43 protein-coding genes, 1 tRNA gene and 1 riboswitch are annotated in these 45,280 nt (G+C 70.0%); of the genes, 8 read left to right on the top strand and 36 right to left on the bottom strand.

What is annotated here, in order from left to right; all coding sequences use genetic code 11:
• The first annotated feature begins 154 nt into the window (after nucleotides 1-154).
• Nucleotides 155-598 (top strand): hotdog fold thioesterase, encoded by a 444-nt coding sequence (locus tag VIM19_02390; protein ID HEY5183760.1) that lies wholly within the window; start codon nucleotides 155-157, stop codon nucleotides 596-598.
• 6 nt (nucleotides 599-604) lie between these two features.
• Here VIM19_02390 and VIM19_02385 read toward each other — a convergent pair whose 3' ends face one another.
• Nucleotides 605-1,177, bottom strand: coding sequence for a GNAT family N-acetyltransferase (locus VIM19_02385; protein ID HEY5183759.1), 573 nt, complete (start codon nucleotides 1,175-1,177; stop codon nucleotides 605-607).
• Between the two features lie 166 nt (nucleotides 1,178-1,343).
• Between VIM19_02385 and VIM19_02380 the strand changes: the two genes are divergently transcribed.
• The 5 genes from VIM19_02380 (at nucleotide 1,344) to VIM19_02360 (ending at nucleotide 6,304) form a co-directional block, all read left to right on the top strand.
• A complete protein-coding gene (locus tag VIM19_02380; GenBank protein HEY5183758.1) occupies nucleotides 1,344-2,111 on the top strand; it encodes a DUF554 domain-containing protein in 768 nt (255 codons plus the stop codon).
• 134 nt (nucleotides 2,112-2,245) lie between these two features.
• A complete protein-coding gene (locus VIM19_02375) occupies nucleotides 2,246-3,508 on the top strand; it encodes a branched-chain amino acid ABC transporter permease (GenBank protein ID HEY5183757.1) in 1,263 nt (420 codons plus the stop codon).
• Between the two features lie 18 nt (nucleotides 3,509-3,526).
• Nucleotides 3,527-4,519 (top strand): branched-chain amino acid ABC transporter permease, encoded by a 993-nt coding sequence (locus tag VIM19_02370; protein HEY5183756.1) that lies wholly within the window; start codon nucleotides 3,527-3,529, stop codon nucleotides 4,517-4,519.
• Entirely contained in the window at nucleotides 4,509-5,480 is a 972-nt protein-coding gene (locus tag VIM19_02365) for an ABC transporter ATP-binding protein (protein ID HEY5183755.1), read from the top strand. The genes VIM19_02370 and VIM19_02365 overlap by 11 nt, the downstream gene beginning before the upstream one ends.
• Nucleotides 5,477-6,304 carry an ABC transporter ATP-binding protein gene (locus VIM19_02360; GenBank protein HEY5183754.1) on the top strand — a complete coding sequence of 276 codons (828 nt, stop codon included), beginning with the start codon at nucleotides 5,477-5,479 and terminating at the stop codon, nucleotides 6,302-6,304. The genes VIM19_02365 and VIM19_02360 overlap by 4 nt, the downstream gene beginning before the upstream one ends.
• Nucleotides 6,305-6,382: 78 nt before the next feature.
• Here VIM19_02360 and VIM19_02355 read toward each other — a convergent pair whose 3' ends face one another.
• Both VIM19_02355 and VIM19_02350 read right to left on the bottom strand, forming a co-directional pair.
• The gene (locus VIM19_02355; GenBank protein ID HEY5183753.1) at nucleotides 6,383-7,675 is read right to left on the bottom strand and encodes an ABC transporter substrate-binding protein; all 1,293 of its coding nucleotides are present in this window, start codon (nucleotides 7,673-7,675) and stop codon (nucleotides 6,383-6,385) included.
• A 157-nt stretch (nucleotides 7,676-7,832) separates the two neighbouring features.
• Nucleotides 7,833-8,432 (bottom strand): response regulator, encoded by a 600-nt coding sequence (locus VIM19_02350; GenBank protein ID HEY5183752.1) that lies wholly within the window; start codon nucleotides 8,430-8,432, stop codon nucleotides 7,833-7,835.
• Between the two features lie 39 nt (nucleotides 8,433-8,471).
• Between VIM19_02350 and VIM19_02345 the strand changes: the two genes are divergently transcribed.
• Nucleotides 8,472-8,544 (top strand) — tRNA-Leu (locus VIM19_02345).
• Here the strand turns inward: VIM19_02345 and VIM19_02340 are convergent.
• From VIM19_02340 to VIM19_02185, 32 genes are all read right to left on the bottom strand, one after another.
• Complete coding sequence (locus VIM19_02340) at nucleotides 8,504-9,988, bottom strand: aspartate aminotransferase family protein (protein ID HEY5183751.1); 1,485 nt, start codon at nucleotides 9,986-9,988, stop codon at nucleotides 8,504-8,506. The two genes, VIM19_02345 and VIM19_02340, sit on opposite strands and share 41 nt — an antisense overlap.
• Nucleotides 9,985-11,337 carry an MFS transporter gene (locus VIM19_02335; GenBank protein ID HEY5183750.1) on the bottom strand — a complete coding sequence of 451 codons (1,353 nt, stop codon included), beginning with the start codon at nucleotides 11,335-11,337 and terminating at the stop codon, nucleotides 9,985-9,987. The genes VIM19_02340 and VIM19_02335 overlap by 4 nt, the downstream gene beginning before the upstream one ends.
• Nucleotides 11,338-11,347: 10 nt before the next feature.
• Nucleotides 11,348-11,767, bottom strand: a complete 420-nt coding sequence (gene nusB / locus VIM19_02330; GenBank protein ID HEY5183749.1) for a transcription antitermination factor NusB — start codon at nucleotides 11,765-11,767, stop codon at nucleotides 11,348-11,350.
• Between the two features lie 4 nt (nucleotides 11,768-11,771).
• Nucleotides 11,772-12,335, bottom strand: coding sequence for an elongation factor P (gene efp, locus VIM19_02325; protein HEY5183748.1), 564 nt, complete (start codon nucleotides 12,333-12,335; stop codon nucleotides 11,772-11,774).
• Nucleotides 12,336-12,378: 43 nt separating this feature from the next.
• Entirely contained in the window at nucleotides 12,379-13,461 is a 1,083-nt protein-coding gene (locus VIM19_02320) for an aminopeptidase P family protein (protein HEY5183747.1), read from the bottom strand.
• Nucleotides 13,454-13,885: a type II 3-dehydroquinate dehydratase gene (gene aroQ / locus VIM19_02315; GenBank protein HEY5183746.1), complete on the bottom strand. Its 432-nt coding sequence runs from the start codon at nucleotides 13,883-13,885 to the stop codon at nucleotides 13,454-13,456. The genes VIM19_02320 and aroQ overlap by 8 nt, the downstream gene beginning before the upstream one ends.
• A complete protein-coding gene (gene aroB, locus VIM19_02310; GenBank protein ID HEY5183745.1) occupies nucleotides 13,882-14,976 on the bottom strand; it encodes a 3-dehydroquinate synthase in 1,095 nt (364 codons plus the stop codon). The genes aroQ and aroB overlap by 4 nt, the downstream gene beginning before the upstream one ends.
• Nucleotides 14,973-15,488, bottom strand: coding sequence for a shikimate kinase (locus VIM19_02305; GenBank protein ID HEY5183744.1), 516 nt, complete (start codon nucleotides 15,486-15,488; stop codon nucleotides 14,973-14,975). The genes aroB and VIM19_02305 overlap by 4 nt, the downstream gene beginning before the upstream one ends.
• Complete coding sequence (gene aroC, locus VIM19_02300; GenBank protein HEY5183743.1) at nucleotides 15,485-16,663, bottom strand: chorismate synthase; 1,179 nt, start codon at nucleotides 16,661-16,663, stop codon at nucleotides 15,485-15,487. Before aroC ends, VIM19_02305 begins: the two co-directional genes overlap by 4 nt.
• Before the next feature lie 81 nt (nucleotides 16,664-16,744).
• Nucleotides 16,745-17,392, bottom strand: a complete 648-nt coding sequence (locus VIM19_02295; GenBank protein ID HEY5183742.1) for a hypothetical protein — start codon at nucleotides 17,390-17,392, stop codon at nucleotides 16,745-16,747.
• An 11-nt stretch (nucleotides 17,393-17,403) separates the two neighbouring features.
• Nucleotides 17,404-18,084, bottom strand: a complete 681-nt coding sequence (gene pilO / locus VIM19_02290; protein ID HEY5183741.1) for a type 4a pilus biogenesis protein PilO — start codon at nucleotides 18,082-18,084, stop codon at nucleotides 17,404-17,406.
• A 1-nt stretch (nucleotide 18,085) separates the two neighbouring features.
• On the bottom strand, nucleotides 18,086-18,748 hold the full coding sequence (locus VIM19_02285; GenBank protein HEY5183740.1) for a PilN domain-containing protein: 663 nt from the start codon (nucleotides 18,746-18,748) through the stop codon (nucleotides 18,086-18,088).
• A complete protein-coding gene (gene pilM / locus VIM19_02280) occupies nucleotides 18,745-19,809 on the bottom strand; it encodes a type IV pilus assembly protein PilM (GenBank protein ID HEY5183739.1) in 1,065 nt (354 codons plus the stop codon). The genes VIM19_02285 and pilM overlap by 4 nt, the downstream gene beginning before the upstream one ends.
• Before the next feature lie 141 nt (nucleotides 19,810-19,950).
• Nucleotides 19,951-20,721 (bottom strand): prepilin peptidase, encoded by a 771-nt coding sequence (locus VIM19_02275; GenBank protein ID HEY5183738.1) that lies wholly within the window; start codon nucleotides 20,719-20,721, stop codon nucleotides 19,951-19,953.
• A 33-nt stretch (nucleotides 20,722-20,754) separates the two neighbouring features.
• Complete coding sequence (locus VIM19_02270) at nucleotides 20,755-22,338, bottom strand: hypothetical protein (protein HEY5183737.1); 1,584 nt, start codon at nucleotides 22,336-22,338, stop codon at nucleotides 20,755-20,757.
• A gap of 62 nt (nucleotides 22,339-22,400) precedes the next feature.
• Complete coding sequence (locus VIM19_02265) at nucleotides 22,401-23,105, bottom strand: type II secretion system protein (GenBank protein ID HEY5183736.1); 705 nt, start codon at nucleotides 23,103-23,105, stop codon at nucleotides 22,401-22,403.
• On the bottom strand, nucleotides 23,102-24,445 hold the full coding sequence (locus tag VIM19_02260; GenBank protein ID HEY5183735.1) for a prepilin-type N-terminal cleavage/methylation domain-containing protein: 1,344 nt from the start codon (nucleotides 24,443-24,445) through the stop codon (nucleotides 23,102-23,104). The genes VIM19_02265 and VIM19_02260 overlap by 4 nt, the downstream gene beginning before the upstream one ends.
• A 109-nt stretch (nucleotides 24,446-24,554) precedes the next feature.
• A complete protein-coding gene (locus VIM19_02255; protein ID HEY5183734.1) occupies nucleotides 24,555-25,055 on the bottom strand; it encodes a prepilin-type N-terminal cleavage/methylation domain-containing protein in 501 nt (166 codons plus the stop codon).
• Nucleotides 25,056-25,173: 118 nt separating this feature from the next.
• Nucleotides 25,174-25,599, bottom strand: coding sequence for a prepilin-type N-terminal cleavage/methylation domain-containing protein (locus VIM19_02250; GenBank protein HEY5183733.1), 426 nt, complete (start codon nucleotides 25,597-25,599; stop codon nucleotides 25,174-25,176).
• A 74-nt stretch (nucleotides 25,600-25,673) separates the two neighbouring features.
• A riboswitch (cyclic di-GMP riboswitch) is annotated at nucleotides 25,674-25,755 on the bottom strand.
• A gap of 204 nt (nucleotides 25,756-25,959) precedes the next feature.
• Nucleotides 25,960-26,394, bottom strand: coding sequence for a prepilin-type N-terminal cleavage/methylation domain-containing protein (locus VIM19_02245; protein ID HEY5183732.1), 435 nt, complete (start codon nucleotides 26,392-26,394; stop codon nucleotides 25,960-25,962).
• 280 nt (nucleotides 26,395-26,674) lie between these two features.
• Nucleotides 26,675-27,901 (bottom strand): type II secretion system F family protein, encoded by a 1,227-nt coding sequence (locus tag VIM19_02240; protein ID HEY5183731.1) that lies wholly within the window; start codon nucleotides 27,899-27,901, stop codon nucleotides 26,675-26,677.
• Between the two features lie 11 nt (nucleotides 27,902-27,912).
• A complete protein-coding gene (locus VIM19_02235; protein ID HEY5183730.1) occupies nucleotides 27,913-29,502 on the bottom strand; it encodes a PilT/PilU family type 4a pilus ATPase in 1,590 nt (529 codons plus the stop codon).
• A gap of 113 nt (nucleotides 29,503-29,615) precedes the next feature.
• Nucleotides 29,616-31,280, bottom strand: a complete 1,665-nt coding sequence (locus VIM19_02230; protein HEY5183729.1) for an ATPase, T2SS/T4P/T4SS family — start codon at nucleotides 31,278-31,280, stop codon at nucleotides 29,616-29,618.
• Entirely contained in the window at nucleotides 31,277-32,695 is a 1,419-nt protein-coding gene (locus tag VIM19_02225) for an O-antigen ligase family protein (protein HEY5183728.1), read from the bottom strand. Before VIM19_02225 ends, VIM19_02230 begins: the two co-directional genes overlap by 4 nt.
• A 53-nt stretch (nucleotides 32,696-32,748) precedes the next feature.
• Nucleotides 32,749-33,324, bottom strand: a complete 576-nt coding sequence (locus VIM19_02220; GenBank protein HEY5183727.1) for an ATP/GTP-binding protein — start codon at nucleotides 33,322-33,324, stop codon at nucleotides 32,749-32,751.
• A gap of 1 nt (nucleotide 33,325) precedes the next feature.
• Nucleotides 33,326-34,528, bottom strand: a complete 1,203-nt coding sequence (locus VIM19_02215) for a DUF4388 domain-containing protein (GenBank protein ID HEY5183726.1) — start codon at nucleotides 34,526-34,528, stop codon at nucleotides 33,326-33,328.
• A gap of 38 nt (nucleotides 34,529-34,566) precedes the next feature.
• Nucleotides 34,567-35,427: a roadblock/LC7 domain-containing protein gene (locus VIM19_02210; GenBank protein HEY5183725.1), complete on the bottom strand. Its 861-nt coding sequence runs from the start codon at nucleotides 35,425-35,427 to the stop codon at nucleotides 34,567-34,569.
• 99 nt (nucleotides 35,428-35,526) lie between these two features.
• Complete coding sequence (locus VIM19_02205; GenBank protein ID HEY5183724.1) at nucleotides 35,527-36,351, bottom strand: shikimate dehydrogenase; 825 nt, start codon at nucleotides 36,349-36,351, stop codon at nucleotides 35,527-35,529.
• The gene (mltG, locus tag VIM19_02200) at nucleotides 36,348-37,421 is read right to left on the bottom strand and encodes an endolytic transglycosylase MltG (protein ID HEY5183723.1); all 1,074 of its coding nucleotides are present in this window, start codon (nucleotides 37,419-37,421) and stop codon (nucleotides 36,348-36,350) included. Before mltG ends, VIM19_02205 begins: the two co-directional genes overlap by 4 nt.
• Complete coding sequence (gene ruvX, locus VIM19_02195) at nucleotides 37,418-37,894, bottom strand: Holliday junction resolvase RuvX (protein HEY5183722.1); 477 nt, start codon at nucleotides 37,892-37,894, stop codon at nucleotides 37,418-37,420. The genes mltG and ruvX overlap by 4 nt, the downstream gene beginning before the upstream one ends.
• Nucleotides 37,891-40,545 carry an alanine--tRNA ligase gene (gene alaS, locus VIM19_02190; protein ID HEY5183721.1) on the bottom strand — a complete coding sequence of 885 codons (2,655 nt, stop codon included), beginning with the start codon at nucleotides 40,543-40,545 and terminating at the stop codon, nucleotides 37,891-37,893. Before alaS ends, ruvX begins: the two co-directional genes overlap by 4 nt.
• A 58-nt stretch (nucleotides 40,546-40,603) precedes the next feature.
• A complete protein-coding gene (locus VIM19_02185; protein HEY5183720.1) occupies nucleotides 40,604-41,953 on the bottom strand; it encodes a replication-associated recombination protein A in 1,350 nt (449 codons plus the stop codon).
• A 58-nt stretch (nucleotides 41,954-42,011) separates the two neighbouring features.
• On the opposite strand from VIM19_02185, the gene VIM19_02180 reads away from it, so the two are divergent.
• Nucleotides 42,012-44,138, top strand: a complete 2,127-nt coding sequence (locus VIM19_02180) for an MMPL family transporter (GenBank protein HEY5183719.1) — start codon at nucleotides 42,012-42,014, stop codon at nucleotides 44,136-44,138.
• Between the two features lie 58 nt (nucleotides 44,139-44,196).
• Here the strand turns inward: VIM19_02180 and VIM19_02175 are convergent.
• On the bottom strand, nucleotides 44,197-45,280 hold a 1,084-nt coding region (locus VIM19_02175; protein ID HEY5183718.1), incomplete at its 5' end, for an amino acid--tRNA ligase-related protein.

Here is a 45,280-nt window from a genome sequence, read left to right as displayed (position 1 = left end):
AAGAGGCTCTCGACACCCCGCTCAGCCCGCCAGATCTCTCCAACGAACCGGGGTCTGCTACTGGGCGCTCCGGTACCTACCCAGGCGGGACTCACACCCGCAGGCCTGATCCAACTTTCAGGACGCACCACGGGCCCGATCCTAGGCTGCTGGCATGACAACTTCCGACGACGAATTCCTCCGCTTCGTGACCGAGCAGCCCGCGGCACTCCACCAGCGCATGGGCATCGAGATCACCGAGGCGACGCTGGAGCGGGTCGCGGGCACCATGGCCGTCGAGGGGAACACCCAGCCCTACGGGCTCCTGCACGGCGGGGCGTCGGTCGTGCTTGCGGAGAGCCTCGGCTCGATCGGGTCGGCGCTGCACGCGGGCCCCGGCCGGATCGCCGTGGGCATCGAAATCAACGCCAGCCACCACCGGTCGGTCACCTCGGGCACCGTCACCGGCGTGGCCACGCCCGTCTCGGTCGGTCGCACCCTGGCCACCTGGCAGGTGGAGATCACGGACGAGGCGGGACGGCGGCTGTGCACCGCGCGGATCACCTGCCTGCTGCGGGACGCACCGGGGTCCGCAGCGAACGCCCGACCGGAGTCCTGACGCCACTCAACCGGAGGCGGGGCCGCGCAGCACCGACCGACGGCGGGCCAGCACCCTGGCCAGCTGCCGGGAGACGACCGGCTCCGGCTCCAGCTTGCGCCGCAGACCAGCCGTCGACGCGACCCGCCGCATCACCAGCGGGCTGAACCCGAGCCGCGCGTAGAAGCGCTGCGCCTCGCGAAGCTGCGGCAGCACGCCCACACCCACGTGCTCGGCCCCGCTCTCCTCGGCGAAGGCCACGGCGGCGCTCATCAGGGCATGCCCGACGCCTCGGTTGTTCCGGCCGGGGCGCACGTGCAGGTAGTCGATCTGCACCATGGGGTCGTCGTGGAAGGGGCCCATCGGGCGCGCCTGGAACACCGCGGCGCCGACGACCTCGCCGTCCAGCTCGGCGATCAGCAGGCGGCAGCCCGCCATCCCCCGGATGGCCGCCAACCGGTCGACCAGCCGCTTCTCCGTCGACGCTGGCGCGAGTGACCCGTTACGACCGCTCGCCTGCCGCAGCTCCTCCCACATGTCGAGGAGCGCGGGAACGTCGGAATCTCGGGGAGCACGGACCACCACGTGGGCGCGCGACATTATTCCTCCCTGTCAAGTACTCACCCGCACGATGCCAGAACCAGCCGGTCCCCCGGAACTCTCACCGACCCAGTAGCCTCCCTGATCGGCGACCGCAGCCGCGAGCCTACGACCAGGCGTGCCGGCCGCGCACTCAGACGGTCGAATTCGATCATAAGGAGCCAGCGTGTTCCCCGGGGCCGGCACCGTGCTCAACGTGGCGACCATCCTGGTCGGGTCGGCGATCGGCGTGGCGCTCGGCCATCGCCTGCCGCAACGGGCCCGGGATGTCGTCACGGACGGGCTCGGGCTGGTGACGCTGATGATCGCGGTCCTCAACGCGGCCTCGGTCCTCGACCCCACGTTCCGAGCGGCCGTGGGCAGCGGCGGGCCAGTCCTCGTGGTGCTCGGCTCGATCCTGATCGGCGGCCTGGTGGGATCGCTGCTCCGCTTGGAGAGCCGGCTCGAAGGGCTGGGCGGCCGGCTGCAGCAGCGCCTCGGGGCGCGCTCGGGCAGCGAGACCGACCCCGGCGGCAGCGACACCCGCCGCCGGTTCGTCGAGGGCTTCGTCACCGCGTCCCTGGTCTACGTCATCGGCCCCCTGGCGATCCTGGGCTCGCTGTCCGACGGGCTGGGACGCGGCATCGACCAGCTGGCCCTCAAGGCCACCCTGGACGGGTTCGCCTCGATCGCCTTCGCGGCCAGCCTGGGCTGGGGGGTGGCGGCGGCAGCGCTGTCCGTGGCCGTCGTCCAGGGGGGGTTCACGCTCGTGGCGGTGCTCGCCGGCGGCCTCCTGCCCGACTCCGGGATCGCCGCGCTGACCGCCACCGGCGGGCTGCTGCTCGTCGGAGTCGCTCTGCGGCTGCTGCGGATCCGGCCGCTGCCGGTGGGCGACCTGCTCCCCGCGCTGGTCGTGGCACCTCTGCTCACGGCGCTGGTCGCTGCAGTCCGGTAACACCTGGCCAACCTGGTATCGGATTGCGTGATCTCAGGGCGCGATTGGGTCTAGGGTTTCGCAGACCCGTAGGGGGCAGTCGCCGAGCGCCTGGTCGGAGCTGTCGCGACCCCCACGAGCGACAGGAGCACTGCGTGCCCAGACGTGCCGCGGCCTTCCTCGCCGCGCTGATCGGCGCAGCAGCGATTCTGCTCGGCGGACCACTGGCGGCCGCCCACGCGGCGGGTGAGTCGATCGGCGGCCGGGTCATCGACGCGGACAAGAAGCCGGTCCAGGGGGCCGAGATCGCCATCAAGGGCGAGGGCTTCTCGAAGACGGTCACCACGGACGCCAAGGGGAGCTTCAACCTGCCGGTCCCCGGTGCTGGCAACTACACGGTCAAAGTCACCGGCGGCCTGCCGAGCGGTCAGCACCCCGACCGGACCGACCTCGTCGTCAACGTGCCCGCCGGCCAGACCAGTTTCGTCATCATTCCGCTCACCAAGGGCCCCGGAACGGGAGTCACTACCGCGTCGAAGTGGAGCCAAGCACCCCAGCTGGTCTGGGAAGGCATCGTGCTGGGCCTGATCATCGCCCTCGCGGCGGTGGGCCTCTCCCTGATCTATGGGACGACCGGCCTGACCAACTTCGCCCACGGTGAGCTGGTCACTCTTGGTGGCCTGGTCACCTATTTCCTCAACGTCCTGCTGAACATCCCGTTCATCCTCGCCGGGGCGCTGGGCGTGCTGATCTGTGGCGTCTTGGGCGGCGTGCAGGACGCCCTGTTCTGGCGCCGGCTGCGCAAGCGCGGCACTGGACTCATCGCCATGCTGGTCATCTCGATCGGCTTGTCCATCTTCCTGCGGTACTTCTACCTCTACTTGTTCGGAGGGGCGAACCGCCCCTACGCGCAGTACCAGGGCCAAGCCGGCATCGACGTCGGACCGATCGCGATCACCCCGCGGGCCCTGGTCAGCAGCATCGTGGCGATCATCGTGATCGTGCTCACTGGGCTGTGGCTGCTGCGTACCCGCATCGGCAAGGCCACCCGGGCCGTGTCGGACAACCCGGCGCTCGCGGCAGCGTCCGGGATCGACGTCGAGCGGGTGATCAACGTGGTCTGGATCCTCGGGGGCGGGCTGGCCGCGCTGTCCGGCGTGATCCTGGGGCTGACCCAGCAGGTGAGCTTCCAGATGGGCTTCCAGATCCTGCTGCTCGTCTTCGCCGGGGTCACGCTGGGTGGACTCGGGACGGCCTTCGGAGCGCTCGTCGGCTCTCTGATCGTCGGCCTGCTCATCCAGGTCTCGACGCTCTTCGTGCCCCCCGAGCTGAAGAACCTGGGCGCGCTGGCGATCCTGATCATCATTCTCCTCGTCCGGCCCCAGGGCATCCTGGGCCGCCGCGAGCGAGTCGGCTGACGGCGGAGAGGGGCCGACATGGACTGGGGCAACATCCTCAGCAACTCGCTGATCGCCGCCGTGGGCGTCCAGGCCGTCATCTACGCGCTGGCGGCCATCGGGCTCAACGTGCACTTCGGCTACACCGGGCTGCTCAACTTCGGGCAGGCCGGGTTCCTCGCTGTGGCCGCGTACGGCCTCGCCGCCTCGGTGGCCACCTGGGGGCTGCCGCTGTGGGTCGGGGTGGTGGTGGGCCTCATCGGCGCCGTCATCCTCGCGCTGCTGCTCGGTGCTCCGACGCTGCGGCTGCGAGCCGACTACCTCGCCATCGTGACCATCGCGGCGGCCGAGATCCTGCGGCTGATCGCCCGGTCGGTCACCTTCCGCAAGTGGCTCGGCGGATCCGACGGCCTCAACCGCTTCGCTGACGACTTCTTCAAGCTGAACCCCTACAGCCAGCCCGAGTACACCTTCGGGCCACTCACGTTTAGCCAGAACGACATGTGGACGATCACCGTCGGCTGGACGCTGGTGGCCCTGACCTCGCTCGTCGTGTGGACCCTCATGCGCAGCCCGTGGGGCCGGGTGCTCAAGGCGATTCGCGAGGACGAGGACGCGGTGCGCAGCCTCGGCAAGAACGTCTACGGCTACAAGATGCAGAGCCTGATCCTCGGTGGCGTGCTCGGCTCATTCGGCGGCTTCATCTTCGCCGTCGGCAACCAGTCCGTGCAGGCGGACAACTACGGCACCGAGCTGACGTTTTTCGCCTACGCGGTGCTCATCCTCGGTGGCGCGGCCCGGATCCTCGGCCCGATCGTCGGCTCGATCATCTTCTGGGCCGCGCTGGCCTTCACCGACAACTTCCTCACCCAGGCGGTTGCCGCTGGCGTCATCCCGACCTGGATCATGGACACCCAGCAGGTCGGCGCCGTCCGGTTCATGCTGGTCGGGCTGGGGCTCATGCTCCTCATGATCTTCAGACCGCAAGGGATCTTCGGCGACAAGAGGGAGATCGCACTCGATGCCCGCTGACGCACCCGCCACCACCCGGCGCGACCAGGCGGTCGCCGCCCTGGCCGACGTACCGCGGGTCCCCGGCGCCCCGAAACCGGACCCGATCCTGGTGGCAGACGGGATCACCCGGACCTTCGGCGGCCTCACCGCCGTCGACGTCGACCACGTCGAGATCCAGCGCGGCGCCATCACTGCCCTGATCGGGCCCAACGGCGCCGGCAAGACCACCTTCTTCAACCTGCTGACCGGGTTCGACCAGCCCGACCAGGGCAAATGGTCGTTTAACGGCAGGCCACTGGCCGGTGTGCCGCCGCACAAGGTGGCCCGGATGGGCATGGTGCGCACCTTCCAGCTCACCAAGGCGCTGTCCAGGCTCACCGTGCTGGAGAACATGCGGCTGGGCGCCACCGACCAGAAGGGCGAGCGGTTCCTCACCGCGCTGCTGCCGATGCTCTGGCGTGCTCAGGAGCAGAAGGTCACCGAGCGGGCCCAGGACCTGCTGACCCGCTTCAAGCTGCACGAGAAGAGCGAGGACTTCGCCGGCAGCCTCTCGGGCGGCCAGCGCAAGCTGCTCGAGATGGCGCGGGCGCTCATGGTCGAGCCCGAGATTGTGATGCTGGACGAGCCGATGGCCGGCGTTAACCCGGCGCTGACCCAGTCCCTGCTCGGCCATGTCAAACAGCTGCGCGAGGACGGCATGACGGTGCTGTTCGTCGAGCACGACATGGACATGGTGCGCGACATCAGCGACTGGGTCGTCGTCATGGCCGAGGGCCGCGTCATCGCGGAGGGTCCCCCTGACTCGATCATGGCGGACCAGTCCGTGGTCGACGCCTACCTCGGGTCGCATCACGACGCCCCCTTGACCATCGAGGACGAGCAGCGGCAGCTGGCCGAGGACGAGGATCAGCTGCGGCACGGTGACGCCGGGTACACCGGCCCGCCGAGCGAACAGCCGGACGAAGGACACCCGACATGACCATGGACCCGCACGAGCGCGAACGTGAGCTCGACCTTGACGCAGCGGCGCGCACCGGCGCCCGGGTGATCAGCGACCGTAGCGAGCACTCGGCCGAGGCTGCGGGCGCCCTGGTGGTCGCTGACGAGCTGGTGGCCGGCTACCTGCCGGGCGTCACCATCCTGAACAGCTGCGACTTCTACGCCAAGCGAGGCGAGCTGGTCGGCATCATCGGCCCGAACGGGGCCGGCAAGTCGACTCTGCTCAAGGCCCTCTTCGGACTGGTCAAGGTCACCACCGGGACCGTGACACTGGCCGGTGAGGACATCACCGGGCTGAAGGCGAACAAGCTGGTCCACAAGGGCATCGGGTTCGTCCCCCAGACCAACAACGTGTTCCCGAGTCTCACCATCGAGGAGAACCTGCAGATGGGCTTGTACCAGGCCCCCAAGCGGTTCGCCGAGCGATTCGAGTTCGTCGCCGGCCTCTTCCCCGCCCTCGCGGACCGGCGCAAACAGCGCGCCGGATCCCTGTCCGGTGGGGAGCGGCAGATGGTGGCGATGAGCCGGGCGCTGATGATGGAGCCTTCGGTGCTGCTGCTGGACGAGCCGTCGGCGGGGCTCTCGCCCGTCATGCAGGACGAGGTCTTCATCCGCACCAAGCAGATCAACCGGACCGGAGTCACGGTGATCATGGTGGAGCAGAACGCCCGGCGCTGCCTGCAGATCTGCGACCGGGGCTACGTCCTGGACCAGGGCCGCAACGCCTACACCGGCACCGGCTCCGAGCTCGCCAACGACCCCAAGGTCATCGAGCTGTACCTGGGCACCCTGGCGAAGGCCTGACAGGGGGCTCGACCACTCCAGGCGTACAACAGCGGGGCCCGGCCATCGGCCGGGCCCCGCTGTTTGTCCCCCAGAAGATCAGCCAGTGGCCGCGGGAACGTCGCCGGTCACGTACTGGATGGCGATCGGCGCGTACTTGTTGTCCTTGCCGAACTGGTAGATGCCCATGGTCGCCTTCGACGGGTCACCGTTGTCGTAGAAGTCCACCGGACCGCTGACGCCGTCGTAGTTGATGTCCTTGCCCGCGTTGAGAAGGGCAAGGCAGTCCTTGTACGTGGTGCACTGGACGCCGCCCTTGGACACGTCCACCATCTTGGTCGCGATCGCCCGGCCGTCGACGTTCTTCGCAGCGTCCGCAGCGAGCGCGGCCAGGATCACCGCGTCGTACGACTCAGCCGAGTAGGAGAAGTCGGTCAGCTTCGGGTCAACCGCGAGCAGCTGCTGGCGGAAGGCATCGGGCGCCTGCGCACCGGGCGTGGTGCCCTTGACGCCGTTCATGATGCCGGCCGGCAGACCGGTAGCGAGAGTGTTGGACAGGTTGCCGTCGACCAGGTACAGCTTCTTCTTGTCCGGACCGATGCCCTGCTTGATGAGCTCCTGCAGGATCTTCTTGGACTCGTCGAAGCCGATCAGGACGACGGCGTCCGGGTTCGTCGCCTTGATCTGGGAGACCTCGGCCGAGAAGTCGGGCGCCTTGGGGTCGTAGATGACCTGCTTGGTCACCGTGCCACCCGAGGAGGTGAACTTCTCCGAGAAGGTCTTCGCCAGTCCCTCACCGTAGGCGTCCTGCAGGGCCAGCACACCCGCCGTGGCGTTGCCGTCCTTGGCCACCAGGTTGCCGAGCACGGCTCCCTGGAAGGTGTCCGGCGGTGCAGTACGCCAGTACAGGCCGTGATCGGGGTAGGTGGACAGCTTGATCGACGTGTTCGCCGGCGAGATCTCAAGCACGCCCGCGCTCGTGATCTTGTCGATGATCGTCAGAGTCACCGACGACGAAGCCGCGCCGATGATCACGTCAGCCTTCTGCGACAGCAGCCGGTCGACGGTCTGCGACGCGATGTTGGTCGAGGTGTCACCCGAGTCGCCAGGGATGTTGGTGACCGGCTGGCCGAGCACCCCGCCAGCGGCGTTGATGTCCTTGATGGCCAGTGCGACGCCAGCGAACTCGGGGGGGCCAAGGAAGGCCAGCGAACCGGTCTGCGGCAGCACGCTGCCGATGACCAGCGGACCCTTGTTGACGGGGATGGTGCTGCTCGCCGACGCCGAGGCGCTGGTGCCGGCACCGCCGGAGCTGCTGCCGCCACACGCGGCAAGCGCGAGACTCGCCGCGCCGAGCACGGCGGCCGACCGCCACACGGTGGATCGATTCATTCAGAATCTCCTTCAAAGGGACGCGTCAGGCGGACCCTGGGACCAGGTGGGCCCGCTGTAGGGGTCCGAACCTAGACCACAAGGGGCCGCAAAGAGCCCGTAGCGACCCAGGAGTGAGCACGATGTTGTGGCTTTGTGACCTACCAGGGGGTAGCGGTCACGCAGAGTCAGGGTCGCCGGTGCCCCCGGCGAGCAACGCCTCGGCCACCGCTCGCATGCTCAGACGCCGGTCCATGGACGCCTTCTGGATCCAACGAAACGCCTGCGCCTCGGTCATGCCGTGCTCGGTCTGCAGGACCGACTTGGCCCGGTCCACCAGCGTGCGGGTCTCCAGCCGATCGGTCAGGTCGGCCACCTCGTCCTCGAGGGCGACCCGCTCGGCGTACCGCACGACGGCCATCTCGATGGCCGGGACCAGGTCGCTGGCCTGGAACGGCTTCACCACGTAGGCCATCGCGCCGGCGTCCCGGGCCCGCTCCACCAGGTCACGCTGGGAGAACGCGGTAAGCACGAGCACCGCGGCCAGCCGGGCCTCGGTGATCCGCTCGGCCGCTGAGATACCGTCGAGGACCGGCATCTTCACGTCCAGCACGACTAGGTCGGGCCGCAGCTCCTCGGCCAGCCGCACCGCGGTCTCGCCGTCCCCCGCCTCGCCGACCACCGCGTAGCCGGCCTCCTGGAGCAGCTCCTTGAGGTCCATCCGGATGAGTGCTTCGTCCTCGGCGATGACGACGCGGCGCGGCGCGGGGTCGATCATGTCGGAACAGCCTAGTCGCGTCGATATCCTGGACCGCACGCCCTCGTATCCCAATGGCAGAGGAAGCGGTCTCAAACACCGTCCAGTGTGGGTTCGAATCCCACCGAGGGCACCGCGGTGAACACCCGCCCGATGACCTCCTGCAGCAGCCGCTCCTGCAGGGCCGAGGGCAGCGCCTCGAGCAGAGCCAGCACCGGAGCCATCCGGGTGGGCAGCGCGGACCCTCCGGCGAACCCGGCCGCCTGCAGCACGGCGTCCATCTGCTCGGGCCCGAGGGTGTCCGGGTCGAGCGAGCCGGCCAGCACGGCGAGCTCCGGGTCGACGGCGGCCGGCGGCAGGTCACGTGCCGCGGCGACCGAGGCGGCCAGGTCACGCAGCAGCGGCTCGACCCGGCCCAACGAGGCCGCCGTCACGGTGAGGTGGATGTTGCGCGGCATGTCCTTGAAGGCCAGCTGCGGCTGCACGTACCAGCCCCGCTCCCGCATCTCGTCGGCGACCACCAGGACGTCGACGTCGGCGTCCCCCACCACCGAGACCAGCGACGAGTCCGGTGGCACCAGCACCCGCAACCCCTCGATCGAGTCCACCCCGGACGCGATCTGCTCGGTGGCCGTGCGGGTACGACGGGCGAGCTCGAGGTAGCCCTGCTCACCGACCGAGTGCAGCACGGCCCACGCAGCCGCCAGCGGTCCGGCCGACTTGGTCGACTGGAGCGTGGAGTTCACCACCGGGTAGCCCGGCCACCCGGCGAACGCGTAGTAGGAGTGTCGGCGCAGCTGGGCGTCCTGGAACAGCAGGACCGAGGTGCCCTTGGTCGCGTAGGCGTACTTGTGCAGGTCGACCGACAAGGACGTGACCCCGGGGACGTCGATCCCGACGGGCGGCAGCGGGACACCCAGCCGGCGCAGGTAGGGCAGCAGCATCCCGCCGATGCACGCGTCGACGTGGCACAGCACCCCGTGCCGCGCGGCGAGCGCCGCCACCTCGCCCACCGGGTCGATGACGCCGTGGGCGTAGGACGGCGCGCTGACCACGACCATGGCTGTGTGCGCATCGATCGCTGCCGCGACGTCGTCCGGCCGGACCCGGAAGGTCGCCGGGTCCACCGCCACGGTGACGACGTCGACGCCGAGCAGGTAGGCGCCCTTGTGGAACGCCGGGTGGGCCGTCTCCGGCAGCACCACCGCGGGGCGGCCGCCGTCCGGGTGGGCGGACAGCCAGTGCTCGCGGGCGGTCTTGACCGAGAGGATGCAGGACTCGGTGCCCCCACTGGTCACGGTGCCAGCGGTGCCCGCGGACCCGCCCAGCAGCCCGGCGACCATCCCGACCACCGAGTTCTCCAGCGTGGCGATGCTGGGAAACACCGTGGGGTCGAGCCCGTTGGCGGACTGGAACAGCCGGTGCGCCCGGGCCGCCAGCTCGTCCAGGCCGTCCAGGCCCGAGTCGTAGACGTAGGCGTAGGTCTTGCCACCATGGGTCGGCACGTCGTCAGCGCGCATCACGTCGAGCCGGGCCAGGATCTCGTCGGCCGTCAGGCCCTGTTCCGGAAGGTTCATACCCTCTCCCCCTCGTCCTCGGCACGATCGGTCGGCTCGACGGCTTCCAGCTCGTAGCGGCGCAGGAACGGCAGGCTGAGCAGGAGCAGCACGGCCGGCACCACGCTGAACGACAGCAGCACACCCGTGACGGCGGACGACGGCTGCGCGACCGTCTTGTCCCCCGTGGTGGAGACGAAGCCGGTCACCGCGAGGACGCCCAGCACCAGCGCCGGGCCAAGGGCGAACCCGGTGGTCTCCCCCGCCGTCCACAATCCGGTGAAGATGCCGGCCCGGCGCTTTCCCGACACGGCCGTATCGGCCGCCACGGTGTCCGGGAGCATCGCCAACGGGAACATCTGCATGCCGGCGTAGCCGACGCCGCACAGGGCCACGACCAGGTAGACCACGCCGTCGGGGAAGGAGCGGGAGAAGGCGAGCAGCACCGTCCCGGCGAGGAACGCCAGCGACGCGGCCAGGAACCCGGCTCGCTTCCCCATCCGGTGACCGACGGCCGCCCACAGCGGCATCACCAGCACGGCGGGCCCGACCAGGCACACGAACAGCACCGTGATGAGCGACTCCTTGCCCAGGACGTACGTGGCGTAGTACTGCGCGCCCGCGAGCATGGCACCGGTCGCCAGCGCCTGCAGAAAGAACGCCGACAGCAGGAACACGAACGGTCGGTTCTGCCGGGCCACCAACAGCTGGACCCGCAGCGACGGCTCGGCCTCGGCTCGGTGCAGGATCCGGGTGCGGCGCAGCCCCCACCAGCAGCCGAGCATCCCGAGGCCGATCAGCGCACCGACCACGATGCCCATGACGAGGTATCCCCCGGCGCCCCCGCCCATGGCGTCCTTCAGCGCTGGTGCTCCGGCGCCGAACAGCAGGATCCCGCCGCCGAGGAAGGCCACCCGCCAGGACATGACGGTGGTGCGCTCCTCCGGGTCGTCGGTGATCTCTGCCGGCATGGCGATATAGGGCACCTGGAACACCGCGAAGGCGCTGGCCGCGAGCAGGAAGAACACGAACACCCACAGCGCCCCCACGACCGACCCGGCGGACGGCGGGGCGGCGAACATGAGCGCGAACAGCACCGGCAGCGTGGCGCCTCCGAGCAGCAGGAACGGACGACGGCTGCCCCTCCGCCCGACCGACCGGTCGGACAGGTTGCCCACCACCGGCAGGAACCCGACATCCCAGATCTTGGGAAGCACCACCACGAACGCAGCCGCACCAGCGGCCACCCCGAGGATGTTGGTCAGGTAGTAGGCGAGCAGCAGGCCCGGGACCGTGGAGAAGCCCGCGGTGCCTACCGAGCCGAGTGCGTAGGACAGGTAGTTGCCCCTGCTCAGCTGGGTCCCGCGCACCTAACGCAGGCTAGTCGGCTGACGGGCCCGCCACGCTCTTCATTGCCAAGATCCGGGCGAGCAGCCCGTTGATGAACGCCGGCGACTCGTCGGTCGACAGCTGCTTGGCCAGCTCGACCGCCTCGTCGATGACGACGCTGTCCGGGACGTCGTCCTCGTACATGAGCTCGTAGATCGCCAGCCGCAAGATCGCCCGGTCGACGGCGGGCATCCGGTCCAGCTCCCAGCCCTGCGCGTAGGTCCGCACCAGGTCGTCGATGCGGTCGCGGTGCTGGGCGACACCCTCCACGAGGGTGACCGCGTACTCACCGATCGGGGGGTCGGCGCGGTGCAGGCGGTCGGCCAGGACCGTGAGGGTGGCGACGCCCCGCAGGTCGGACTCGAACAGCACGTCGAGGGCCCGCTTGCGGGCCTTGCTGCGGGCGGTCACCAGGTCAGCCGGTGACCCGGCCGAGGTACGAGCCGTCGCGGGTGTCGACCTTGACCTTCTCGCCGGTCGTGATGAACAGCGGGACGGCGATCTCGTAGCCGGTCTCGACGGTGGCCGGCTTGGTGCCGCCGGTGGACCGGTCGCCCTGCAGGCCCGGCTCGGTGTAGGTGATGGTCAGCTCGACCGACGCGGGGAGCTCGACGTACAGCGGCGCGCCCTCGTGCACCGCGACGATCGCCTCCTGGTTCTCCAGCAGGAAGTGCGCGACGTCCCCGACGGTCGCGGCCGGGACCGGGAGCTGCTCGTAGGTTTGGGTGTCCATGAAGACGAAGTCGGTGCCCTCCTTGTAGAGGTACTGCATCGTCCGCTTGTCCACGCTCGCCGTCTCGACCTTGACGCCGGCGTTGAAGGTCCGGTCCACCACCTTGCCGGAGAGCACGTTCTTCAGCTTGGTGCGCACGAATGCACCGCCCTTGCCGGGCTTGACGTGCTGGAACTCGACGACGGTCCACAGCTGTCCGTCGATGTTGAGGACCAGGCCGTTCTTCAGGTCGTTCGTGGTCGCCACTGCGGTGTCTCCTGCATACGTCGGCCGCGCGCCGCGGGCTCGGTCAGCCGACGGCGAGCAGCTCCTTGGTGGTGGTGGTGAGCAGCTCCGGCGTGTCGTCCCTCACGACGAGGGTGTCCTCGATGCGGACCCCACCCCGCCCGGTCAGGTACACCCCAGGCTCGACAGTGACCGGCATGCCAGCGCCAAGGGTACCCGGCAGCGAGGCGCCGATCATCGGCGCCTCGTGGATCTCCAGGCCGACCCCATGGCCCAGCCCGTGCGAGAACGCCTCCCCGAACCCGGCGGCCTCGATCACCGATCGGGCGGCCCGGTCCACATCAGCCAGCCAGACGCCGGGGGCGAGCGCCTGCCGGCCGGCCCGCTGGGCGGCCCGGACCAGCACGTAGAGGTCCTCCTGCCAGGGCTCGACGTGCTTGCCGACGACGATCGTCCGGGTCATGTCCGCGTGGTACCCGCCGTACTGGGCGCCGAAGTCGAGCTTGAGGAACTCGCCGGCCTGCACCGGACGGGTCGTGGGCTGGTGGTGCGGCACGGCGCTGTTCGGCCCGCCGGCCACGATGGTCTCGAAGGACAGCCCGTGGGAGCCGTGGTCGAGCATGAGGTTCTCCAGCCGCCGGGCGATCTCCCGCTCGCTCTGGCCCGGGTGCAGGGTGGGCAGGAGGTCGGCGAGGGCGCGGTCACCGATCGCGCAGGCTTCGCGGAGCAGCGCGATCTCGCCGTCGTCCTTGACCTGCCGCAGCGTCTCGACGGCGTGGCCGAGCGGGGTCAGCCGGGCCGGTCCGGCGGCCCGCTCCAGGTCGGCGAACCGCTCGACGCTGACGTCGTGGGCTTCGAAGCCGATGGCTCGTGCTCCTCCGGCTGCCGCGCGCTCGAGCAGCACTTCGGCGCAGCGGCGGTCGATGACCCGCTCGAGGTCGGGGACCTCACGTGCGGACTGCTCGGTGTAGCGGCCGTCGGTGGCCAGCACGGCGCTGTCATGGGTGACCAGCAGCGCGGCGTTGCTGCCGGTGAAACCGGTGAGGTACCGGACGTTCACCAGCCGGGTGATCAGCGCCGCCTCGACGTCCAGGTCGGCCAGCGCGCCGCGCAGTCGCTCCCGGCGCTCCTGGTGATCCTCAGGCATGGGCCGCGACCACCTGCAGGGCCAGGTCGTAGGAACGGACGCCGAACCCGGCAATGGTCCCGGTGGCCACACCGGCCACCACGGAGGTGTGCCGGAACGCCTCACGGGTCGCCGGGTTCGTCAGGTGCACCTCGATGAGCGGCGCCCGCAGCTGGGCGCAGGCGTCGCGCAGCGCGTAGGAGTAGTGGGTGAACGCGGCCGGGTTCAGCACCACCGGTAGCCCGGCGTCCGCCGCCTCGTGCAGCCAGCCCACCAGCTCTGCCTCGTCGTCGGTCTGCCGCACCTCGACCTCGAGACCGAGCCCGGCGCCCACCTCCTCGCAGCGGCGGACCAGCTCCTCGTAGGTCACCGTCCCGTAGACCTCGGGCTCCCGGCTGCCGAGCCGGCCCAGGTTGGGACCGTTGAGCACCAGCACGCGGGTCATCCCGCCACCTCCGTGTACGCGGCCACCAGCAGGGAGGGGTCAGGGCCCTCCAGGATCGTCGGACGGGCCAGCCCGTCGAGAACCACGAACCGCAGCGTGTCACCACGGGACTTCTTGTCCACCCGCATCGCGTCGAGCAGCTGCGGCCAGCGGTCCCCGCGGTAGGTCAGCGGCAGACCGACCGCACCGAGGACCACCCGGTGCCGGTCGACCGTGGCGTCGTCCAGCCGTCCGGCCAGCCGGGCCAGCTCGGCGACGAACACCATGCCCACCGAGACCGCGGCACCGTGGCGCCACTTGTACTGCTCGACCCGCTCGATCGCATGGCCCAGCGTGTGGCCGTAGTTGAGGATCTCGCGGCGACCGCTCTCTCGAAGATCGCCGCTCACGACCTCGGCCTTGACCCGGATGGTCCGCTCCACCAGCTCACGCGTGTGGGGGCCGGCCGGCGCGCAGGCGGCGGCCGGGTCGGCCTCGACCAGCTCGAGGATCCGCGGGTCGGCGATGAATCCGGCCTTGACCACCTCGGCCAGCCCGCTGACGTAGTCGTGCTTCGGCAGCGTCTCGAGCGTGGCCAGGTCGCACAGGACACCGGCGGGCGGGTGGAACGCCCCCACCAGGTTCTTGCCCTCGGCCGTGTCGATCCCGGTCTTGCCGCCGACGGCGGCATCCACCATGGCCAACAAGGTGGTGGGCACATGAACCACCCGCACGCCGCGCAGCCAGGTCGCCGCCACGAACCCGGCCAGATCGGTCGTTGCTCCTCCGCCCACCGCGACGACCGCGTCGCTGCGGGTGAAGCCGGCCTGGCCGAGCACCGACCACAGGAACCCGGCCACCTGGAGGTCCTTGGCCTCCTCGCCGTCAGGCACCTCGGCCACGATGGCGCGGTAGCCCTGCCGCTCCAGGTCCTCTCTGACGGCCTCGCCGGTCGCCCGCAGCGCCCGCGGGTGGACGACGGCGACCCGGACGACGTCCTCGCCGAGCAGTCCCGGCAGCTCCCCGAGCAGACCCACGCCGACGAGCACCTCGTACGGCGCACCGCCCTTTGGACCGCCCCCGACGGGGATACGGGTCGGGGCCGCGGTCACTGCCCAGCCTCCGCCAGCACGGTGACGATCTCTTCCGCGATGTCCTGCGGTGCGCGGCCGTCGGTCAGCACGGTTGCCGTGGCCACGCGCTCATAGACCGGACGACGGACTTCCATCAGCTTGACCCACTGTGCCCGCGGGTTGCCCAGCAGCAGCGGCCGGTCCCGGTTGAACCCGACCCGGCTGGCCGCGTCCTTGATGCCGACGTCCAGGAAGACGACGCGACGCCCGGCGAGCGCCGTCTGGGTGGTCTCGTCCAGGACGGCCCCACCGCCGACCGCGAGCACACCGTCGTGCGATGCCAGCGCCTCAGCCACCGTCTGACGCTCCAGCACCCGGAAGGCCCCTTCGCCGTCGTCCACGAAGATGTCCGAGATGCTCCGGCCGGCCGCAGCCTCCACGTCGGCGTCCGTGTCCCGGAAGCCAACCCCGAGGCGCTCGGCAACCAGCCGGCCGACCGTCGACTTCCCAGCGCCGGGTGGGCCGACCAGCACGACGACAGGACCGCTCACGAGATGATCAGGTGGTCGAGGTAGCCGCGAGCGTTGCGCCGGGTCTCATCGAGCGAGTCGCCGCCGAACTTCTCCAGCGTCGCATCCGCCAGCACCAGCGCCACCATGGCCTCCGCGACGACGGCGGCCGCCGGCACGGCGCACACGTCGGATCGCTGGTTGATCGCCTGCGCTGCCTCCCCGGTGCGCACGTCGACGGTGGCCAGCGCGCGCGGCACGGTGGAGATGGGCTTCATCGCCGCGCGCACCCGCAGCACCTCGCCGGTGCTCATGCCTCCCTCAGTCCCCCCGGCACGGCCGGTCCGCCGGCGGACGCCCTCGGGAGTCGACTCGATCTCGTCGTGGGCCGCGGAGCCGCGAGCCGCCGCGACGGCGAACCCGTCGCCGACCTCGACGCCCTTGATCGCCTGGATGCCCATGAGGGCACCAGCTAGCCGGGAGTCCAGCCGGCGGTCCCAGTGCACGTGGCTGCCGAGGCCCGGGGGCAGGCCGTGGACCACGACCTCGACGACGCCGCCCAGCGTGTCGCCGTCCTTCCGCGCCGCGTCGATCTGCGCGACCATCGCGGTGGCGGCCACGGGGTCGAGGCAGCGCACCGGGTCGTCGTCGATCCGCTGCGCGTCGCCAGCGCCGGGTACCGAATTCGCGGGCGCGCTCGCCGCGCCGATGGCGACCACATGGCTGACCACGCTGACTCCCAGCGCCTGGGCGAGGAAGGCCTTGGCGACGGCGCCGAGGGCGACTCGCGCCGCCGTCTCGCGGGCGCTGGCCCGCTCCAGGATCGGGCGGGCGTCGTCGAAGCCGTACTTCTGCATCCCGGCGAGGTCGGCGTGGCCCGGGCGCGGCCGGGTCAGCGGCGCGTTGCGGGCCAGCCCCTCGAGCACCTCCAGGTCCACCGGATCGGCGGCCATGACCTGCTCCCACTTCGGCCACTCGGTGTTGCCGACCTGGACGGCGACCGGAGATCCGATCGTGCGGCCGTGCCGGACGCCACCCAGGAAGGCCACCTCGTCCTGCTCGAAGGACATCCGGGCGCCGCGGCCGTAACCCAGGCGGCGCCGCGCCAGCTCGGCCATGAGGTCCGCCGTGGTGATCTCAACACCGGACGGCAGGCCCTCGAGGATGGCCACAAGGGCGGGGCCATGGGACTCCCCCGCGGTCAGCCAGCGCAGCATGCCGCAGATCCTCCCATGAGCGGTCGGACGAACGCCGAGGGGCCGCCCCCTGTGGGAGCGGCCCCTCGGACGATCAGGCGGTCAGGACAGCGACACCGTGTCCTTCGCGCACAGGTTCATCGACGAGTCGCCGTACTGGAACACGCCGCACGGCGTGCTGACGTTGACCGCCACCAGCTTGAAGTAGGTGGCGAACGTCTGGCCCACCGACGCAGTGAACTTGACGCCGTCGACCATCGTGACTGCGGTCCCGGCCTTGGAGTCGACGCTCACGACCGAGAAGGTCGCCGGTCCGCCGGTCGCCGGCGCAGCCGGCAGGCCCGCGGTGGGCGCTGTCGGAGCCGTGCTCGCCGCCGCGGACGGGGCCGTCGATGCGGCCGCGACCGGGGCCACGACCACCGGCTTGAACGGGTCCCGGACCTGGCTGATGGTCTGGGTCGGCGGAACCGCCGCGGTGGAAGCCGCTGCCGACGGCGACGCTGACGCAGAGGCCTGGGCCTGCGGCGGCGTCGCCACCACCGGCCCCGTCGCAGCCGTGTCGCTCGACCCGCCGGAGAAGAGCAGGAAGTAGACGGCGACGCCGACCACGACCGCTACCGCTCCGCCGATCAGCAGGTACAGCTTGTTCCGGTTGCCCGACTCGGCCGACTCCTCCTCCACGGCCGGCGGCTCGGCCAGCCCGACACCGCCGGAGGGCGGCGTACCGAACGGAGAGAACTGCTCACTCATCGTCGGCTCCCTTACTGCTGCGCGGTGGCAGTGGTCGGGGCCGCCGCGGCGGCCGGTGTGTAGAAGACGCGACCCTGGATGGCCGTGGTGAGATCACCGGTGCTCGCCCCACTCGAGGCCTGGCTCTCTGCAGGCGTGACCGAGAAGCCGGTGACCAGGAACGAGCGGGTCAGACCTTCGACCTTGTTGAGGAACTGCTCGGTGTCGTAGTAGCTCCCCGTCACGGTGACCACGATCGGCACCATCTGCAGGGTCGCCCCGGCCGCGGCCGCAGCAGCGGCGGACTGGCCGGTCCCCGTGGCAGGCGCCGTTGCCGACGTGCCCGAAGGTGCCGTGGTCTTGGGCGCCGGAGCCGCAGCGGGCGTGGACGGTGCCAACGACACCAGTGTCACGCCGGACTTGGCCGCCGCGTCGGTGAGCGACCTCACCAGACCGGGCAGCGCCGGGTTGTCTGGCAGGTGCTGACGGATGGCGGCCAGCTCGGCCTGCTGTGCAGGCAGGTTCTTCGCCTGGGACTGGAGCACGGCGATCTGGTTCTGCAGGCTGGCATTCTGCGCCATCTGCGCCGTGGTTTGAGTCTGCAGGTCGGCGGCCTCGCTGCGCTTGGGCGAGATGAGTAGGAACCAGCCCGCGACGAGCATGAGCACGACGAGCAGCGCGGTTCCCACCGTCCACTGCCGGGTGCGGGTCACCTTACTTCACCGCCTTCTGGGTGTAGCGGCCGGAGAGGGCCTTGTCCGTGAGGGAGACCTCGGAGTTGAAGTCCACGACCGGTGTCGTGCCGATCGGCTCACCAGCTGTCGAGTTGGTGAAGTACGGGTCGGTGTACGTCGCGTTCTTGGCCAGCGCGTCCAGCCAGGCCGCGACGTCGTTGTGCGACAGGGCGACCCCGGTGAACGTGATCTTGCCGATGGCCGGGCTGCCCCAGGCTCCGGTGACCGACCCGGTGCCGTCCACGTCCTGCGTGACGGTCATCCGGGTGAGCCAGACCTTGCTGGGGATCGTCAGGCTCAGGTCGTTGAGCACGTAGGAGTACCGGACCTCCTGGCCCATCGCCCGGTCCAGCTGGGTCTGCGCCGCGGCCAGTGCCGCGTAGACCTTCGGCACCTCGGCGTACTTGGCCGCCTCGGCCTGCAGTGACGTCTGGGTCGCCTGGGCCGCGCTGAGCTCCTCCTGAGCCGACGAAGCCTCGTTCGCCGCCAGGTAGTACAGCCCACCGACCACTCCAGCCGCGGCAAGGACGGTCAGGGCGAGGATGGCCCGCACCGAACGGAACCGGGCCTCCTCCGAGATCTCCGGGGGAAGCAGGTTCACCCGTGGCAGGGTGGTGCTCCGCACCGCCGTCGTCGTGCTCATGACGCCGCTCCGAGGGCCAGGCCGACCGGGACAACTGCCAGCGGGTCGACGAACTCGATCTGCTCCGGGGTCAGCCCGGTGCGTCCAACAGAGATGCTGCCCAGCGGGCTGCCCTGCACCACGGGGATCCGCGTCGCGGCACTGAGCCGCTCGGCGAGGCCGTTGAGCCGGCTCCCGCCACCCGTGAGCAGCAGGCGCTCGATGGAGGCCGAGCCGCTGGAGGCCATGTAGTAGTCCAGCGAGCCGCGGACCTCATCGATGAACGCGGCGGCCGCCGCCTCGAGGACTCGGGCGGTCACCTCGGCGTTCATGTCCGCAGAGGTGTCACCGAGCCCGAGCTCCTGCTTGAGGGCCTCGGCCTGGGGCACCGGGACACCGATCCGCTCGGCGACCGCATCGGTGAGGTCCTGGCCGCCCATGAGCAGGATCCGGATGAACCGGGGCACCCCACCCTCGTGGACGACGATGTTGGTGACCCTGGCACCGACGTCGACGAGCGCCTCCACCTGGCTGCTGAGGCCGAGGTGGTCGGGACGCGCCATCGAGCGAAGCACCGCGAACGACGACAGGTCGACCATGCTGGGGGTCAGGCCCGCCTTCTGCACCGCGTGGACGGCGTTGAGCACCATCTCACGGGATGCAGCGACGAGCAGGCCGCGCAAGGTGCGCCCCCCGGCGTCGTTGGTCGTCTCCTCGAGCGGGTAGAAGTCGAGGACCGCCGTCTCCACGGGCATGGGGATGAAGTCCTGAACCTGGTAGGGCAGCGACTTCTTCAGCTCGTCCGGCGGCAGCCAGGGCAGGTCGACCTGGCGGACGATCACCCGCTGGTTGGCCACCCCCACGACGACCTTCTTGCTGCTGAACTTGGTATGGGCCCACAGCTGCTTGATGGCCTGGCCCACCGCGACGGGGTCGATGACCTCGCCGTCGCGTACGGCTCCCTCCGGGAGGGCCACCTGGCCGAACTTCGCGAGGGTTACGTCACCCTTGCCGAAGTGCAGCTCGGCGGCGCGTACCCCCGACGTCCCGATATCGAGACCGATGGCGGTTCGTCCTGCCACGACGCCAACCTTTCCCCGAGGCAGCCCTGCGGCCGCACTGGTCACCCCTGTGGGCGATGTCAGCCGGAGGATCGGCCTGTGGGGGGGCTGGCTTGAGCCTTTGCTCTCGATTGGGCGGGAAACGCCCGGGAGAAAGCGCTGTCAGCCGAGGATGCCGGCGTACCAGTCGGTGAGCGGCTGGCCGATCCACAAGGCCAGGAAGGCGCCGAGAATCATGAAGGGCCCAAAGGGAATCTTCGACTTGCGGCCGGCCCGCCGGACGATCATCAGGCCGCCGCCGATGAGGCCACCGAGCAGGAATCCCAGGAAGCCGCCGACCACGAGGACCCCCCACCCCAACCAGGCCAAGTAGAGGCCGAGGACGCCCGCCAGCTTCACGTCGCCGAAGCCCATGCCGGCCGGGTAGATGAAGGCCAGCAGGAAGTAGAACCCGAACAGCGCCAAGGCGCCCAGCCAGGCGCGCAGATAGGCCGACCAGTTCCCGTCCAGCGCGGCCGGCAGCAGCAGCAGAGCCCCGCCGACCAGGTAGGACGGCAGGGTCAGGACGTCCGGCAGCCGTTTGGTGTCCAGGTCGATGAACGCCAGCGCGACCCCGACCGCCCCCAGGTAGAGGAAGGCCGGCAGCTGCCAGGTTGCCCCGAACCGCCAGGCGAGCATGCCGAAGACCACCGCAGTCAGCGCCTCGACCAGCGGGTACCGGGCGCTGATCGGCGCCCGACAGCGACGGCACCGCCGGCGCAGCAGCAGCCAGCTGAGCACCGGCACGTTGTCGTACCAGGCCAGCTCGTATCCGCACCCCGGGCAGCGTGACCGCGGGTGCACGACCGACTCCCCACGGGGCACCCGGTAGATGACCACGTTGAGGAACGAGCCGACGAGCAGGCCGAGCAGGCCGGCTAGGGCTTCAAGCACGGGAGTAACCGTAGGGCGTCAGTCCCCGGAGACTCAGTAGGCTGGCTTGAGCTCTCCCGTGGTTGTCGCCTTCCAGACCGCGTTGGTCCACTGTGGGAAGTACGGCGGGGACGTGTACTTCAGCCGGGTGTCGTAGCCGTAGTCCTTGAGGTAGCCGGTCCCGCCGCTCGTGCCGACGATGCCACGCCAGCGCTGCGCGATCGAGCCGCGGACGTGCAGCTTCGCGGTACCGGCCGTGCTGCCGTTGTTGTAGTTCTGCACCCAGAAGCTGTGCTGCAGGGTCTGGATCGATCCGTAGATCCAGCGGTCGCTGATCGACACCAGTTCGTTGCCCGAGCTGTTCACCGGGTGGTAGACGACCACGGAGTTCCCCGCGACCAGGCCCAGCATGTCCGGACCGGTGGCGGGCTGCCCCTTCGTTGTGTTCGCTAGCAGCAGGTCGTTCGTGACGATGATGTCGTTCTGCGCAGCGGCCGTCACCCGTCCGCCGAGGGTCCCCTCGACGTAGAGGTTCCCGTTGCCGCAGTAGAACTGAGGCAACGCATTGCTCCCGACGATGTTGACGTCGCCGCTGAGCGGGAGTCCGTCGCCGATCTGGCCGGCCGTGCACTTGGTCTGGGTCGCCGCGTTCCGGACGTAGATCACCTGGTCGGTGGGGACCGGAATGCCGGACTGCCCGTTGGTGCTGGCAAGCTGGCTGGCCGACCCACAGTTGGTTCCGGAGACACCCCCCTTGTTCCACACGGTCATCGTGCCGTTGGAGTTGAACTTGATTCGGGTGTCTCCCGTGTACTGGCAGCCAGGGAAGTTCACGAACTGGTTGCTGTTGTCCGGGAGGTTGAGCAGGCCCACAGCTTGGGCGTTCAACCCGTTCAGGTTGGGGTTGCCGCTGCCTCGGTAGCAGTTGCTCTCGCTGTAGGGCGTCGTCGCGCAATTCGGGTCCGCGGTCTCGAAGCCCTTCTTGAACAAGGGCGTCCCGCTGATCAGCGGGGTGTCGTTGAAGTGCACCGCGCCGTCGAGCGTGTCGCCACCCACGAAGGTGATCTCAACACAGCCCGACCGGCCGCTGGGCCAGTAGTACTTCGCGTTGGTGGGTCCGCTGCCGCCGCACTGGGTCGACGCGCCGGACGGATACACGTACGTGTTTGCGGGGTCGGCGTCCTCGAAGTCGGTGTAGTAGAGGAAGTTGGTCGAACCGCCCCGTCCCACGTTCGCCTGGATGGTCCGGCTGACCCCGTTGACCTGGCCTGTGGACGTGACTTGCACGTAGCCCTGGCTGTTGATGCCTGCGGTGCTCACGTCGTAGTGGAACTGGCCCCCCTTGGAGTTGCCAGGCTCCACCAGCTGCCAGCCGGGCGAGGTGGACGTCGTCCAGCCGCACGAGTTGGTCCCGTTCTTGCCGCCCTTGAGCGCCGTGTTGGTGCAGTCCACTGTCTGCCAGTAGCTGTCGTTCTGGTTCAGCCGCGCGACGTAGTCGTCCACGCCGGACTGCGCGGCCGCCATCGCTGCGTTCCAGTCCTGGTCGTGCCGGGCCTGCGGCATGGCAGCCATCGCGTAACCGACAGCGGCCGTGATGAGCAGCGTGAGCACCGTGATGGAGGCCATCACCATGATCATGGCGATTCCCTCGTCACCACTGCGGCGACGGCGCCTCATACGACGAATCATCGTTACTCCTGTCACGGGCTCGGCGACGACTGGGCCTGGGCGTCAGCGTTCGGCAGCGTCACCCTGGTCACGAAGGTGGTGGCGGGGGGCGTTCCGTTGCTGGTGTCCTGGACCTTGACCACCAGGTCGATGCTGTCGACCTGGGCGAGCGTCGTCGCCGTCAACGGTGGGCTCACCACGGCGCCGTTCGCGTCGTAGTAGGTGAAGACGGCCAGGCTGGTCGGGACGCGCCGCGCGAGGACTCTGGTCAAGACAGTGCAGCCCGGCCCGGGGGTGCAGTAGGTGTAGCTGAAGTTGTTGGCCGCGTGCGCGTCCGGTGCCTGGATGGTCTCCACCAGGTCACCATTGGCGTTCACGGTGTAGCTGACCCGGCTGGGTCCGATTGCGTTCGAGTCGTTGTTGATGTTGGCGTAGAACTGCACCGAGTTGCTGCCGCCCTGGATGAACGCGGTGGAGTCACAGGTCTGGCAGCCGAGCAGCGCGGGTAGTACCGCCGTGCGCAGCGTCTTGGACATGGCGTCGACCGCCAGCTTGGCCTGCTGCGTCTGGTCGATCCGGCTGGCGTTCTGCCCGACTGTCTTCTGGGTCATGATCAGGGTTGTCTGGACTGCGGCCAGCACGACACCCAAGATCACGGTCACCACGATCATCTCGACCAGGGTGAAACCTCCCTGACCCGTCAGTCGCCGTCGGATCCGGCTCAGCACCGGGCTCATGAGGCCACCACCGTTATCGAGGAGGGAGCGCTGTTGGGCAACAGAGTCGGCGTCGTCGGCCAGCTCCCGTTCGGTGACATTCCGGACAGCTTCAGGGTCCACGCTCCAGCGGGCAGCGAGGTCCGCAAGGTCCCCGAGGCATCGGTGACGCCCAGCGTGAGTGGGTTCTCGGTCGGCCCGCAGCCGGTAGTCGACGACGGGACTGCGACCACCGTGGCTCCAGCCAAGGGATTCACCCCCTTGACTGCTGTCACGGTCACCGGGGCGAGCCGCACCGAGACCGATTGGGTCGCTCCGGGCGCCACCACAATTGCCGTTCTGGTGCCACCAGCGGCCGCCGGGTCGGACTGCTGGCAGCCGCCGGCCCACACGGTGTACCCATCGGAGAACGGGAACAGCCCCGAGAGCGGGGTGGTCGCACCGGTAGAGGCAACGGTCTTCGTCCCGGTGGGCTGCAGGTTGGTGTTGCCCAAGGTCAACTGGGGCAGCGACGTGGGGATCTGGTAGCCGGCGTCCGTCGTGAGCTTCACGTTCAGCGTAGCGGCCTGGTCGTAGGTGAAGGCCTTGCCCTTCACCAGGGTGCCGGCCTTGGCCAGGACGGACTGGCTCGAAGTGGCGCTGCCGTAGAAGTCAACGCCGCCAGGGACGAAGATGCTGGCCGTGTAGGTGCCAGCCGTAGCGATCGAGAAGACAGCGCACCCATCGACGGCGGTGGTGTCCGTGGAGGTTCCCCCCGGTCCGGTCAGCGTGACCGGCTGTCCCGCCGAGGGCTGCCCCGCCGCGTTCACCACCGGGATCGCCACGAAACCCAGAGAGCTCGACAGCACACCCTTGGGAGGGGTCAGGATCGTGTTCGAGGTGACCGGCTGCACCCCATCCATCCGCGGCCAGGTCACCTGCACGTTGACCGCGAGCGTGGGGTAGGTGATCGCGCTCCCACCGTCGCAGGCACTCTGCCCGGTTCCGGTCGGCAACCACTGCACATTGCGCACCACCGTGTACGCCACGTTGTCGACGACCAACGCTTGCCCGGCGGTGCCGGCAGGAAGTGGATGAGGGTCCGTCACGTAGTTCTGGGCCGCGAGCGTGGTCGGGCCCGATGCCGTGGCGTTGAACTCGTCGCGCACGATCTCGAGCTCACGCGCAGCCAGGTTTGCGGCGGCTACCCGGTTGCGGTCCAGGCGACCGGTGTTCAGCGCGAGTGTCAGCCCCGCCACTGTGGCAGCTGCCACGATCGCGAAGATCACCAGTGCGAACATCAGCTCGATCAACGTGAGCCCCGCGTCATTGCCTCGACGAGGGAGTCGACGCAGGACTCCCCCATGGCACGGCTTCCCCATGCCTGACACATCGGCGTCTGGAGCAGGCGACTTGAACGGGACATGATGAGGGTCCGGAACCGACCGGTTCCGGACCCTCATCCCCGCCGTGTGACTCGGCTGAGCGTGGTTAGCCGGTGAGCGACCCCCCACTCGTGCCGGCGGTGGTCACCGGACAGCCTGAGCTGCCCCTCGGCTGGATCCCCCCCGCCTGGCTGTCGTAGTACCAGGTCGTTGACCCGTTCAGATGCTTGGCCGAAAGGCAGTAGCTGGCCGCGCTGTTGAACGTGATGGTCAGCGTGACCAGGCGAGTGGGCTTGACCGTCAAGTTGCCCGCCGCCAAGTCCGTGAATGAGCCGTACGTGCCTGTGCCAGCTAGCAGGGTCTCTTCGAATTGGGCCAGGTTCCGTACATCCGACTTCGCCGCGCTGTCGTACGCGCGGTCTCGCTGGCTCAGGTACACCGGGATCGCGATCGCCGCCAGAATGCCAATGATGATGATGACGACGAGCAGTTCGATCAGGGTGAAGCCTTCGTCAGCAGTTCGCTCCTGGCCCGGGACAGTTTCCCGGGGTCTCATTGACGCCCCCCATTCATGATGTCGAGTTTCCTTCTCGGCTACTTCGGCCACCGATGCCTCGTCCTGTTGGCCCGATCGGTTGAGGCCCCCCGCCCGCAAGGCGGTGGGGCCAGAGCGCACTGCGCTCTGGCCCCACCGGTCCTAGGGTTCTGCCTCTGCGGTGCAGGTGTTACGGGCAGACAGTGACGCTGGACGGCTGCAGGCCGCCGTTGTCGCTGATGTACACCCAGGGCTGGCTGCCGTTCGTGTTGCTCGCCGCGATGCAGTAGGTGCCTGCACCACCCGCACCAGGAGTCTTGACGGTGAGGGTGTTGCCAGTCGACGTCTTGACCGGGATCGTGCCGACCGTGTACGCCGGCGCGGCGCCGGTCAAAGCGACGTAGGTCTGGTTGTCGACGAAGTAGGTCTCCTCCGTGTTGGCCACGGTGCGGAGGTCGGACTTCATCGACGCGTCCACGGCCTTCTTCCGCTGGTTCAGGAAGACCGGAATGGCGATCGCGGCGAGGATGCCGATGATGATGATGACGACCAGGAGCTCGATGAGGGTGAAGCCGCCCTCGTGCTCCTCCTGGGCCTTGCGGATCCGTGCGAGCATGTGTGTTCCCCTCCGGGACGGTTCGGTGAGCTACTCCGACAGATCCCCCACAGCGCCCTGCGAAAGGGCCTGACCGAGGCAGCTGGGCCGGCCTGCACGCCCGCAGGTCCCCTGGCTTTGCGACCCCGCCTCACGACGGGTGTGCCGTTTCTGGTCGTTGCAGCTCTATGACAGGAAAGTGATCGACCCACCGCCGAGCCGTCTTGAGGACAAGCCGAACTTAACTCCGAATCACCCGAAAGGCCTATGCCTCGGTGAGCAGCGGCCATCAGCAGAACAACTGTGGTCAGCACAAAGCCGTCTGGGGTCGGGACCATACGGTCCCGACCCCAGACTGGGTCGATCAGGCACTCGACTAGGCTAGTAGCCGGTGCAGTTCCCACCTGTTCCCTGGAGCCCCCCGTTGTCCGACTGGTAGACGAAACCGTTCGTCGGGTCGGTCCCGTTCGGGTTGGTCGCCTTGACGCAGTACGTGCCGGCCTTGGCTCCGGTGAAGACCACGGTGACGGAGTTGTTCGGCGACAGCTTGACCGTCTGCGTTCCGACGGTGGCAGTGCCCGTGGAGGCGGCCACCGCAAGGTAGGCCCGGTTGTCCACGAAGTAGGTCTCCTCGGCGGTGGCCATGGTGCGGAGGTCGGACTTCAGCGACGCGTCCACGGCCTTCTTCCGCTGGTTCAGGAAGACCGGAATGGCGATCGCGGCGAGGATGCCGATGATGATGATGACGACCAGGAGCTCGATGAGGGTGAAGCCACCCTCGTGCTCCTCCTGGGCCTTGCGGATCCGTTCGAGCATGTGTGTTCCCCTCCGGGACAGTTCGGTGAGCTACTCCGACAGATCCCCCACGGCGCCCTGGAAAGACCCGATCGATGCAGACCGACTGGGCGCCCGCACCCATTTCGCGGCTGGCGTGTTCGTCCCTTGTCCGTGCAACTCGATGACTAGGGTGTGATCGACCGGCCAGGTGGTCGGCTTGAGGGCTAGCTGCAACCACGCGAAGATCACCCGTTGGGACCTACGACCGATGGGGCCCGGCCATTCCTGGGCCCCATCGGTCGCGCGCAGCGCGAGCGAGCTACTTGATCAGGTCGAAGATCTTGAAGATCGGCATGTAGAGCGCGATGATCATGGAGCCGATGATCCCGCCGAGGACCGCGATCATCAACGGCTCGATGAGTGAGGTCAGCGCTTCGGTGGTCGCTTCAACCTCCTGGTCGTAGAAGTCAGAGATCTTGTGCAGCATCGTGTCCAGAGCGCCGGTGTCCTCACCGACGGACATCATCTGAACCACCATCGGTGGGAAGACCGCGTGGTTGGCCAGCGGCGCGGTCAGCGACTCACCCTTGCGGACGCTGTCCTGCACGTCGCGCACCGCCCTAGCCACCACGACGTTCCCCGTCGTGTCGGCGACGATGTCCAGGCTCTGCAGGATCGGCACGCCGGAGCGCATGAGGGTGCCAAGGTTGCGGGTGAAGCGGCTGAGCGCGATCTTCTGGAAGAGGTTGCCGAAGATCGGGGCCTTCAGCTTGAGCGGGTCGACGACGTTACGGACCCGCTCGGTGCGCTTGACCTTCGTCCAGACGATGAAGCCGGCCACAAGCACGATGACGATGACAGGAGCCCAGGTCTTGAGCACGTCGGAGAAGAACACCAACACCCGCGTCGGGGCCGGCAACTGACCGCCCAGCGTCTTGAACAGGTTGGCGAACACCGGGACGATGAAGATCAGCATGCCGATGACGGCGAGGATGGCGATGATGAAGACGACCACCGGGTAGGTCATCGCCGACTTGACCTTGCCGCGCAGCTTGGTCTCTGTCTCGTAGTTCTCTGCGATCTGCAGCATGACCGAGTCGAGGAAGCCGCCGACCTCGCCGGCCTTGATCATGTTGACCATGAGCGGCGGGAAGATGTCGGGGTGCTGGCCCAGCGCGGAGGACAGCGACTGCCCGGTCTCGACGTCCTGGCGGACCAGGGTCAGAACCTTGCTCAGCTCCTTGTTCTCGCTCTGCTCCTCGAGGATGCTCAAGGCCCTCAGTAGCGACAGCCCCGAGTTGATCATGGTGGCGAACTGGCGGGAGAAGACCGCCAGGTCCTTGAGCTTCACCTTCGCGCCGAGCTTCGGCATGTTGATCTCGCGCGACATGCCGGCGTTGGTCTGGGTGATGCTCACCGGGGCGTAGCCCATGCTCTTCAGCTTGCTCGCCACCGCACCCGGCGAGTCGGCATCGATCTTGCCGGTGACCAGCTTCCCGGTCCGGTCCCGCACCGAGTACTGGAAGGTCATGGTCGCTGTAGCCATCAGTCTGCCTCTCAGCCCCGGCCGGAAAGCCGGTTGAAGTCCTCGATGTGGTGGCACTTCTCCAGGCCGGTCTCATAGGTGATGCGTCCCCGCTTCACCAGGTCAGCCAGGTGCTGGTCCATCGTGTGCATGCCGTGCTGGGAGCCCGCCTGCATGGCGGAGTAGATCTGGTGGGTCTTGCCTTCGCGGACCAGGTTGCGGATGGCCGGCGTCGCGACGAGGACCTCCGTGGCGACGACGCGGCTGCGACCGTCGACGGTGCGGGCCAGGGTCTGGGCGACCACCCCCTGGAGCGATCCCGCCAGCTGCACCCGCACCTGCTGCTGCTGGTGCGGGGGGAAGACGTCGATGATGCGGTCGATGGTCTGGGCGGCGTCCTGGGTGTGCAGGGTGGCGAAGACCAGGTGGCCGGTCTCAGCCGCGGTGAGCGCGACAGAGATCGTCTCGAGGTCCCGCATCTCGCCGACCAGGATGATGTCGGGGTCCTGCCGCAGCACGTGCTTCAGCGCGTTGGCGAAGGAGTGCGTGTCCTCCCCCACCTCACGCTGGTTGACGATGCAGGACTGGTGGTTGTGTAGGAACTCGATCGGGTCCTCGACGGTCATGATGTGGTCCCGGCGCTGCCGGTTGGCAAGGTCGACCAGCGAGGCCAGGGTCGTCGACTTGCCCGAGCCGGTCGGCCCGGTGACCAGGACGAAGCCCCGCGGCAGCATCGCGAAGTTCGCGACCGACGGCGGAACGCCGAGGTCCTCGAGCTTCTTGAGCTCGAACGGGATCAGCCGGAAGGCGGCGCCGACCGAGTCCCGCTGGCGGTACAGGTTCACCCGGAACCGGGCCTTGCCCGGAACGGAGTAGGCGAAGTCCAGCTCGAGCTGCTCCTCGAACTTCTCCCGCTGCCGCTGCGTGATCGTGGCGTACATGGCCCGCTGGATGATCGCCGGGGTCAGCTCGGGGTAGTCCTCGAGCGGGGTCAGGTGCCCGTTGAGCCGCAGCTGCGGCCGCGAGCCGGAGGTCAGGTGGAGGTCGGACGCGCTGCGCTCGAGGACCAGGGCCAGCAGCTCGTGCAGGTTGAGGTCGCCCTCCTGGGTGTCCTCCTCTGTGCTGCCGCGATGGTAGGCACCCTCGAAGGCTTCCGTCTGAGCGATCGTCACCGTGGGTGCCGCCGGCGGCTCGACCGGCTCGACCGGAGGCTCCGTCCAGACCGGGGCGACCGCGAGTGGCTCCGGCGCGCCCACCGGCTCGAGTAACGGGACGACCGCGGCGACCGGCTCGGCCGCCAGGACCGGCTGGGCCACCGCGGCCGGCACCATCACCGGCTGCGCCGGAACGGCCTCAGGGGTGAACACCGGCGCCGCATCAGGCAGCCCGAACATCGAGACCGCCTCAGACGGGCTGATGTCGTCGAGCGGCACGAGCGCGATGGACGATGCCTCAGGCGTCGCCTGCCCCACCGGGAACGGGGGGGGCGGCAGCTGCGCCTCGGCCGGATGCGGCGGCTGCCACGCGGCGTCCAACGGCGACAACGGCGGGACGGACTCGTCCTGAGCCGGGACCGGATTCGGTCCCGGGACGAATCCCCCGCTGTACCCGGAGGTCTCCACACCTGCCCCCTTCACGGTCGCGCCCAACGGCGCGAGCCTGATCGGTTGTCCTCCGAGGCATCGGTCGTTCACCTCGGCCGCTTGAGCCTGACCGGTGGTTCGAACCGACAACCTCAGACCACGACGCGCAGGATCTCGTCCATCGACGTGACCCCCTGGGCGACCTTGGCCAGCCCGTCGTTGCGGAGCGTCACCATGCCCTGGGCGATGGCCGCCTCGTTGATGGTCGACGCCGAGCTGTGCTCGACCGTCAGCCGCTCGATCTCCTCGGTGACCTGCATGACCTCGTGCAGCGCCAACCGCCCCCGGTAGCCGGTCTTGGCGCAGGCTGGGCATCCGACCGCCCGGTAGAAGGTGGGGATCTGATCCCCCTCCTGCCACGGGTATCGGGCGGCCCGGAGCATGTCGGGCGTCGGGTCGTACGGCTCCTTGCACTTGGTGCACAGCCGCCGGGCCAGCCGCTGGGCGAGCACGGCATCGACGGCCGAGCCGACCAGGAAGGGCTCGATGCGCATCTCGGTCAGCCGGGTGATGGCGCTCGGCGCGTCGTTCGTGTGCAGCGTGGCCAGGACCAAGTGACCCGTCAGCGCCGCCTCGATGGCGATCTGGGCCGTCTCGTGGTCCCGGATCTCACCGATGAGGACGATGTCGGGGTCCGAGCGCAGGATCGAGCGCAGCGCCGAGGCGAAGGTCAGCCCGGCCTTGTTGTTGGTCTGCACCTGGTTGACCCCCGGCAGCCGGTACTCGACCGGGTCCTCCACCGTGATGATGTTGACCTCGGGCTTGTTCAGGATGTTCAGCGTCGCGTACAGCGTCGTCGACTTTCCGGAACCGGTCGGCCCGGTGACCAGAATCATCCCGTAGGGCTTGGTGAAGCTCTTGGAGTACCGCTCGTAGTTGCCGTCCGAAAACCCCAGGTCCGACAGGTCGAGGCGCGCGGTGGAGTTGTCCAGGATTCGCATGACGACCTTCTCCCCCCACACCGTGGGAAGCGTCGCCACCCGGAGATCGACCTTCTTGCCGTTGCTCGACACCGACAGGCGGCCGTCCTGGGGGATCCGGCGCTCCGCGATGTTGATGTCGGCCATGATCTTCAACCGGCTGATCACACCCGCCTGCACGTTCTTCGGGGAGCGCATCACCTCGTGCAGGACGCCGTCGATGCGGTAGCGCACCCGCAGGTCGCGCTCCGTGGGTTCCAGGTGGATGTCAGAGGCACGGTCCTGAATCGCCTGGGTGATCAGCATGTTGACGTAGCGCACGATCGGGGCGTCGTCGACGTCCGCCGTGACCTTGGAGAGGTCCTCCTCATCGTTCGAGGTGTCCAGGACCGCTGTCAGGTCCTCGAGCTCGGAGTCGGCCCGGTACAGCCGGTCGATCGCGGCCAGCACGTCCTGCCGGGTCGCGACGCACGGCTTGACCTCGACCTGGGCGACCGCCCGGACGTCCTCGATGGCCAGGAAGTTGGCCGGATCGGCCATGGCGAGGAGCAGCTTGCCGTCCTCGAACCCGAACGGCAGGACGACGTAGCGGCGGGCGAGCGCCGCCGGAACGAGTGACATGGCCGACGGGTCGACCTGCTGGTCGCCCAGCTCGACGAACCGCATGCCGATCTGAGTGGCCAGAGCGGCCACCAGCTGGCTCTCGGACAAGACACCCTGGTCGACGAGGACCCGGCCGAGCGCCCGACCCGCCGACTCGTGCACCTCGAAGGCCGCCTGCAGCTGCTCATGGGTGACCAAGCCACCCTCGAGCAGAATGTCCCCCAACTGCTTCACTTGCTGGCCCCCTGGCTCGTGACTGCGACGGACGCGTTGATGTGGAACTGTTGCCCCCACGAGGCGAGGCCCCCGACCACGAGCGAGCCCACCAGCACCGCGGCCAGCCAGCCGGTGGCTCTCGACTGACCCGCAGTGACTCCCACCTGCTGGACCGGCCGGGCGGGGATCGCCAGCCCGATGACGACGGCGGTGATCACGGCCAGCGCCGGGTAGGACCAGTCGAAGTCGACCATCGAGTGCGCGATCAGCATCAGACCGGCGACGGCGGCCACCTCGACCAACGGATCCCGCTCTGATCCCCCCTTCGGGACCGCCCTGCGCAGCAGGACGAGAACCGCCGCCCCGAGCAGGACCAGGAACGGGACGGCCAGCAACAGGCCGCCGTCCGCCAGGGCCTGAAGCGCACCGTTGTGCACCAGCGACGACACCGGCCAGCCCGCCGGTTTCCACGCTGCCGTCGCCGAGGCCACCCGGCCGTAGCCGGCGCCCGTCAGCGGGTGGTCGGTGAAGACGTGGACGGCCTCGGTCCAGACCTGCAGCCGGTAGTCGCCGCTGGACTGCAGATGACCATCGGCGGTGCTCGCCACCGTCTGGCTCAGTGGTGATCGCTGGTGGGAGAACAGCGGCGGGCCGGGCAGGACGACGGCCACCGCCGCGGTCAGCAGGGAGACAGCGACCCACCGGACCACTCGGGCACGCCGCTGCTTCGCCCCAGCCACGAGAAGCACGCCGACGACGAGCCAGCCGACCGCGAGGATGGCCAACGCCGCCCGCGAGCCGGACAGGAACGTCCCGGTCACCGACAGCGGGGCTGCGACCCAGCCGATCAGGCGCCAAGGGCGCCGGTTGAGGACCGCGAGAGCCAGCCCGAGAACCGCGGGGGCCAGCAGCGCCGCCGCGTACTGGTTCTTCCAGTAGTACGTTCCGACCATCCCGTGGGCGGGGTCACCGGATCCCCACCAGGGCAGGAACGCCCAGCCGAACTGCAGGATCCCGCCGAGCGCGACCGCGGCGACCAGGGCCCGGCGAGCCAGATCATCCCTGCCCAGCCAGCGAGTCAGCAGGAAGGCACCGGCAGCCAGGCCATAGGTCGTTGCCGCCACCGCCGCGCCACGCCCCCCGCTGGTCAACGGGACCACGAGGAGCGCTGCGACCGCGAGCCAGGCCAGCAGGCCGATCAGCGCCGGCCCGGCCGAGCGCCAGGGCCGGACCAGGACGAGGCTGACAGCCACCCCGATGGCAGCGACTGACGTGGCACCGACATCACGTCCGCCGAAGGGGTGCGGGAACCAGGTGACGAGCAAGGCCACGACGACCAGCCCGATCCACGTCATCGGGGAGCCCCACGTGGTGGCTCGGTCGGTCTCGGATGCCTCCCCCAGCGCGACTCCCAGCCGCTCAGCGATCGTCACGGCTGAAGGATCGGCGGGATCCAACCACTCCTGTAGGTCGAGAGATTCTCGACTCAGACGGAGGCGCGCTCGGTCTCGACCTCGTCCAGCACGGCGTAGAGCAGCGCCAGCAGCACGCCCTTGACCGACTCCTTGTCGGTGGCGTCCACCGGCAGCAGCGCCGTCTCCGGTCCCAGCTGCAGCACGTCTCGGATCCGGTCCTCGGTGCGGTCATCCACCGCGCTCGAGCGGTTCAGCGCCACCACGAACGGCACCCGGGCCATCCGCCGGAACGCGTCCAGGATGCCCACCGCCTCGATGAGGGAGTCCTCGCGCTCGGCGTCCACCAGGAGCACGTAGCCGAGCATGCCCTCGCCGAGGATCTCCCACATGAAGTCGAACCGCTCCTGGCCGGGCGTCCCGAACAGGTAGAGCACCAGCTCACGGTCGATCGTGATGCGGCCGAAGTCCATGGCCACTGTCGTCTCGGCCTTGCGGCTGCGGGTCGAGTCGGTGATGCTGCGCTCGGTCGACAGCACGGTGATCTCGCTGATGGTGCGGATGAGCGTGGTCTTGCCGGCCGAGAACGGGCCGGTGACGACGATCTTCACCGCCTGTCCACCACGACGGCTACGCGCCTTGGTCGCCATCTCACAGCCCCCTGACGCCGGCGATGAGCCTCAGCAGGAGGCTGCGGTTGACATTGGGGTCACGTTCGATGGCCGACGATGCCGGCTCGGGCGCGGTCGCGGTGCTGCCCACGACGCCACCGACCCCGCTCAGGCCCCCACCGAGGGTGCTCTCGCCCACCCGCAGCGGTGAACCGGCCTGCTGGGAGACGTTGACGTGCACGCGACTCAGGGGCGACGGCTGATCCGTGGTCATCACGGGAGCCAGCGTCTCCTGCCGGACGGCAGAGATGCCCACCGGCTCAAGGTCGTGCGGCTGCTCGTCCGCCGATGAGTCCGGCTCGTCGGCAGTCTCAGGTGCCGCCTCGGTCGTGGCTGACGACACGACCGGCGCTGGTTCAGGCTCCTCAGAGGCGGGCTTTTCGGCGCCGCCCGCGTCGCTCTCATTCCCGCGTTGGCGCTTGCCTTCTCGCTCCAGCGGGGAGAGCAGGGCGAGCCGGCGGGCGACGACGGCCGCATGGTCGTGCGCGTCGTTGCGGACACCGAGCAACCCGCGCTCGACCAGACGGGAGAGCGTGGACACGACGGCGAACTGGCCGGCCCCGGTGAGCTCGACGATCTCCCGAACCGGGCGACGGCCGTCGACGAGGGCCAGCAGCGCCCACTCGTCCCTGGTCAAGGCGGGATCGTCGTCGAGGACGACGGGCATGGCCAGGACGGTGTCCGGCGACGGCACGCCGGAGGCCGCGGCATCCCAGGCCTCGCGCCGGCTCTGCGCCTCGTCGACCACCGTGTCGGCGGGCAGCCGCAGCCCGACGCCGTCCGGGTCCGACTCGTCGCCCGCGAAGGCGAAGTCGCCCTCGGTCCAGCACATCAAGTCGAACACCGCGTCGAAGGTCTGCTCGGTGGCGGCCTCGCGCAGCAGCTCGGGGTCGACCGCGTTCGACTCGAGCAGCGCCCGGCCGATGCCCACCTGGTCGTTGACCGCGCGCTGGACCGCAGACCGTAGCGCGTCGTCGTCCACGGTGCCGCTGCCGACCAGCCGTCGGGCCAGCGTCTGCTGGCGCTCGTCGGCCGAGGCGCCGCAGACCGCGCCGTCCGCGAAGTAGACGACACCGTCGGCTCCCCCGCGCCGCAGGTGCAGGCCTCCGGTCTTCTTCGTGTGGCTCAGCAGCTGGAAGATGTCCGGGAGGCCGAAGGCATCGAGCGAGCCCTCGAGTTTCACATCAGTTCCCGTCTGGTCGATGGCTGGTCAGCGGTCGGTCAGGCCCAGAGATTCGGTTCCTCGGCGGCCGAGAGGACCGGCCTCGCGACCGGCTCGCTCGGGGTGAACGTGGCCCAGGCACCGAGGTCGGGATTGGCAGCGACGCTCGCCACCGGGACGGCGGCCACCGGCTCCGGCTCCGGCTCCGGGTCGGGCTCGGCCGGGGGGCTGTCCCAGCCGGATGCCACCGACGTTGCGAGGGTGGCGTACTCCGCCGGGACCTCGACCGGCCCGCCGGTGTAGTAGCCCACCGGTTCGAGCTTCTCGGTGTTGTCCGACATCTCCTCGACGACCGGCTCAGCCACCGGCTCGGCGGCCGGGACGGCGGCCAGCTGCGCCCGCCGCTCGGCCAGCGCCGCCTCGACGGCGGCCTGTTCCGCGGCCTGCGCCGCCATCCGCTGCTCGGCCACCTCGGCGGCCTCGGCAGCCACCCGCTGGTCCTCGGCGAGAGCCAGGGCCGTGGCATCGTCCGCGCGCAGCGCGGCCGCCACGGCGATGGCGGCCCGGCGCACCTCGTACATGAGCAGGCCGACCTTGGCGCCTTGCGCGCCCATGGCGACCAGCACGGCCTCGTCGTCGGCGGAGACCAGGAACACGGTCCCGCGCTCACCCTCGACGTAGACCTGGTTCAGGTCGCCACGGCCGAAGTTGTCCGCGGCGCGCTCCCCGAGGGAGAGCAGGGCGGCACTCATGGCCGCGACGCGGTCCTCGTCCATGCCGACGGGCAGGGCCGAGGCCATCGGCAGCCCGTCGAAGGACACCACGGACGCTGCCTGCAGCTCGGGGGCCTGACCCAGCAGGTCAGACAGCACCCGGTCGAGCCGGGCCGAGCGCCCGTAGGCGGGGAACTGGTCGGTCATCGCGCACCCTTTTCGCAAGCCGATGGGTCGGAGCACCGGCGCCCCGATGCCCTCCACCGTCCCTTCGGCGTCTGCCCAGGTGCCCTTGAGTCGCGGCCGTCACCCGGCTGCCAGCGCCGCCTCACCGGCCGGGCGGATCACGGCCACCAGCTCCTCGGCGGTGGCCGTGCAGCCCGTCATGGCCCGAACCTGCAGCGCCGCCTGGTGGACGAGCAGGTCCAGCCCCCCGACCAGCACTCCACCGGAGTCGCCCCAGGCCTGGGCCAGCCGGGTGGGCCAGGGTCGGTACACGACGTCCATCAGCGCCGCCGGCCGGTCCGGGACGGCGGTTGCAAGCGGGTCAGCCGCCCCGGACGGCGCGGTGGAGATCACCAGATCGGCGCCGAGGCCGCCCACCGCCTCCACCCAGGGGGCCAGCCGCACGGTCACGCCGCAACGGCGCCCCGTCTCGACCAGGTCGGCCGACGCCTCGGGCCGCCGGACGTAGGCGGTCGCCTCGACCACGCCCAACTCGGCCAGCGCGGCGACCGCCGACCGGGCGGTCGCCCCGCCCCCGAGCACCGCCACGCTGCGGGGGGCACGCACCCCGCGCTCGGCCAGCGCCGCCACCAGTCCCGGGACGTCGGTGTTGGAGCCATCGCGCCGTCCGGCCGCGAAGAGAACCGTGTTGACCGCAGACGTCAGCTCGCCCACCCGGTCCACCGTGTCGACCAGCCCGAGTGCGGCCGTTTTCAGCGGCATGGTGAGCGAGAGCCCCGCCCAGTCACCCTCGGCCGAGCAGCGGTCCAGCAGGGCAGCCAGCTCGGACTCCGTGCATTCGACCGCCACGTAGCTCCAGTCCAGTCCCAGCCAGCGGTAGGCGGCTCGGTGCAGCGCCGGCGACAGCGAGTGCGCGATCGGCGAGCCGAGGACCGCCGCCCTCACGGGTTGTTGGCCTCGAACTGGGCCTTGAACTTCAGGAACTCCGAGTACGAGGAGGTGAACTTGGTCTCCCCCGTGGTCGGGTTGACCGTCACGTAGTAGAGCCAGTCCCCCGCCGCCGGGGTCAGCGCGGCCCGCAACGCCAGCTCACCCGGAGAGTTGATCGGCGTCGGGGGCAATCCGGGGATCTTGTAGGTGTTGTACGGCGAGACGACCCCAATGTCCTGGTTGGTCAGCTTCAGCGTGCTGCGTCCCAGCGCGTAGTTCACGGTGGCGTCGAGCTGCAGCTTCATGCCCTGGTCGAGCCGGTTGTAGATGACCCGGGAAACCTTGGCGAAGTCCGCGGGCTGGCCCTCGGCCTGGACCAGGCTGGCCACGATGAGCACCTCGTATGGGGTCCGGCCGATCGCCTGAGCCCGCTGCACCAGGTTGACGGTGGCCGCGGCCTGGTCGAAGCGCCGCACCATCGGCTCGAGCGCCTGCTTCGCGGAGACCCCCGGCTCCAGCTCGTAGGTGGCCGGGAACAAGAACCCCTCCGGGTTGCCCTTCGCGTAGTCCGGCAGCCCCAGCGGAGTCGGCTCCTTGAGGATGGCGGTGAGGTCAGCCGCCGGGATGCCGGTCGCCTTGGCGACCAGCTCGACGATCTGGCGCGCCTGGGTACCTTCCGGGATCACCACCTGGTTGGTCATCCGGGACGACGGGTCGAGGAGCAGCGCGAGGGCGTCGGAGGCCTTCATCTGCTTGAGCAGCTTGTACGAGCCGGGTTGGATCGAGCTGGAGTTCGGGTCGGACGTGGCCGCCGCGACGAACGCCTTGGCGCTGCGGACGACACCGGCGGCCGCCAGGGTGTCCCCGATGCGGGTGGCCGTGTCCCCCGGCCGCACCTTGACGACGACCTCACCCGACCCGGGGCCCGGGTAGTCCGCGGCTCCCCTGAAGAAGCTCAGGCCCGCCCACACGAGACCAGCGAGCAGCACCACGACGGCCAGCCCTGCGATCAGCGGGGCCAGACGGCTGCGGCGCCCGCGCGGCTCGTGCGGGGCCGTGGTCATGCCGAGACCGAGTTGGCTCATTCCTCCGCCTGGGGCTGGGGGACAACGGGTACGACGGAGCCCGGGGGGCTCCCCGAGGCCCGTTCCGCGTCCAACGCTCCTTGCAGAATGATGACAGCCGCCGCCTGGTCCACCACGGAGCGACCCCGCCTTCCTCGGACCCCGGCCGCCGCCAGGTCGCGACGCGCCCCCACGGTGGTCAGCCGCTCGTCCACCACACGCACGGGCACCGGGGCCACCCGGGTGGCCAGCTCGGCCGCGAACGCCCGGGCCGTGGCCGCGGCCGGGCCCTCTCCGCCGGACATCGACAGGGGCAGGCCCACCACCACCTCGACCGCGCCCAGCTCGGCAGCCCGGCCGACGATCCGGTCGAAGTCGCCCCGACCGCGGGCCACCGTCTCGACCGGCGTGGCGAGCAGCCCGCCAGGGTCGCAGGAGGCCAGCCCGATCCGCACCGAGCCGACGTCGACGCCGAGGCGCACGCCCGGTCTCACGGGCCGAGCAGCTCCTCGATGGCCCGTACGGCCGCGTCCCAGCCGGCCACGCCGCGGCCCGAGCCCTGGGCGACGTCCGCCCGGCCGCCGCCCTTGCCGGACAGCGCCCCGGCGAGAGCCTGCATGACCGTTCCCGCCGAGATGCCACGCTCCACGGCGGCGGGGTCGCAGGCCACCACCAGCCCGATCTGGTCGTCGGCCTCCGGTGCCCCGAGCGCGACGACGGTCGGGCCGGCCGCCTGCGCGCGCCCGCGGACGTCCAGCGCCAGGGTGCGGGCGTCGTTTGGCCGGACCCCGGCCGGCAGCAGCTCGACCACCAGGCCCACCGTGCCGACCTGCCGGCGGCGCGCCGCGAGCTCACCGGCCTGGGCGAGCACCTGGGCGGCGCGCATCCGGTCGATCTCCCGCTCGGCGTCGCGCAGCCGCCCGACCAGGGCCTCGACCCGGTCCGGCAGCTCCTCGGGGCGCGCCTTGAGCGCGTCGGTGAGCTGGCTGACCAGCAGGTGCTCGCGGGCCAGGAACCGGTAGGCGTCGACGCCCACCAGCGCCTCCACGCGCCGCACCCCGGCCCCGATCGAGGACTCGTGCAGCAGCTTGACCACGCCGAGCTGGCCGGTGCGGTTGAGGTGGGTGCCGCCGCACAGCTCGCGGGCCCAGTCACCGACGCTGACCACGCGGACCCGCTCGCCGTACTTCTCGCCGAACAGCGCCATCGCACCGAGCGCGTGGGCCTCCGACTGGCTCATCACCTCGGCGGTGACCGCGAGGTTCTCCAGCAGCACCTCGTTGACCCGCTGCTCCACGTCGGCCAGCACCGAGGGCGGCACCGCCGTGGGGCTCGGGAAGTCGAAGCGCAGCCGGCCGGGGGCGTTCTCCGACCCCATCTGGGTCGCGGTCTCCCCCAGCGCCTCCCGGAACGCCCGGTGCACCATGTGGGTGGCCGTGTGCGCCCGCGAGATCGCCCGGCGGCGCTCGACGTCGACGAACCCCTCGGCCAGCTCCCCGACCTGCACCTCGCCGTCCACCACCCGACCGCGGTGCACGATCAGCCCGGCGACCGGCGTCTGGACATCGACCACCTCGATGATGGCGCCGTTGGCCAGCCGGATCAGCCCCTCGTCCGCGAGCTGACCACCGCCCTCGGCGTAGAACGGGGTGCGGTCGAGCGCGATCTCGACGTCCTGACCGGCCTGCGCTGCCCTGGCCACCGCGCCGTCCACGACCAGGCCGGCCACCCGCGCCTCGCTGGCGACCTCGTCGTAGCCGGTGAACGTCGTGGCCCCGGCCACGTCGGCGATCTCGCGGTACATCGACAGGTCGGCGTGCCCCGACTTCTTGGCCTTCGCGTCGGCCTTGGCCCGCTCCCGCTGCTCGAGCATGAGCCGCCGGAAGCCTTCCTCGTCGACGCGCAGCCCCTGCTCGGCGGCCATCTCCAGCGTCAGGTCGATCGGGAAGCCGTAAGTGTCGTGCAGCCGGAACGCGATCTCGCCGGGCACCCCGCTCGGGTGGTCGGCGACGAACAGGTCGAAGTGCTTGGTGCCCTGCTGCAGGGTCTGCAGGAAGGACGCCTCCTCAGCCTCCACGATGGTCAGGATGCGGGCCGCGTGCTGGCTCAGCTCGGGGTACTGCGACTCCATCGCGGCCAGGCTGGTGCGGGCCAGCTCGCCGAACACCGGGTCGTGGGCGCCGAGCAGCCGCATCGAGCGGACCACGCGGCGCATGATCCGGCGCAGCACGTACCCACGGCCCTCGTTGCCGGGCGTCACGCCGTCCCCGATGAGCATGACCGCGGTCCTGGCGTGGTCGGCCACGACCCGCAGCCGGACGTCGTCGACGTGGTCCGCGTGGTACCGGCGTCCGGTCAGCTCGCTGGCCCGGTCCAGGACCTGCCGGGTGGTGTCGATCTCGTAGATGTTGTCGACGCCCTGCAGGATCGCGGCCATCCGCTCTAGGCCCATGCCGGTGTCGATGTTGCGGGTCGGCAGGTCCCCCCGGATGTCGAAGTCGACCTTCGTCCGGACCGCCGAGAGCTCGGACTGCATGAAGACGAGGTTCCACACCTCGAGGTAGCGCTCCTCGTCGGCAACCGGACCGCCCTCGCGGCCGTGCTGCGGGCCGCGGTCGTAGTAGATCTCCGAGCACGGCCCCCCCGGACCGGGCACACCCATGTGCCAGTAGTTGTCACTCAGCCCGCGGCGCTGGATCCGGTCCTGCGGGATCCCAGCCTTCCGGTGCCAGATGTCGATCGCCTCGTCGTCGTCGTGGAAGACCGTGACCCACAGCCGCCGCGGGTCGAACCCGAAGCCGCCCTCGTCCTGAGGCGACGTCAGCAGCTCCCAGGCCAGCGGGATGGCGCCTTCCTTGAAGTAGTCGCCGAAGGAGAAGTTGCCGGCCATCTGGAAGAACGACGCGTGCCGGGTGGTCTTGCCGACCTCGTCGATGTCCAGGGTGCGCACGCACTTCTGCACGCTCGTCGCCCGCGGGTACGGCGGGGTCTGCTCGCCCAGGAAGAACGGCTTGAACGGCACCATGCCGGCGTTGACCAGGAGCAGGTTCGGGTCGTCGGCGATCAGCGAGGCCGAGGGCACGTGCGTGTGCTCGCGCTCCTCGAAGAATCGCAGGAAGCGGCTCCTGATCTCGGCCGACCTCATCGCGGTCCGGTCCTTCCTTCGCGTGGCGGGCTGGGGCGGGGCGTCAAGCCCTCCGACCCTACCCGGAGGCCTGCGGCCCGCCCTTGAGGATTTTTCGCAGCCGCTGCAGCCGTTCGGCCACGTCCCGCTCGGCACCCCGCTCGGTGGGCTGGTAGTACTCCCGGCCCTGGACGGCGTCCGGGGCGTACTGCTGGGCCACGATGCCGTGCGGGGCGTCGTGCGGGTACTGGTAGCCCTGGCCGTGACCGAGGGGCTTGGCGCCCGGGTAGGAGGAGTCCCGCAGGTGGACGGGGACCGGACCCGTCAGCCCGCGCCGGACGTCCTGGATGGCCGCACCGATCGCCAGGTACACGGCGTTGGACTTGGGAGCGGTGGCCAGGTGCACGACCGCCTGGGCCAGCGGGATCCGGCCCTCGGGCAGCCCGACCAGCTGGACCGCCTGGTACGCGGCCACCGCCAGCGGCAGCGCCGTAGGGTCGGCCGCACCGATGTCCTCCGACGCCGAGATGACCAGCCGGCGGGCGATGAACCGCGGGTCCTCCCCCGCCTCGACCATGCGGGCCAGGTAGTGCAGGGCGGCGTCCACGTCGCTGCCACGGATGCTCTTGATCAGCGCGCTGGTGATGTCGTAGTGCTGGTCGCCGTCCCGGTCGTAGCGGACGGCGGCCCGGTCCACCGCGCGCTCGACGTCCTCGACCTCGATGGTGGCCGAGCCACGGGCCCGCGCGGCGCCGGCGGCGGCCTCCAGCGCGGTGAGCCCCCAGCGGGCGTCCCCGGCCGCGAGCCGGGCCAGCAGGTCGAGGGCCTCGTCCTCGACGTCGACCTGGGCGTGCAGCCCCCGCGGGTCGGTGGCTGCGCGCTCGAGCAGGGCCCGGACCACCGGCTCGTCGAGCAGCCGCAGGGTCAGCAGCAGGCTGCGGGACAACAGGGGCGCTACCACGGCGAAGCTCGGGTTCTCGGTGGTGGCGGCGACCAGGGTGACCCAGCGGTTCTCCACGGCGGGCAGCAGCGCGTCCTGCTGGGTCTTGGAGAACCGGTGCACCTCATCGACGAACAGCACGGTCTCCCGGCCGCCCATGCCGAGCTGGCGCCGGGCCTGGTCGACGACGGCCCGGACCTCTTTGACGCCCGCCGTGACGGCGGACAGCTCGACGAAGGCTCGCCCGGTGGCCTGTGCCACCAGGTAGGCCAGCGTCGTCTTGCCGGTCCCAGGCGGGCCCCACATCAGCAGCGAGGCGGGAGCCTCCCCGCCCTCGACCAGCCGGCGCAGCGGCGCTCCCGGCTGCAGCAGGTGGTCCTGCCCGAGGACCTCCTCGAGCGAGCGCGGCCGCATCCGCACGGCCAGCGGAGCGGTCGCGGCGGCTCGCTCCTCGCCGGCGGCGGCGAACAGGTCCAGGTCCTCGGCCACGGCCGTGACCCTATGCCCCGCCGACGCCGGCTCGTCCGCCCCGGAGGAGACTGGAGGGGTGCTGGGGCGCCTCGGACGTTGGAGCGCGACCCACCGCTGGCTGGTGCTGGGAGTCTGGGGCCTCGTCCTCGTCGCGGGGGCCATCGCCGGCTCGGCCGTGATCGGTCGCCTGCAGGGCGGCTTCGGCGCCGCCGACTCGTTCGAGTCGATCCGCGGCTTCCACGAGATCGCCGACACCAACCCCTACGGCGTCCAGGTGCAGGTGCTCGTCGACCGCGTCGCGGTGCACGACGTCGCCACCAAGACAGCCGTGACCGAGGCGGCCAACGCCACCCGCGAGGTGGCCGGGGTGGGCCGGGTGGTCACCGCCTACGACGTGGCCGACCCGGCGATGCGCGCGACCGACGGCACGGCGCAGCTGGCCCTGGTGGACCTCGAGCACGGGCTGTCCGACACCAACGTCTCCACGGCGATCGCCCAGGTCGAGAAACAGTTCGGCGGCATCTCCCCGCAGGTCCCAGGGGCCACCGTGCTGTTCGGCGGCGAGGAGCTCACCAACCGGGAGATCCGGGAGCAGGTCGACAAGGACACCCGGCGCGGCGAGCTGATCGCCCTACCGATCACGCTGGTCCTGATGGTCCTGATCTTCGGCGGGCTGACCGCGGCCGGCGTCCCGCTCATGGGGGCCCTCGCCACCGTCGCCGGCGGGTTCATCACCCTGTACGGCTTCTCGTTCGTGATCGACATCGATCAGAACGTGCTCCCTGTCACGACGGTGCTCGCGCTCGGCCTGGCCATCGACTACTCGCTGCTGTACGTCAACCGGTTCCGGGAGGAGCGCGGACACGGCCATGGCCTGCTCGACGCGATCGAGCGGACGTCGGCCTCGGCCGGTCGCACGATCACCTTCTCCGGGCTGACCGTGGCGATGGCGCTGAGCGGCCTGTTCGTCTTCGAGTCGCGGATCTACCGCGCCATCGCGGCCGCGGGCGTCGGGGTCGTGCTGATCGCCATGGCCACCGCGCTGACCCTGGCCCCCGCCCTGCTCGGCCTGGTCGGTCGCCGGGTCTCGGCCGACGCACGCCCACCGGTGGACGACGGGTTCTTCGCCCGGCTGGCGGCCGCCGTCCAGCGGCACCCCGGGCCGGTCGTCGTCGGGATGCTCGCGTTGTTCGGCGCCCTCGGGGCGCCGTTCCTGCGAGTCCAGCTGGGCAACAGCGGCGTGGGGCTGCTGCCCACGTCCTTCCAGAGCAGGCAGCTGGCCGACACCGTGGCGGCCCGGTTCCCCGGTGCCGGTAGCGACCCGGTGATCGTGGTGGTGCGGGGCACTCCTGCCGACGTGTCCGGCTGGGCCAGGACCCAGGCGTCCCGGCCGGACGTCGCGGCGGTCGGGACTCCGGTGCAGCAGGGGGCCGACACCATCGTCAACGTCGTCCCCAAGGGGAACGGGCGCGACGCCACCGCACAGAACCTGGTCAGGGACCTGCGGGCCGACCGCCCGGCTGGGACGTCCTGGGTGACCGGCAACGCGTCCGTCGCGGTCGACTTCGTGGACGAGATCAAGGCACGCGCGCCGTGGGCGCTGCTGTTCGTGGTGGTCGCCGCGTTCGTGCTGCTGTTCCTCATGACCGGGTCGGTGCTGATCCCGCTGAAGGCCCTGATCATGAACGTGCTGTCGCTGTCTGCGACGTTCGGGCTGCTGGTGCTGATCTTCCAGGACGGCCACCTCGCGTCCCTGCTCAGCTTCACGCCCACCGGGGTGATCGAGACCTGGCTCCCGGTGCTGGTCTTCGCGTTCGCGTTCGGGCTGTCGATGGACTACGAGGTCTTCCTGCTGTCCCGGATCAAGGAGCTGCACGACTCCGGACGCAGCAACGACGAGTCCGTTCGGGTGGGCCTGCAGCGCAGCGGCCGGATCATCTCCAGCGCCGCACTGCTCATGGTCATCGTGTTCCTCGGCTTCGCCGCCGGCGAGATGCTCGGAATCAAGCAGATGGGCGTCGCCCTGGCGCTGGCCGTGATCATCGACGCCACGCTGGTCCGCATGATCTTCGTGCCCGCGACCATGACCCTGCTCGGCGACCTCAACTGGTGGGCACCGGCTCCGCTGCGGCGTTTCCACGACCGGTTCGGCCTGCGCGAGGAGCCGGAGGAGGCCACCCACGATCCAGTGGAGTCCCCGTGAGCGGTATGCCGCTCATCGACGTCGATGACGCTCACCGAGACTCCACTCGCGCGCAGGTCTAGTTGCGGCGGGTGTCCGGGATCACCTCGCGGCCGGGCTCGTTCGGCACCGGAGCGTGCCTGTCCGCCGGCGGGACGGCGTCGATGCCGGCCTCCTTGCGCTGCTCTGCCGTGATGGGGGTCGGTGCCCCGGTCAGCGGGTCGAAGCCGCCGCCCGTCTTGGGGAACGCGATCACCTCACGCAGCGAGTCGGCGCCGGCCAGCAGCATGCAGATGCGGTCCCAGCCGAAGGCGATGCCGCCGTGCGGCGGCGGGCCGTAGTTGAACGCCTCGAGCAGGAAGCCGAACTTCTCCTGGGCCTCCTCGGTGGTCAGCCCGATCACCTCGAACACCCGCTGCTGCATCTCCCGGCGGTGGATACGGATCGACCCGCCGCCGATCTCGTTCCCGTTGCAGACGATGTCGTAGGCATAGGCCAGCGCCTCGCCAGGGGACTTCTCGAACCCGTCGGCCCACTCGCGGTTGGGCGAGGTGAACGGGTGGTGGACGGCGGTCCAGCCGCCGTCCTCGGTCTCCTCGAACATGGGGGCGTCGACCACCCACAGGAACGACCATGCCGACTCGTCGATGAGGCCGACCCGGCGGGCGACCTCGAGCCGGGTCGCGCCGAGCAGGGCCAGCGCCTCGGCGCGGTGGCCCGCTGCGAAGAAGGCGCAGTCGCCCTCGTTCGCCCCGACCGCCTCGCGCAGGCCGGCCCGCTCCGCCTGGGACAGGTTCTTGGCGACCGGCCCGCCGAGCTCGCCGTCGGGCAGGAACGTGACGTAGGCCAGCCCCTTGGCCCCGCGCTGCTTGGCCCACTCCTGCCACGCGTCGAACGTCTTGCGCGGCTGGTCGGCACCGCCGGGCATGACCACGGCGCCCACGTGGCGGGCCTGGAAGACCCGGAACGGGGTCTGCGCGAAGTAGTCGGTGAGGTCCACCAGCTCGAGGCCGAACCGCAGGTCCGGCTTGTCGGTGCCGTATCGGGTCATCGCCTCGGCGTACGTCATCTGCGGGATCTCGCCGATCTCGTGGTCCAGCACCCCCTTCCACAGCGCCCGGACGACGGCCTCGCCGATCTCGATGATGTCGTCCTGCTCGACG

This window comes from Actinomycetes bacterium, from assembly GCA_036510875.1.
Taxonomy (GTDB): Bacteria; Actinomycetota; Actinomycetes; order Prado026; family Prado026; genus DATCDE01.
Note: the sequence above shows the minus strand (reverse complement) of the source record. Positions and strands in the feature narration are given on the sequence as shown.

Bases quoted from the DNA above. Each gene is read 5' to 3' on its own strand.
- VIM19_02390 (HEY5183760.1), top strand. From the start codon at position 155: ATGACAACTTCCGACGACGAATTCCTCCGCTTCGTGACCGAGCAGCCC.
- VIM19_02385 (HEY5183759.1), bottom strand. From the start codon at position 1,177: ATGTCGCGCGCCCACGTGGTGGTCCGTGCTCCCCGAGATTCCGACGTT.
- VIM19_02370 (HEY5183756.1), top strand. From the start codon at position 3,527: ATGGACTGGGGCAACATCCTCAGCAACTCGCTGATCGCCGCCGTGGGC.
- VIM19_02365 (HEY5183755.1), top strand. From the start codon at position 4,509: ATGCCCGCTGACGCACCCGCCACCACCCGGCGCGACCAGGCGGTCGCC.
- VIM19_02360 (HEY5183754.1), top strand. From the start codon at position 5,477: ATGACCATGGACCCGCACGAGCGCGAACGTGAGCTCGACCTTGACGCA.
- VIM19_02355 (HEY5183753.1), bottom strand. From the start codon at position 7,675: ATGAATCGATCCACCGTGTGGCGGTCGGCCGCCGTGCTCGGCGCGGCG.
- VIM19_02350 (HEY5183752.1), bottom strand. From the start codon at position 8,432: ATGATCGACCCCGCGCCGCGCCGCGTCGTCATCGCCGAGGACGAAGCA.
- VIM19_02340 (HEY5183751.1), bottom strand. From the start codon at position 9,988: ATGAACCTTCCGGAACAGGGCCTGACGGCCGACGAGATCCTGGCCCGG.
- VIM19_02320 (HEY5183747.1), bottom strand. From the start codon at position 13,461: ATGCCTGAGGATCACCAGGAGCGCCGGGAGCGACTGCGCGGCGCGCTG.
- aroQ (HEY5183746.1), bottom strand. From the start codon at position 13,885: ATGACCCGCGTGCTGGTGCTCAACGGTCCCAACCTGGGCCGGCTCGGC.
- aroC (HEY5183743.1), bottom strand. From the start codon at position 16,663: ATGCTGCGCTGGCTGACCGCGGGGGAGTCCCATGGCCCCGCCCTTGTG.
- VIM19_02295 (HEY5183742.1), bottom strand. From the start codon at position 17,392: ATGAGTGAGCAGTTCTCTCCGTTCGGTACGCCGCCCTCCGGCGGTGTC.
- VIM19_02285 (HEY5183740.1), bottom strand. From the start codon at position 18,748: ATGAGCACGACGACGGCGGTGCGGAGCACCACCCTGCCACGGGTGAAC.
- VIM19_02270 (HEY5183737.1), bottom strand. From the start codon at position 22,338: ATGATCATGGTGATGGCCTCCATCACGGTGCTCACGCTGCTCATCACG.
- VIM19_02265 (HEY5183736.1), bottom strand. From the start codon at position 23,105: ATGAGCCCGGTGCTGAGCCGGATCCGACGGCGACTGACGGGTCAGGGA.
- VIM19_02260 (HEY5183735.1), bottom strand. From the start codon at position 24,445: ATGGGGAAGCCGTGCCATGGGGGAGTCCTGCGTCGACTCCCTCGTCGA.
- VIM19_02250 (HEY5183733.1), bottom strand. From the start codon at position 25,599: ATGCTCGCACGGATCCGCAAGGCCCAGGAGGAGCACGAGGGCGGCTTC.
- VIM19_02245 (HEY5183732.1), bottom strand. From the start codon at position 26,394: ATGCTCGAACGGATCCGCAAGGCCCAGGAGGAGCACGAGGGTGGCTTC.
- VIM19_02240 (HEY5183731.1), bottom strand. From the start codon at position 27,901: ATGGCTACAGCGACCATGACCTTCCAGTACTCGGTGCGGGACCGGACC.
- VIM19_02220 (HEY5183727.1), bottom strand. From the start codon at position 33,324: ATGGCGACCAAGGCGCGTAGCCGTCGTGGTGGACAGGCGGTGAAGATC.
- VIM19_02210 (HEY5183725.1), bottom strand. From the start codon at position 35,427: ATGACCGACCAGTTCCCCGCCTACGGGCGCTCGGCCCGGCTCGACCGG.
- mltG (HEY5183723.1), bottom strand. From the start codon at position 37,421: ATGAGCCAACTCGGTCTCGGCATGACCACGGCCCCGCACGAGCCGCGC.
- alaS (HEY5183721.1), bottom strand. From the start codon at position 40,545: ATGAGGTCGGCCGAGATCAGGAGCCGCTTCCTGCGATTCTTCGAGGAG.